Genomic DNA, 57,671 nt, shown 5'->3' on the forward strand with positions numbered 1-57,671 from the left:
TATCATTGTATACAGACTATGTTAATGGGTTTGGAAATGTGGATATCAGCTGGCAAATATCATTTGATATGAAAATCAATGATTTTGTAAAAGCTAATGTTGGTGCTCAATTGATTTATGACGATAATATTAAGAATAAGCGAGAGGTTAATGGAGAACAAATTATAGAAGGGCCAAGAGTGCAATTTAAACAGCTTCTCGGTGTAGGATTGGCATATACTTTTTAGTATTTTTATACACTAAATACAATAATTATGAATAGAAAGGTAGCTTGTTTGTTAAGTGTCTTTTGGTGTTTAACGGGCTTTTCACAAGCTCTGGAAAAAGATAGCATCGTTTTACCGTCTAGTCATGCACCAGATTTAAAATACAGAGAGGACCAATTTTATTTTGGTGTCACTCACTCTATTCTTCAAGATAAACCTAAGGGGTTCTCACCTCGAACACTGTCTTTAGGTGTTCAATTCGGTTTTTTAAGAGACTTTCCAATAAATGAGAGCAGAACCATTGCTATAGCACCTGGTGTGGGATATTCCTATTTTAATCTTCATAATAATCTTGCGGTTATGCCGAGCAATGAATTTGTTATAATGGAAAGTTATAATAGAAATGCACAGAATAGGCATTATATTGATTTTCCACTAGAATTGCGTTGGAGAACTTCTACTCCTGATAGTCACAAGTTTTGGCGTGTGTATGTGGGGCTTAAAGCAAGTTATCTTTTGACTAATAAAAACAGTACTTCCGATGAATTGGGAACAAGTTTTTTGCAGAAGAATATGGTTAATTTGAACAAGTGGACTTATAGTATGTATGTATCTGCAGGGTTCAATACGTGGAATCTACATGTTTCTTATGGATTGAATAATATCTATAAAGATAATTTGTTTGAAGGAGATTCAAATAAGCTTCGTTATTTCAACGCTGGTTTGATGTTTTATATCTTATAGGGCTATTATAGTCCACAAGATAAGCTGAGGGATTAATCCTAATAAAAAACCTCCAATAACTTCTTTAGTAGTATGTGCTTTTAGAAAAAGTCTAGAAGTTGCGGTTAGCCCAAGAGCGAAAATCAGCAAAATAGTACCTATCAAATGTGCCTCATAAAAGTGTAGAGAAAACAACACATAAAAAGCTAATAAGGCTGTTATGTTTGCTACGTGTACGCTGAGCTTTTTTCCAAAAAGCAAACATATAGTCAACCCGATATAGGTGTACATCAACCCCCAAATAAAAAGGTTGAATTCATATACGTTGTTCGCTTGTAGAATATAGTTCTTTAATAAGAATAGCAGACCTATTTGAATTAAGAAGGGAGTAATCCTTTCTTTTTTATTGTGAACCATTATGCTGGACTTCAATGCGTGTAGCGAATGCAATAGAAAGTAAATAGCAGTAGGAATTAGAAAGGTTGTAACTACAACCTGACCAATAGTAATGCTTATTTCCAAAGGTTGAAAAAACACATAGGCATCTAAAAAGTACAGCAAAATCGCTAGTGTTGGAATAACAATAGGATGGAAAATGTAGGAGAAAAAAGAAATTGTTTTTCTCATTTTTCTATTGCTTATATTTTTTTACGCATTCTAGCCACTGGAATGTCTAGTTGTTCTCTGTATTTTGCAACAGTTCTTCGAGCGATTGGATACCCTTTTTCTTTTAGCAATTCGGCAAGCTTATCATCTGGATGAGGTTTTTTCTTGTCTTCATCGCGAATGATATGTTCTAAAATCTTTTTGATTTCAATAGTAGAAACTTCTTCTCCTTGGTCGTTCATCATCGCTTCCGAGAAGAACGTCTTAATCAATTTGGTTCCATAAGGAGTTTCAACATACTTGCTGTTTGCAACTCTAGAAACCGTTGAAATATCTAAACCAACCACATCGGCTATATCCTTTAGAATCATCGGTTTTAGCTTTGTTTCATCTCCAGTAAGGAAATACTCGTTTTGATACTCCATAATGGCGCTCATGGTCACAAAAAGGGTTTCTTGGCGCTGTTTAATGGCGTCTATAAACCATTTGGCTCCATCTAGCTTTTGTTTGATGAATTGAACTGCGTCTTTTTGTGCGTTAGAAGCTTTTGAAGAATCTTTATATGTCTGCAACATCTCCTGATAGTCTTTAGAAATGTGTAGTTCTGGAGCATTTCTGCCGTTTAAACTTAGTTCTAATTCTCCATCGATGATTTTGATAGAAAAATCAGGAATAACGTGTTCTATGATTTTATTATTTCCAGAGAAAGCTCCACCTGGTTTTGGGTTAAGGCGCTCTATTTCGTCTATAGCTGCGCGCAATAGGTCTTTAGAAACTCCATATTTAAGTAGCAATTTATCATAGTGCTTTTTGGTAAAAGCATCAAATTGATTTTGTATGATGTTAATTGCAAATTCAACAGACTCACTAGGTGTTTTATGACGCAATTGCAACAATAAACATTCTTGTAAATCTCTAGCACCAACACCTGCTGGTTCTAGTTCATGGATTATTTGCAATACTTGGGTAACGGTTTCCTCATCTGTATAGATACCTTGAGTAAAAGCTAAGTCGTCGACAATGTCGGAAATAGCTCTTCGAATGTATCCCATATCGTCAATACTTCCAACAAGAAATTCGGCTATGCTTCTTTCTTGGTCATCTAGGATGAAAGTGTTTAACTGGTTTAACAAGTCTTGGTGAAAACTTACAGATGCTATAATAGGCGATTCGTAATCATCGTCATCTTGACTGTAGTTGTTCGCTTGAAGTTTATAGTCAGGTGTTTCGTCATCGCTTAAATATTCGTCGATATTGATGTCTTCTGTCTCAATGCGTTCATTGTCGTAATCGTCGAACTCATCGTTATTGTCAAATTCATCCATCTCGTTGATGTCTTCTTCTTTTCCAGATTCCAATGCCGGATTCTCAATCATCTCTTCTTTCAGCCTTTGTTCAAAAGCAAGCGTAGGCAATTGAATCAGCTTCATCAGTTGAATCTGCTGAGGTGAAAGTTTTTGAGATAGTTTAAGTTGTAAGTTCTGTTTAAGCATTGTTTTGAAAATAAAAAGATAATACTAGCAATAAAAAAATGTTTACTTTATTCGCTTTCAATTTTATCAAATTTAATAAAATTAGCGGATAAAGTAAACATTTAAAATAAATACAGTTAATGTTAGAACTCAGCGTTTTGTGGAGTTCTTGGGAAAGGAATCACATCTCTGATGTTTGTCATTCCAGTAACAAACAGCACTAGACGCTCAAATCCAAGTCCAAAACCACTATGTGTAGCAGTACCAAACTTACGAGTTTCTAAATACCACCATAACTCTTCTTGGTCAACACCCATGGCTTCCATGCGCTCAACCAATTTGTCATAGCGTTCTTCTCTTTGAGAACCTCCAACAATCTCTCCAATTCCAGGGAATAGGATATCCATGGCACGAACGGTTTTTCCGTCTTCGTTCATTCTCATATAAAATGCTTTAATATCAGCTGGGTAATCAAATAAGATTACTGGACATTTAAAGTGTTTTTCTACCAAGAAACGCTCATGCTCACTTTGTAAGTCAGCACCCCATTCGTTGATTAGATATTTGAATTTTTTATTTTTATTAGGTTTACAACCTTTTAAAATATCAATAGCTTCTGTGTAGCTAACGCGTTTGAAATTGTTCTCTAATACAAAGTTTAATTTTTGTAAAAGACTCATATCGCTTCGTTCAGCTTGTGGTTTGTTTTTTTCTTCGCTTAATAAACGTTCTTCTAAGAACTGTAGATCGTCTTCACACTTTTCAAGTACGTATTTAATAACGTATTTAATAAAGTCTTCAGCCAAATCCATGTTGTCGTCAAGATTGTTGAAAGCAACTTCAGGTTCAATCATCCAAAACTCAGCTAAGTGTCTTGAAGTGTTTGAGTTTTCAGCGCGGAAAGTAGGGCCAAAAGTATAAACTTGACCTAAAGCCATTGCATATGCTTCTGCTTCTAATTGACCAGAAACGGTAAGGTTAGTAGTTTTTCCGAAGAAATCTTCGCTGAAATCAATAGAACCATCTTCTTTCTTAGGAAGATTGTCTAATGGTAAAGAAGTAACTCTAAACATTTCTCCAGCACCTTCAGCGTCAGAACCAGTTATAATTGGGGCATTGAAATAAACAAAGCCTTTGTCTTGAAAATATTTGTGAACAGCATAAGATAGAACACTTCTAACACGCATAATTGCGCCAAAAGCATTTGTTCTAACTCTAAGGTGAGCTTGTTCACGTAAAAATTCTAAAGAGTGTTTTTTAGGTTGAATAGGATATTCATCTGGATTAGCTTCCCCTAATACCTCTAGATTGTTTACTTGAATCTCTACATTTTGACCAGCGCCTTTACTTTCCACCAAAGTTCCAGTAACAGATATTGCTGCTCCTGTATGAATCTTTTTTAATAAATCAGCAGGTAAATTCTCAAAATCAACTACACATTGGATGTTTTTGATTGTAGAACCATCATTTAATGCGATAAATTGATTGTTTCTAAAAGTTCGAACCCATCCTTTAGCTTTTACTTCGTGTAAAAAATTCGTGCTATTAATTAGATCAATAATTTTGGTATGCTTCATTGTTGCTTGTTATATTTAATGTAAAAAATATCAATTCTAGAAAATCTAAAATACCTGCAAAGATACTAAAAATATGTATGGAATAGTAGAGATGAGAGAAATTAGAAGGGTTGTGGTTTCTTAGTTTTAGAACTCCCATTCTTTACTTTATGATTTTGTCTCCAAATATCTAGTTTTTAATAAATTTAATTTGAGATGTGTTTCCTGATTTTTCAATTTGTAAAAAGTAGATTCCTGTTGCTAGGTTCTGTATGTCTATAAGATAGCCAGAGGTGTTTTCTTGAAAATCTGTTTTGTACGACCTTCCCATTATATCAAATACAGTTATGTTTTCGAAATCTATTTCAGTATTTAAATTCAGATTTGTTGATGCTGGATTTGGGTATAAAAGTAACTGAGTGCCGGCAAAGGAGTTTAAAGATAGGTTTTCTATCTGTATGGTTTTGCTGGTTTTGCTCGATTCTCCACATTTGGTTATAGTTAGGGTAACTGTATATGTTCCTTTTTTAGTATATGTATGAACTGGTGTAGCTGTATTGTCAGTTGTTCCATCTCCAAAATCCCATTCATAAGTGTCTGCATTGGTAGAAAAATCTAGGAAACTGATGGTTTCATCAGTAGCGTTGTAATCGAAATCTGCTATAGGCATTTGATTTAAGAGGTTCCATGCTTTCATGTTGTTGTAAACGACAGTTTTAACAGCTTCTTGAATAGCAGCTAAAGCTGGAGCAGGCAATGAGTTTGCAAAGGTTGAAGCGTAAGGGTCTCTTTTAAAGAAAACGGTATAAAAGGTATATGCAGATGCCATTGCCCCAAATTGAGATGGATGCGATTCATCGCTAGAATATAAATCATAAGCGGGATAGTTATTGATTAGATAACGCCACACAGCACCCACTGGAGAAATAATTCCTTTATTGTTGTTTGCTAGGTTTTTGTATGTATTGCTAATTAAATCATCCATACCTAAATAAGTGCATACGGGAGGCCATGTAGGACAGTTTCCAGCGTCTCCATATTTTCGTCCCCATGTCATATAGAAGGTTACTTCAGTACATGGGTTGCTGTTTTTTATTTGTTTGCTTAATGTGGCAGCATAGGGAGCGACTAAGTTGTTGACATCGGGTGTAGGGAAAGAGGGGAGTTGACTTTGCTCTTGTAGTACAACATAGTTCCAATCTCCTATGTCAATAGTGTTCTTTACATAAGTATTTTCTGAATGCTGTTTTAAAGTTGCTCCTCCTGGTGTGTGTGCTTCATAAATTAATTGGTCACCTGAGTCTTTAGCAATTTTCTCAATCAAATCTGGAATATTTTCTGTTGCGGTATAGCTGTTTCCTATGAAAAATACTTTTTTTGTTTTTTGGGACCATAGGACTATGCTGCATAATAGAAAAAAGAGGATAGTTGTTAATTTCATAAAGAGCTTATTTGATAATTTATGTTTTAATATTGTTAAAAATTACTCAAATATAGAAAATTGAAAGAGAATAACTGTGATGTTGTGTTTCTTTTGAATGGAAATAAATACTTTTTTTGATAAAAATATTTTAAATACAGAAATGGATGCTTGTTTGGTTTTTAAAATATTAAATTAAAAATAATATACAGCAAAAGTGTTTGTGTAGACTATCTTTGCAAACTTAATTTTGAAAGTTACTATTATGAATTGGTTGTTGTTAATTATAGGTGGACTGTTTGAAGTAGGGTTTGCATCTTGTTTAGGAAAGGCAAAAGAAACTTCGGGAACTACTTCGGCTTTATGGATGGTTGGTTTTTTCGTTTGCTTGAGCATCAGTATGTTTTTGCTTTATAAAGCAACTCAGACATTGCCGATTGGAACGGCTTATGCTGTTTGGACGGGAATAGGTGCTGTAGGTACTGTTTTGGTTGGAATATTTGTCTTTAAGGAATCAGTAGATTTTTGGAGAGTCTTCTTTATCTCAACACTTATTGCATCCATTATTGGATTGAAGTTTGTTTCAAATTAAATTATGATAAAGAAACTATAGAAGGCGCTTTTATTTGAGCGTCTTTTTTTGTGATTATTTAAAGGATAAAAAAAATCCGATTCAATTGAATCGGATTTTTTTGTTATAGTGAAGTGTTTAATATAATTAAACAGTCATGATTTCTACTTCTTTCACAGCATAAACTTCGTCTACTTTTTTGATATAAGTATCAGTAAGTTTTTGAATGCTGTCTTCTGCAATTTTACAAATATCCTCAGAAGTTCCGTCTTTCTCTTCTTTTTTGATATCGTTATTCGCGTCCTTACGTACGTTTCGAATACTTACTTTAGCATCCTCAGCTTCTGATTTAGCTTGTTTAGCTAATTCTTTACGTCTTTCTTCTGTTAATGCCGGAATGTTTATAATGATGTTTTCCCCATTGTTCATAGGATTAAGTCCTAAGTTAGCAATCATGATTGCTTTTTCAATTGGTTGTAACATACTTTTTTCCCATGGGGTCACTGAAAGTGTACGTGCATCGGGAACATTTACATTAGCTACTTGAGACAATGGTGTTGGAGAACCGTAATAATCTACAAAAACACTACCTAACATTTGTGGAGATGCTTTTCCAGCACGGATGTTTAAAAACTGTTTCTCTAAGTGAGCTATAGAGTTTTCCATTAGCTCTTTTGCGCCTGAGATTATAAAATTTATTTCTTCAGTCATAATGTGTACTAATTAATGTTTACAGTTGTTCCAATGGCTTCCCCTTGGCACACTTTTAACAAGTTATTCTCTTTATTCATATCAAATACCACAATCGGTAATTCGTTTTCTAAACTCAATGTAAAAGCCGTAGAGTCCATTACGTTTAATCCTTCTTTAAGAACATCACTAAACGTTATGCTTTCGTATTTTACTGCATTTGGATCTTTTTCTGGGTCTGCTGTATAAACACCATCCACACGAGTTCCTTTTAAAATTACATCTGCATTGATTTCAACTCCTCTAAGAACTGCTGCTGTATCGGTTGTGAAATAAGGGTTTCCTGTTCCAGCTCCGAAAATAACGATTCTTCCTTTTTCTAAATGACGTACAGCTCTTCTTTTGATGTAAGGTTCTGCAACTGCTTCAATTTTTAAAGCTGTTTGCAAACGCGTTAGCAATCCTACTTCTTCTAAAGCTCCTTGCAATGCCATTCCATTAATAATGGTTGCTAGCATTCCCATATAGTCACCTTGAACGCGGTCCATTCCTGCACTTGCACCAGAAACTCCTCTGAAGATATTACCCCCACCAATAACAATCGCAATTTCTACTCCTTGTTCGTGTACTTTTTTAATCTCTGCAGCGTATTCTGCTAATTTTTTTGGATCAATACCGTATTGATTTTCTCCCATTAAGGCTTCTCCACTTAATTTTAGTAGAATTCTTTTGTATTTCATTGAAAGTACGTTTTTAAGTTGTGCAAATATAACCAATATCTGTTTTTATAAAACAGCTTTTTCAAAATTAACCGCTTTATCCATAAAAGATTCTTTTGCAGTACTATAACCTAATTCGAAAATCTCGTTCATTCGCAACTTATTTCGTTCAAAGGTAGTGTAGTTTGAGAGTTCTTTAGGTTCTATTAACCAATCGCATAGAGTGGCTTTTTGACGGTTGTTTATAGTTGTCATCAATTCATAGGCTCTAACAGTTACAGAACGAATCGAATGTAAATCTTCTTCTTTCACTTCTTGTAACGGACAAACGTTTACACCAATGATGTATTTGTTTTTGGAGTGAATTAGGTTGGTTGGGAAGTTGTTTAAAATTCCTCCATCACTATATACAGTATCTCCAATTTTATAAGGTGAAAAAATCCCTGGAAACGCACTTGAGGCCAATACTGCATCTACAATTTTGGTTTCTGGTTCAAAGATCTCTAATTTTCCTAGTTCCATGTTGGTAGCTGTGATGTAAAGCGGAATTCGAAGATCTCCCAGAGTGTCTTCTTTAAAAATATCTTTTAGATATACCTCAAAGGAATTTGCATCCATGAGTCCTGCTTTTCTTAAAGTGAAATGATGCCAATTGAATAAGTTTACCGATTTGAAAAAATCAAGTATCTCTAGTGGCCTTAAACCTTTTAAGTATAAAGCCCCTACAATAGCTCCCGCACTAGTGCCGGCTAATTGATTGATAGAAATTCCTTGCTCTTCTAAAAAGTGAAGTACTCCTGCATGTGCAATACCTTTGTAGCCTCCCCCAGAGAGGGCTAGTCCAATAGATGTTTTGGCTTCATTCATTTGTTTGAAATCAATTTCGTTTTGAAAAAAATGTATCTTTGATTTTGTTAAAAATACTACAAATGAAAAACATAATTGTATCAAGTCTAGAAAAAAGTAAAAGTTATCCTGATTATAGAACTTTTGTAAGTGAAGCACTTCAAAATAATCCTCAAAAATTGGAGATTGAGGATACTATGTTACCTTATGCGACATTGAATGAAACTCGTCTTAAGAGGTTGGATAAGACCACTCAAATAGGCGAACAGTCTGCTCTTAAAATACAAGAACTGAAAAAATCGTATATCTGGTTGGTGATCACAGAAAGCTGGTGTGGTGATGCAGCTCAGTGTTTACCGATACTTAATAAATTGGCGGAGCTTTCAGATTTAATAGATATGCGTTTGGTTTTTAGAGACCAAAACTTAGAGTTGATGGACTTGTTTCTAACAAATGGTGGTAGAGCAATTCCAAAACTATTGGTTTTAGATCCGGAGACTAAAGAGGTGCTGAATCACTGGGGACCACGTCCTGCTGGTGCGGTTGCTTATGTAGAGAATTATAAAGCTACGCATGGTGCTTTAGATGAAGCTGGGAAAGAGGGCTTGTTTAAATGGTATAATGAAAACAAAGGAGAGCAAATTGAAGAAGAAGTTGTTGCAATGATGCTCGACTTAGATAAATAAAAACAACACTAATTAAATAATTATTACAGTATTATGAGTATTAAACAAAGTTTATTGATTGAGCTAGAGAGAGAAAGTGATAACACTTTGAGAATGTTAGAACGTTTAGAAGGTGCTGACTTTTCATGGAAGCCACATCCTAAATCGATGTCGCTAGGAGCTTTAGCCAACCACATAGTTGAATTACACGATTGGATGTCTTTAGTGATAACTCAATCAGTTCTAGATTTTCAAAAAGACTACGCTCCAATGAAATTGGAGGATGTGTCTAGTTTGTCAACTGTTTTGAAAAGCAGTGTAGCTGAAACAAAAGATATTATCGAGAATTTGGATGAAGCATTATTGTTTGAAGATTGGACATTGCAATCTGGAGATTATGTGATTATGACTGCACCAAAAATAGCTGCGATTCGTTTTGTGGTAAATAACCACTTAATTCATCACAGAGGACAACTTTCTGTCTATATGAGATTATTGGATATTCCAGTTCCTGGAATCTATGGGCCTTCGGCTGATGAACAGCAGTAATTTTTAAAAAGTCGCAATGCAACTAGTAAATGAAAACACAGTTGTATTGCGACTTTTAATATCGTATTTGGTTTAATTTGATTGATTTTCTAGCTTTTGAAAACTTTCTAGTAGATCGTCAAATTGATTTCCATATTTTTTTCTCATGCGCTGTTTACTCTTTTTAACAGCTTCATTCGTTATCCCTAGTGTATTCGCGATTTGTGTATTGTTAAGACCTAGAACATGAAGCATGACCATTCGTAGGTTGGATTCGGTTAAGTCTGGCAATTGGTCTTTAATAGCGTTATAGACAATGTCTTTTTCTGCGATAAAAGAATTTTTAAAGTTACCCCAATTTTCATCTGTCATCAAATGAGAATTTAATAGATCTTCAATTCCTGTTTTTTGCTTTTGAAGGCTCGTGGACAGGTTGGCTTTTTTTAGGTTCTTTAATTCTTTTTGTAATTGTTTTATCTGTATATTCTTTTCTTCTAAATACTGTTGGTAAGAGCTTAAAGACTGTGTTGTTTGATTGAGATGTGTTTCTGCTTCTGATTTTTCTCGTTGAAATGTGGCAATCATTTCATCTAATTCATGAACTTGAATTTTTGATTTCTTTCGATTTGAAATATATAAGTAAATAAAAATTCCAAGGATTCCTATAAAAGACAAAGTTGCATACCACATTGTGTTTTTTGCTTTGCTTAGTTTTGAACTACTAGATGACAATTGCCATTTTATTTGTTCGTTCTGAGCTTGCCATTTCAATTGGTTTACTTTGTCTTCACTTTCAGTATCTGATATCAATGAAGATAATTCATCCAAATGTCTTCTAATTGAAATTTCTTCTTGAGTGTTGTTAAGTTGTTGTGCGATTTGTAGCAGTAACTTATATATATCGTATTCGTAGCCTTTTAGGTATTCTTTCGATTGGGCATAATCCAGTGCCTTGTGCAATTCAAGAGAAGCGTTTTCAAGTTCTTTGGTTTCTATTAAAAGTGTACCCAAGTGGATTCGAGCATACATTGAATTCCTACCTTCTTGAATTTTATCTGATATTTCAATGTCTTCTTTTAATAATTTTTTAGCAAGTTTTAAATCACCTAGTTTTCTATGTAATAGTCCAAGTTCACCAGTTGCTTTAGCGTATTGCAGTTCATCGTTGTTTTGTATTGCCACTTTTCTACTTTCTTCTAAATAGTATTGAGCTTGTTGATAGTCGTCAGAAATCAAGTAATTACAACCCAGAGAGAACAGAATAGAATTGTATTCGGAGCAAGTTGTTTCGCACCACTGTAAGGCTTCTTTTAATAAGGCTATAGCAGTAGGATAATTTTTTATCGTTTGAAAGAAGTAAGCATTCTTTTTATAAACAGAAGCTTTCTCGGGTACAATTTGCGAATTTGAATTTTCTAATGCCCTTGTGGTTTTATTAAAGTAAGTCAGAGCTTTTTCATATTGATTATGTCTATAGTAGTAAAAGCCTAATTGGGTTTCAATCCAAATTAAAAAACCTTCGTCCTTGTTTGATTTTGCTAAAGAAAGAGCATCGTTATAAAGAGATACTATTTTAGGGTCTTGTTTGTCTATTTCATCAATGTAATACTCAGCCATAAGGGCATTGTAGAGGATCTGATAGGTTGATTCATTCTCTTCTTCGGTATTCTCGAGCAGGTAGTTTTTTAAAGCTATGGTGTCTGTGAATTGACGTGCTTCTACTAAGATCTTATCCCATTTTGAGGGAGTGAATCTGAAGGCCATAGATTGTTGAGGTATGCAAATAGATAGTACCAGTAAGAGAATTAATTTCTTAAGAGGCATGTCGCGTAGTAAAAGGTGAATTGAAATTCTTGTTAGTTACTTACAAAAGTATATAAAATTATGATTTATAAGTGAGATAATTTGTGAATTTGCGAATTTGTTGATTTGGTTATTAGTGAATGCGGTTATTCGTTTATTTGTAAATAGGCTATGAAGCTAATTCGTTGATTTGAAGATAAGCGAAGAGGTTAAGGAGGCAAAGCAGTAGTTTGTCATTGCGGGACTGATCCGCAATCTTATAGATAAGAAGTTAGGGATGGAAATGTGTTGAAAGGAAGTTAGGTAAGAGGATTGAGTGAATAAATTCGTTAAATTGAGGTTAGACAATAGCAGTTATGGAAAAATAGATTTCTACCAACTCCAATTATATTTATATACTAAAAAAGTAACACTAAATTTCAATGGATGATTATAATGATCTCGTTTGATATAACTTGATATAACTTGATATCAAATGATTTCATTTGATTTATTTTTATTTATAAGTTGCTTAAAATCAGATAATTGTTTTTTATTAAAAGTGCTTTGTTCGGGAGTTCTTCGGGGATTTCCAGTGTTTACTTGGGTTAGAGGCCCGTTTTCCGAACAAGACCCAAACAAGACCCGAAGGAAACTGGAATTAGGAGACAGAAATTTGGTGATAGGAGACCGAAAAGGGCAAAGCGAATAGCAACGAAGTTTTGTAAAAAAGGGTTGATGTCTATTTATTTAGATTTCATCCCTTTTTTGGTTGCTATCAAAAGCTTGGATTAGGGTTGGATAAAGTGTGTAATGTTTAGTCAAGGTCACTGAAAGTCCACTAAAGGTCTACAAAACATGTGGAGGTTGAGTGGACTTTAAGTATAGTTTTGAAAGAGGTATGGTCCTTTATAGTAGGAGTATTTGTGATGTAGATTTGATGTTGAGAGCTATTAATGGATGGGATTTGAGCTTTTTTAAGCAATGATGATTTTTGAATGTCAATTCAGTATTACATTCATTGAAAAGATTACATTTGATGTTTAAAAATAGTAATATCAGTATTGTAACTGAATTAGGAAATAAAAGTATCAATTGAATGTTTGTGTTAACTAAGAAAGCGAATCAAGGTAATTTATATTTTATTATTGGAATATTGTTTTTATTGTTTAGTAGTTGTAATGATTCTAGAATAGAACAAAAGTTTTTTCAAAATGGAAAGTTAGAAGACGAGATTTTTTATGAAAACGATATTATTACTAAGCGAAAAATCTACTTTGATAGTGGTAATTTGAGGAATGCATTGTATTATTTGGAAGATAATACTGTGGTTGATACATTATTTGACTATTATGATACGGGTGAGAAGTATGGAGATTTTGCAAGGAAGTATACTAAATCAAATGATACAATTGAATTAAAAAGCGGGAAATATCGTCGTTATGATTTGAAAGGAAATGTTATGATAGATGGTTTGTCTTATAATGGAGAACGAATAGGTTGGTGGAAATATTATAATGAAGGAGTCTTAGAAGAAATGAAATATTTTTATCAGAAAGGTGATTCCAAGAATAAGTATAATCAATATATGAAATTTGACAGTGTTGGTAATATAATAGAGTCCAAAAGTGAATATTTTGAAATTACATTGCCAGATACTCTTTATGTAGGAAAAAGTGCGGGTACATTAAAATTAAAAAAGAGACTGAAAGAGTGTTCCGATACGAATATATGTATAGGATATGATTTAAAGCCTGATTATAGTAATATTTTAGAATGTAAGGTGGACACATTTTATTCTAAAGATAATGACGGTTTTTTTGGAGTTACTTTTGAGACATCTGGAAAATATACAATACGTGGTTTTGTTTACGAAGTAAACATGGAATTAAAAAATGAAAATAAAACATTATTGTTAGAAGAGGATGAAAGACCTTTTGAAAAGGAGTTTTATGTTGTTGATAGACCAGACTCAATTTCAAAAGAACGAGTTATGAGATATGATATTAAAAGAGTAAAGAAGTAGAGGCTTTAGATATTAATTAAACCAACAACCAATCCCAACCCTCTTTATTGAGACCGTTGGGATTTGTCATTTAAAGTAGTAAAAGAAACCTTTTTAGGGGACAGGAGACTGAGAATTGGGGAATGACAATAAACTTAGTTTTTAAAAGAAGTAATTTTTTTAAAGTTTGAATATTATATTGTCATTTTGAGATTATGCTCTGTTTTATTGTATAAAACAATTGAATATAGTAAGAAGAGTTTTGTATTAATAGGGACAACAATATTATATTTACAGCTGTATAATTGTTTTTTATTTTTGAATAATCATTTTTCATTGAATTATAACCTCTATTTAGAAGTGACCTTGTATGTGAAATGAATATTTTATAATTAGTGTTGAGCGTAAATTAAAATGTTTAAAATGTTTAACAGAAGTTCTTGGATTAAATATGTTGCTGTAATACTAATTCTTCTTATTGGTCTTTTTTTTGTTTGGACGCAGTTTGAGCAAAAGGAATTTTCTAAGAATGAAGCGGGGTTTATTGAATATGCGGATGTTGATTCTATACTAAATTTAGATAGTCGAATTGTCGACAACAAAATCAAAGAGCTCAGTGCTAAGGTTTCTAACTCTAATTTAGGAACGGATCAAGCTAATTTGTATTTCTATAAGTTAAAAAAAGCAATGAAAGCTGGACAGTTGGACAGTGTTCCATTCTTTATTGAGAATGGGGTTGCTCATGCGAAGTTGCTGGATAATGAAGCTTTGTTATTTAATTTTAAAAGAACTGCAGGATATTATTATTTGCAAACTAGTCAATATGTGAAAAGTTTAGAAGCTTTTCAAGAGGCTTTAACTTATACTACAGAGAAGGATGAGGTTAAAAATGCGCATATCTTTATGGGTATGGCGGGTATTTATTATTATCTGGATGATTTAGACCAAGCTATTTATTTTTGTGAAGCGGCTTTTAACGTTTTTGAAAAGCTGAAGATTAAAAGCGGTATGTCTTCTTATTACGGTAATATGGCTGGTATTTATGCAGCTAAAGGTGAAGACGATAAAAACGCAGAATTTATTAAGAGATCGCTGTTGATTTCCAGTGAGTTAAATGATTCGATTACAATTACGATTAATCTTAATGCTCTTGGGGCTTTAGCTCTTAAAAATAAGGACTTCACAAATGCGCTTTCTTATTTCGATAAAGCATTTCTTATCGCATCAAAAATTAATAATGGCAACCTACAGTCTGATATACTTTGTAATTATGGTGAAGTTTACGAGCAGAAGGGGAATTTAGATAAGGCTAGCGATTACTATAATCAAGCCAACAATATAGAAGGAAACACCTCTTTACGTACGAAAATGATACGTCTATATGCCTTAGCTCGTATATCGGAATTAAAGGGAGATTATAAACTAAACAGCAGTTATTTAAAAGAGTATTACTCTTTGAGCGAACAGGTAAAAGGTAGCGGGGTAACTCAAAACATCGAAAAGCTAAAGTGGGAAAATCTTTTGAGAGAACAAGAGCTAAAACAGCAATTGGAAAAACAGCGTTTTGAATTTAAGTCCTATTTGTATATTGCAATTACCTTCTTAGCCCTTTCACTCATTGCATTGTTTTATTCTATGTATAAGAATAAAAGTAAGTCACTGAAGATATATTTGTTGGAAAACGAAAATCTAGAAGAGGTGATTCGAGTGGAGAAGGAATTAAAGAATGTACAAGAGAAAGCCCATGAACAGGAATTAGAAGTTTTAAATAAGGAGTTAACTTCCCTCAATATCTTAATGCTTACTAAGAATAACTTTGTAAGTGAATTGAAAGACATCATATCTAAAAGTAAAAGTGAACCAAATCCAACAAATGTTTTAAATAGTATTAGACATTCTGTGAATAGGTTGTCTAATGTTGAACAGGATTGGGGGCAATTTCAGCAAGTATTCCAAAAAGTTCATCCCGAGTTTTTTAATACTATTCAAAGTAAATTCCCTTCAATAACGAAAGGTGAACTTCGAATTTGTGCTTATATTAAAATCAATATGTCTAACAATGAAATGGCATCTCTTTTGAATGTCGAACAGCGAAGTATTATCACAAATAGATATCGAATTCGTAAAAAAATGGATTTAGATGCAAAGTTAAATTTGGATGAATTTATACAATCTTTGTAGTTTATCCTTGTAAGGTTAAGAAGTAGGTATGTCTTTTTTTAACATATTAGTCTTTTTTGTGTTTGTCTAATCGGATCTGTGTTTTTAGAAACCCAAAAATCTTCTAAAAGGGTCTTGTTTACTTTAAAAACTCCAAATTTGAGTGTTTTTATTTTTAATCACCTGATTATCTTCTGATTGTTTAAAAGTTAAAAAATATCTGTCTACTATTTGTCTACTGTTAATTGTTGTTCTTTAACTAGGTTTGGGGTAGTTTAGCCAAGTTTGGTACTAGGTGCTAAATCTATATTAACCAAAAATTAACTACAATGAATATTAAAAACACTTTATTAACGGCTCTGTTAGTTTTTGCAGTGAGCTTTTTGCTTTTTGCAAATAATACTTTTAAGGCAAAGTGGTTTGATGATAAAGAAGAAGTAGCGCTTGCTCCATGTTCTCCGGTCACTCTTCCTTTCTTTGAAGGTTTTAATACTAACTCTACAACTTTTGATTGCTGGACTATTACTGATGGAAATGGTGATGCAACTTCTCCTACGGGCAGTAATATTTGGAAGCAGTATCTATCTAATCCTTATGAGGGAAGTTCTTCGATTTTTTTCAGTGGTACTGGTGCTAATACTATACATGATGATTGGTTAATTTCTCCTCCGATCACAATGAATGGTGAGATTTTTGCAATTTCATATTATTATAAGACAGCTAACTCTGGATTGAATGAATTTGAGGTTCTTTTGTCGATTGATGGTATAGATGTAAATAAGTTTACGACTGTTGTTGAACCAGTGAAAAAGACAAATTCAACAACTTATTTAAAGAAAATTCTCTATGTAAAAGACATTGTAGGTGAAGCTCATATTGCATGGCATGTAATGTCTAAAGGGAGTACAAATATATATGTCGATGCGGTTAGTATTGAAAAAGTAGGATGCGTTGGACCTGCTGATAATGTGCAGGTCGATGACCTAGTGAAAGATAAAGCAACTATTTCATGGAATGATCCTAATAATATAGGATGGGAATATTTCGTACAACCTCTTGGAACTGGATCTGCTCCTGTTGGAAGTGGTAATTATACTACTAATTCAAAAGTTACTGTCACTAAAACTTCTGGGGTGGCTGGGGTGAATTTATTACCTAATACTTCTTATGAGTTTTATTTAAAGTCTAATTGTGGTGGTGGAAAAGAAAGTGTATGGTTAGGTCCGCTTGTATTTACAACTCCTTGCGATATTTTAAGTGTGCCTTTTGATGAAGGATTTAATACGGGGTCTGTAAATATTAATTGTTGGTCTATAATAGACAATGATAATAATGGGGCTACTTGGACTATTCCAACTTCAAGTTTCGGTGTATTTGAAGGAGATAGAATGATGCAGTACAACTCGAATAACATAACTGCTAGTCATGATGATTGGTTGATTTCTCCTACTTTTAGTTTAAATCCAACAAAGTTTTATAGACTTTCTTATTATTATAAAACCGTTGAAACTAGTAAAACTGATTTTGAGTTGTTGTTATCTACAAGTGGTATAGCATTGGGTAGTTTTAAAAAGGTATTGACCGAAGAAGTAGGTGTTAGCAGTAAGGATTGGAAACAAGATATAATTGTTCTTGGTGCTATTTCAGGTAATGTCAATTTTGCTTGGCATGTTAAGACAAAGGCTAATGCGACTGCTCTTTATATTGATAAAGTTGTTTTAGAAGAAATAGTTGGATGTCCTGAGCCTATGAAAGTTGATGTGAAGGATGTTAAAGAAAATAGTGTTAATCTGAATTGGATTGATGATTTTGGAAAGGAATGGGAATATGTAGTTCAGGCTTTTGGTGGAATTCCTCCAACCGATAAAACAGTAGGTGTTTCAACAACTAAAACAGAAAATATTGTTACCCAAACGCTAGATGGGAAAGCGCTTGATGAAAACTCGATTTATGAGGCATATGTGCGTAAGAAATGTTCAGCTGATGACGTTAGTCCTTGGACAAAAGTATTTGTGTTTAGGACGGCTTGTGGCGTGTATTCAACTCCTTTTTGGGAAGGGTTTAATATTGGAAGTGTTTCACTTCCATGTTGGACGATTATTGATGCTAATAACGATGCTACTTCTCCTACGGGTAATAATATTTGGAAAGCAGCTACGACTAAGTATGAAGGAACTCAAGCTATGAATTTTGTAGGTAATGCAAATCAACCTCCACACGATGATTGGTTGATTTCTCCTCGTATTAAAATGGAGGCGGGAAAGATGTATCGTTTGATTTATCATTATAGGCTATCGACTGTTGCAACGGTTGAATATGAATTTGAGGTTATGCTTTCGAATAAAGGTTTAGATCCAAAGGATTTTACCAAGGTTATTGTTCCTAGAAAAAAATATAACCCAAATATAAATTGGGTAGAAGAATATGTGTTTTTCTCAGGTGTGTCTGGTGAGGCTAATGTTGCATGGCATATTACTTCGTCTACACCTAATACTCAATTATATGTAGATAATGTTTTTATTGAGGAAGTTACGGGATGTCCAGAGCCATTGAATCTGAATGTGGAAGATGAGAAAGTTGATGGAGCTACTCTTAATTGGGAAGATGACCAAGGTGGAAAGGATTGGGAATACTACGTACAAGAGAAAGGAAAGGGCGTGCCTACCAAAGCGGGTACATCAACAAACTTGAAAAAAAATGTTATAACCACGGAACAGTCTGGTGTAGGTTTAAAACCAAATACAGATTATGAATTTTATGTTCGTACAAAATGTGCGAATGGTGAATTCAGTATGTGGAGTGGTCCAATGGTTTTTGTAACGCTATGTGCGTCTTATAATACTCCTTTCTGGGAAGGATTTAACAAGAATTCTGAAACTACTAGATGTTGGACTATTGTAAATAAAAATGGAGAAATTCTTCCTTTAGGTGTTACTTGGAAAGCAAGTACTTATGAGGCCCCTCAAGAGGGAAATCAAATGTTACAGTTTGGGGTGTCTGATTCTAAAAAGGAACCTTATGACGACTGGTTGATTTCACCTATCATCAATTTGGATGGAGGTACTTATGTCTTAAAATATTATTATAAAACGAGTAGTTCAGCAACTCTAAGAAATGAGTTTGAAGTGTTGTTGTCTAGTGATGGAGCGGATATTTCTAAGTTTAGTACTACTGTTCTTCCTGCAAAGGATTATAAGAATGACAACTTTGAGGAACAAGTGGTGTTTATAAATGGTATTAAAGGAGATGTTAATCTAGCTTGGCATATTATATCTAAAAACACCAATTATTCTTATTTGTATCTTGATAATATTAGTATTAGTAAAGTAGCAAATTGTGAAGAGCCTTATTATGTAAAAGTTACTGAGAATCCAACTGGTGGTTTTGATTTAGAGTGGCAACAGAACGGTTCTATAAACGAGTGGGAGGTTATTGTTGTAAATTATGGAGATGATGAAAGTGGAACAGCTGTTGTTAAAACAGTTGTTACAGGGACTCCAAAAACTACAATCGTTGGGTTGGGTTCTGGACAAGCCTATACAGTGTATGTTAGGGCTAAATGTGCGGACGGAACAAATCACGGTGATTGGTCTACACCGGCGAATATCGCGGCTAAGGTGGGGGCAAATGACAATTGTGATGGTGCGATTACTATTCCTGTGAATAGTGGTTTAGAATGTGTTAAATCAGTTCCTGTATCTTTATTGGGTTCTACTGTTTCTGGTATTCCAACTGCTGGTTGTAGTGTTTCAAAAGATGTGTGGTTTGAGTTTACAGCTACTTCGTCTAATCATATGTTATATGTAAAAGATATTGTAAATCTTGCTGGGGGAGCAGCTCCATATATCTATGGAGTGCTTTATGATCAGCCTTGTACTTCTTTAGGAAGTCCATTTAACAATGAGTGTTTTTATTTCTTTCCAACTTCTACTGAGAAGATGTTTATGGGATTAACTCCTGGACAGAAGTACTATTTGAGATTATCAGGTCCTGATTCTGCTGTTTTTAACTTGTGTATTACTACTTCTCCGAATGGGCCAATTGAAGTGAGCCCTAGTGGAGATAAGTATTCAGTGGAGGAACTTGTTAAGGATGTATTGGTGAAGTCTAGTTGTGATTTGGTTTCGAATGTTCGTTATCAAGTTGGAGATGGTAGTCCAGCTGCGCAGGCAGTAAATACTCTTGGGTATTTTAGTAAAGAAAACTCTATTTTTCCTTTTGAAGAAGGGGTAGTCCTAGCAACAAGTGAAGTGAAATATGTACCTGGCCCTCATATTGGTGCTGATAATAACAGAGGAACTAATAAAAATAGATGGATCGGAGATAAAGATATCAATGAAGCTATTAATGATGCGGGCGGTGGACCTTCACTTGATAAGCGTGTTACTCAGCTTGAGTTTGATTTTATTCCTATTAAGGATTCTATCAAGTTTGAATATCTATTTGCATCAAATAGTTATATAAATACATGTATGCACAACTGCGGAACAGCAGCTTTGTTTGCTGCATGGTTAGTAGACACTACTACAGGGGAAGGACAGAACCTAGCTAAGATAAAAGGTACTAATACTTCTATCGCTATGAATAATATTCGCGATGCCAGTAAATCAAAAATTCCTTGTGAGAGTCATAATCAAGAATATTATTGGAAACACTATGCTCATGGGGTTAATAGTCCAATTGAAGCTCCAATAGACTTTGTTGGAATGACAGTACCTATGGAGTCTGAAACGGTAAAAGTAGTAGCTGGTAGAAAATACCATATCAAACTTGCTGTAATGGATTTCTGTACGAATGATGCGCATACATCTGCGGTCTTTTTTAATGCTTCTAGCTTTGATATTGGAAGTTTAGATCTTGGGCCTGACTTTCTTGTAGAAACTGGAACTGCTATTTGTGAAGGAGAGTCTGCAACTATCAAATCTGGTATGGGGACCGAGGATACCACTTTTGAATGGTATAGAGATGGAGAGCTAATTCCTAATGAGAATAAACCAGATCTTGAGGTTAAAGAATCGGGTAATTATAAATTAATAGCAAAATATGGTAACCTCAATTGTGAAATATCTGGTAGTGTAAAGGTAGAAATATATCCTTCGATCTCTACCGTGGTTTCCAGACCTAAGAATTTACAGTTTTGCGAGAAATCTTTTGAAGAGCAAGTTTTAGATTTAACGGAAGTTGAAAAATCAATGTTCTCAAAAGTCGATAGAAATGATTATGATTTGGTTTATTATAATTCTCAATCGGATGCAGAGTTAGGTGTAAATCCAATTGACAAACCTGATTCTTTTAGCATTATGCCAAATGGTGTCAATGTTCAGATTTTTATAAATATTCAGGATACAAGAACTGGGTGTACAGAAATATTTACGTTCTATTTAGTTTCAACTCCTGGTGAATTTCCTAATGATTTTGAGGATGTTAAAGTTTGTGCAGCCTATGTTTTCCCAACGCTTAAGGATAATCAATATTATTATTTAGAACCTAATGGAGTAGGAAAGGAGTATAAAGCTGAGGATGTGTTAGAACAACCTGGATTACATACTGTCTATGTGTTGCAAGTAAATAACGAAAAAGGGTGTTATGAAGAAACTAGTTTTGAGGTTTCTATTACAGGAGCTGTTAAAGCAGAGAGATTTGACGATTATAATTTAACTTGTAAAATACATACGCTTGCGCCACTTCCTGAATTTAATAGATATTATCTAGAGCCAGGTGGTAAAGGGATTGAATTACCTGTAGGTACTCCAATTTTAAAAGATGGAACGATTTATGTTTATGCTATTTCTGAAGATGGACTATGTGTTGATGAGAGTAGTTATTTCGTTTCTTATAATGAGTGTCCTATACAAAAAGGGATTTCTCCTAATGGAGATGGAGTAAATGATCGCTTTGAACTTTATTACCATAACGTTGAAAGCTTGAAAGTATTTAACAGATACGGAAAGGAAGTGTACAGTTATGGTTCTGGCTATAAAGATGAATGGATGGGACAAAGTAATTCAGGTCAAAAACTACCAGATGGGACTTACTATTACGTTGTACAAACTAATGGAAAGAATCGTACTGGTTGGGTACAGATAAATAGATAACATTATTTTAGATTAGTCAACTAAAATAGTTTAAAGGGGGGTGTCACATTAGGTGATAATACCCCCTTTTTTATGTTAGCTATTGGATAATGCTTTATTCATGAGTTTTAGTCGATATTAAAAAGTCTGTAGAATTAATTCGGAAAGAAATACTAATAGGTTTTGAATGTTGTAGAACATGTCCTAAATCTCCATAAAAGAAAGTTTTTACTGTTTAATTATACTACGAAAATGTAAAAATGAATAAAACCACAAGTTTGAAAAGGAAGGTTATAGCAATAATTGAGATGTAAAGTCATTGATAGTAAATGTGTTGTGTTTTTGTTGTTGTTATGCGAATTCTTTTGGCACGGCATTTGTCTAGTGTATAATAGGTTTAATCAATTCTTGTTGATGCTCAAATAAGTTTTAGATAGAGATGAGAATTTTTATAGATAGTAATATGAAAAGAATAGTAGTTTTAGGATTAGCCATTGCAGGTTTATGGATGGCTTCCACGGTAGAGGGTTATGCGCAACGTCGCGATAGAGATGACAGAGACGATAGAGACCACAGAAAAGAATACAATAAAGACAGACACTACAAGGATAGAGATAAAGATCGAAAAGAGTATTACAAAGATTTGCGTAAAGCAGATAAGGAATATCATAAAGATAGATATAAAGCTCATAAAAAATACCGTAAAGTAGCTTCTAGACATCATGTTCCGTCATGGGGTAATCGCCACAATTATCACGGTGATCGTCATGTGTATTTTAAAGAATACAAAACGTATTATGATCCAAGAAGAGAAGGGTATGTTTATCTAGATGGTGGTAGATGGCTTTTTTCTCCTAGTGTTCCAAAGTTCATGCTTAATGTAGATTTAGGTAGAGCTCAAATACAAATCATGCAAGATATTCCTTTGACTGTACGTCCAGAGGTTTATTACAGACGATAATAAAATGAATATGTTTTACATTAAAAAGGGAGGCTATTAGCCTCCCTTTATTGTTTTAGTTTCTTTTTAAAGAATAGCACTATTTAATTTCAATGCTTTTTATAGTTGAAGATATGGGAATCGCTTTTACGCTTTCTTCTTGATAAAGAAATAACATATCGCTGGTTTTATTATCGACTACCGACCACCAAAAAAACGAACAACGAACATCAAACAACGAGAACTAATGATGTTAAGAAATTGTTTAAGAAGCTAGGTTTAACTGTTTTAACAGCGATAGTGTGCTGATAAATGATTATGTTTAGAATATTATTAATTCAAAAGCTATATTTATGAGTACAAAAGTGAATATGCCGCAATTCAAAAAGAGTTATGGCAACTATATTAATGGGGAGTTTATAGCTCCTGTAAATGGAAAATATTTTGATGTTATTACCCCTATAGACGGTAGTGTAATGACACAAGCGGCTCATTCGTCTGGAGAGGATTTAGAATTGGCGGTGAATGCAGCACATAAAGCTTTCGAAACTTGGGGACGTACTTCTTCTACTGAACGCAGTATTATCCTAAATAAGATTGCAGATAGAATTGAACAGAATTTAGAATATATAGCGGCTGTTGAAACAGTTGATAATGGAAAACCGATTAGAGAGACTCTAAATGCTGATATACCTTTGGCTATTGATCATTTTAGATACTTTGCAGGGGTTATTCGAGCAGAAGAGGGGTCTTTGTCTGAATTGGATGAAAATACGGTCTCATTAATCGTAAATGAGCCTTTGGGAGTGGTTGCACAGATTATTCCGTGGAACTTTCCAATTTTAATGGCTGTTTGGAAGTTAGCTCCTGCTCTTGCTGCGGGAAATTGCGTGGTGTTGAAACCCGCTGAAAGTACTCCTATTTCTATTTTAGTCCTTTTTGAATTGATTGGAGATTTACTTCCTCCTGGGGTTGTAAATATTGTAAATGGTTTTGGGTCGGAGCTAGGTAAGAAGTTGGTTACCAATCCCAAAGTGTCTAAAGCTGCTTTTACGGGTTCTACCGCAACGGGACGTTTAGTGATGCAATACGCTACAGAGAACATTATTCCTGTTACTTTAGAGTTGGGTGGAAAGTCTCCAAACATCTTTTTTGAGTCTGTGATGGATCACGATGATGATTATTTGGATAAGGCTATTGAAGGGGCCGTTTTATTTGCCTTGAATCAGGGGGAAATTTGTACATGTCCTTCTCGTTTGTTGATCCAAGAGAGTATTTATGATAAATTCATTGCGCGTGTTATCGAACGTGTGAATGCTATTAAAGCGGGTAATCCTTTAGATACGACTACGATGATTGGAGCGCAGGCTTCAAAAATTCAATATGATAAGATTGCTTCTTATATCAAATTAGGTAAGGAAGAAGGCGCTGAGGTATTAACTGGAGGTGATGTAAATAATTTGGAAGGTGATTTAGCTACTGGATACTATATTAAACCAACGCTGTTCAAAGGGCATAATAAGATGCGTATTTTCCAAGAGGAGATCTTTGGACCTGTATTGGCAGTAACGACCTTTAAAGATGAGAAAGAGGCTTTAGAAATTGCGAATGATACTATTTATGGATTGGGTGCTGGTGTGTGGACACGTGATGCGCATCAGTTGTATCAAATTCCAAGGGGTATTCAAGCGGGGCGTGTTTGGGTGAATCAATATCACAGTTATCCGGCTGGTGCTCCGTTTGGTGGTTATAAGCAATCGGGTATCGGTCGTGAGAACCACAAAATGATGTTGGATTATTATCGACAGACTAAGAATATGTTGATTTCATACAGTAAGAAAAAATTAGGTTTCTTCTAAAAAAACAAATATTATGGGAACTGTAAAACGATTAGATGCAACAGATAAGGCTAAGGAGCTGATTCGAGAATTAGCGGATGAGTTTGGTGATTTAATGTTTTACCAAGCTGGAGGATGTTGTGAGGGTACACAACCAATGTGTTATATGAAAGGGGATTATATTCCTCGAACGGCAGATGTGAAAATCGGTTCCGTTTGCGGTTATGAGTTTTGGGTAGACCGTGATTTGTTTGAGTATTGGAAAAATGCGCATTTTACATTGGATGTGCTAGATGGTTTTGGTACTGGTGGTTTCTCTTTGGAAATGCCTAGAGGCAAAACGTTTAAAGTGCATTACCGCATTTTCTCTCCAGAGGAATTGGAACAGTTGGAAGAACTTACCTACTTTGAATAATATAACAAAGGCTGTCCGATTAAGACAGCCTTTGTTGTTTTTATGAAGAGGGATTTAGTCAAAAACCGTTCCTCCTATACCTAATCCCATTGTAGTGTAAGGCGTATGTTGTTTTAAAGAAAAACCGTGATCTGCTATAAAAGCGAAAATGCGAATACTTTCTTGTGATTCAATACCTATTTGATAGTGTTGATACATACCATTTTTATTTCCTTTTCCAATAGCGGTATTCCATCCTGCTATAAATTTCCCATAAAGTCTTGTGTCTTCACCAATTAGTGGAGCTAAAGAAATACTTCCTCCAATGGGTGTCGTTACTGTTTTATCTGCAATATTGATTTGTAACCCCAAGTGAGCACCTACGCGAAACCATTCTTTATAGGTAATTCCATATTCGTATTGAGCAGCTATTCCTGCTAATACAAATTTTGTAGGTTCTACCCAATGATTTTGAGAATTGAAATATGGATTGTCAATAGAGTTTGGGTTGAATAATATACTAATATCAGCTCCTAAAATAGGTTTCCAATTTTTGTCGATGTATTCTTGAGAGTATGAAGAAAACGAGAATAGAGCGCTGGCTATGAGTACGAAAAGGCGCATATTGAAATTACTCACCTTCTTTTAGGTCGATATTATACATTTCTTCAAAGGCTAATGGTTCTATGGCGTTTTCAACTGAATAGTCTCCAATTTTTGTTCTTCTTAAAGAGGTTAAATGCGCTCCTGATTCAACAGCTTGACCAAAGTCGAAAGCCAATGAACGGATATAAGTTCCTTTCGAACAGACAGCTCTAAATGCTATCTCTGGAAAAGCTTCTGCGTTGATTTCAAACTCTAGTATTTCTACTTTTCGTGTTGGAATTTCTACTTCTTCACCTTTTCTTGCATGTTCATATAGTCTTTTTCCTGCTTGCTTTATAGCTGAAAACACAGGAGGTCTTTGGTCTATTACCCCAAGGAATTTTTGTCTCGCTGTTTCTAGTGTTTCTGAGGTGATGTGTTCTGTAGGAAAAGTTTGGTCAATCTCTGTTTCTAAATCGTAGGAAGGAGTAGTGCTACCCAATAGGAAGGTTCCGGTATATTCCTTTACTTGTCCTTGAAGTTCCGATATTTGTTTAGTAGATTTTCCTGTACAAATAATCAAAAGTCCGGTGGCTAAAGGATCGAGTGTCCCTGCGTGTCCTACTTTTATTTTTTTGAGACCTAAGTTTTTCTTTAGTGCCCATTTTATTTTGTTTACCGCCTGGAATGAAGACCAAGTTAATGGTTTGTCTATAAGTAATATTTGACCGTTTGAAAAGTCATCTGGTGAAAGTTGCATGCTATTGATATAGAAAGTAAATTAATAAAAGAATACCGATGATAATGCGGTACCATCCCCAAAACTTAAAACCGTATTTGGTAAGTACATTGATAAAGGTTTTCACTGCTATTAGTGCAACTATGAATGCTATAACATTTCCAATGATGAAAATTTGTATGTTTTCAGTTGAGGAAAGTATCATCTCATATCCCTTTTGTGGTGTGGCAGAATCTGCTCCCCAAGTTTTTAGAAATATAGAATAAACGGTTACAGCTAACATGGTAGGAACTGCTAAGAAGAAAGAGAATTCTGCTGCTGCTTTTCTGCTTAGACCTTGAGTCATACCACCTATAATTGAGGCAGCTGATCTACTTGTGCCGGGCATCATAGCTAGACATTGCCAAAAACCAATAATGATTGCTTTTTTATTGCTTATCTCTTTTTCGTCATGAATTTTAGGGTTTTTAAACCAGCGATCTACGAATAGCAAAACAATTCCTCCTAAGATTAATACTGATGAAATCGCTATTTGATTTCCTAATACAGCTTCAATTTTATCGTCAAATAAATATCCTAAGGCTAAAGCAGGTATTACTGCAAGTGCTAGCTTAAAATAGAATTTGAAATTGGAAAAATCAAAGAATTTTTTCCAGTATAGCGCTACGATTGAAAGTATGGCTCCAAATTGAATTGATACTTGAAACATTTTTAAGTATTCTGTTTCTTCCATTCCAAGCAGTGCTGCCGTGAACCCCATATGGGCAGTCGATGAAATAGGCAAATATTCTGTTAGTCCTTCTATTATTGCTAATATAATGGCTTGAATTACAGTCATAAAAGTTTGTTGTGGTTGTTCTTATTTTTTTAAAATAGCATAAATTATTACACCAAAGCCGGCAAATACTACAGTAGGAGCTAACTTAATCCTTTGGAAATTAAAAATAGCATCATTGAATTTTGTTGGGTCATCATTCCCTCCTCCAGACATTAAAATGAAGCCTAAAGCGATGATTGCTAATCCAATTAATAAAAAGATATAATTAGTTTTTGCGAATACAAATTCTGTATTATGATTGTTGTTTTCCATAATTAATAAAGCTGATCAGATTTTAAGTTTAAGAACTTTTGGGTTGCAAAATAGGTGCTGATAGAAGTGATTATCATACCAACTAATAATACGCCAATAGAAACAATTGTTATAGGCATATAGTTTTCCTCTAAGCCAATTCCCAAATCGGGAAACTTCGTGTCTAGGTAATATGAAAGTCCAATTATTCCCGCAATTGCTAATAATGAACCTATTATTCCAAGTTTCATACTATGCCATATAAATGGACGTCTGATGAACGATTTAGTAGCCCCAACCATTTGCATGGTTTTGATGATAAATCTACTTGAAAATATAAGAAGCCTTAAGGAACTGTTTATAAGTAACATGGAAATTATGCCTAATAGAGAACTTGCTATCAATACCCAAAAGGTGATTTTTTTGATATTGTCGTTTACTAGGTCAACCAACTGCTTGTCATAAGTAGTATCTGTAACAAGGGTGTCTTCTTTTAATTCTTTTTCAATTTTAGTGATACTATCTAAATAGACATAAGGTCCATTGAAATGCACATCGAATGAGTTTTCAAGTGGATTAAAGCCTAGAAATTCTAAAAAGTTTTCACCCAATACTTCTTCTTGTGATTTTGCAGCTTCTTCTTTGGAAATAAAGTTTACGTCTTTGATATAAGGAGCTTCTTCCAATGTTGTTTGAAAGTCTTTAATTTCTTTTTCTGATGCTTTGTCTGAGATAAAAATAGACATGGGAATGTTCTCTCTAAAAGTATTGGAGATTTTGTTTGAATTTAAAACAAACAAACTCAAACTTCCCAATAGAAACAATACTAGAAAAATACTAAGTATCACAGAAAAATAAGAGGAAATCAGTTTTCTCTTTTGATATTTCTCATAAGATGATGCCATAAGACGCTATTTATTGTGTGTAAAAATACTAAAGAAAAACGTTTTAGACGACAATAACGTTTAAAGATTTATATTTCTTATAAATATAGCTTATTTTTGCGTTTCGAGATTCTTTTATGATAAATGACAGCCTTTTAAGGTGTCTATTAGTTTTATATAATATAGTATGAAATATACCCCGAATGAAATTGAAGCCAAATGGCAAAAGTATTGGAAAGAAAACCAAACATTTAAAACTGAAAATGATTATAGTAAACCCAAATACTATGTTTTAGATATGTTTCCTTACCCATCGGGTGCTGGACTCCATGTTGGACATCCATTGGGATATATTGCTTCAGATATTGTGGCTCGTTATAAGAGACATCAAGGTTTTAATGTATTGCATCCACAAGGATACGATAGTTTTGGTTTGCCAGCTGAACAATATGCTATTCAAACAGGGCAACATCCTGCTGTTACAACAGAGGTTAATATTGCTAGATATAGAGAACAGTTGGATAAAATTGGTTTCTCTTTTGACTGGAGTAGAGAGATTCGTACTTCGAATCCAGAATACTATAAGTTTACACAAGCTATATTTATTAAGCTTTTTGAATCGTGGTATAATAAGGTAAGTGATAAAGCAGAAGTTATTTCGTCTCTTGTTGCTATTTTTGAAAAGGAAGGTAATGGAAATGTTGTAGCTGTTTGTGATGATAACATAGCGACTTTTTCTGCGGATGAATGGAATGCTTATTCAGAGAAAGAAAAAGAAGTTGTATTGCTAAAATACCGTATGACGTATTTAGCAGAAACGGAAGTAAACTGGTGTCCTGCTTTAGGAACTGTGTTAGCTAACGACGAAATTGTGAATGGTGTTTCTGAACGAGGAGGTCATGCTGTTGTTCGAAAAAAGATGAAACAATGGAGTATGCGAATTTCTGCTTATGCGGATCGTTTGCTTTCTGGATTGAGTGAAATTGATTGGAGTGATAGTATTAAGGAGAGTCAAAAGAACTGGATTGGTAAATCGGTTGGTGCTTCTATTTATTTTAATTTAAAAGATTCTCAAGAACAGATTGAAGTTTTTACAACAAGACCTGATACGGTTTTTGGAGTGAGCTTTGTAACTCTTGCTCCTGAACATGATTTGGTTTTGGATATTACTACAGATACACAAAGAAGCGCTGTTGAAGAATATATCGCTATGACTTCAAAAAGAAGTGAGCGTGAGCGTATGGCTGATGTGAAAACAATCTCTGGGGTTTTTACTGGTGCGTATGCTGTTCATCCTTTTACAGGAGAGTCTATTGAAATATGGATCGGTGATTATGTATTGGCTGGATATGGGACGGGTGCTGTTATGGCGGTTCCTGCTGGTGATGAGCGTGACTTTGCTTTTGCTAATCACTTTGGTTTAGAGATTAAAAATATTTTTGATAAAGATATCAGTGAAGCGGCTTTTACAGATAAAGCTGGTTTTGTTTTGAATAATTCATACTTTTTGAATGGGTTAGATTTTAAAGCAGCTACTGAGAAGGTTATTGAGCGTCTTCAAGAAGAAGGTAAGGGGAAAGGAAAAACAAATTTCCGTTTGAGAGATGCTGTTTTTTCTCGTCAACGTTATTGGGGAGAGCCATTTCCTGTTTACTATGTAGATGGTATGCCAAAAATGATCGATGCTGCTCACTTGCCTATAGTGTTGCCTGAGGTTGAAAAATATTTACCAACGGAAGAGGGATATCCTCCTTTGGGTAATGCTAAAGTTTGGGCATGGGACACTGTGAATAATAAGGTGGTTGAGAATAGTAATATTGATGATGTTGCAGTTTTTCCTTTGGAGTTGAATACAATGCCTGGATGGGCTGGTAGTTCTTGGTATTGGTTGCGTTATATGGATGCAAGTAATGAGAGTCAAATGGCTTCTGAAGAAGCTATCGGTTATTGGGAAAGTGTTGACTTGTATTTAGGAGGTAGCGAACACGCTACGGGACATTTATTGTATTCTCGTTTCTGGAATAAGTTTTTGAAGGATATGGGGATGGTGAAGGTCGAAGAACCTTTTAAAAAGTTGATTAATCAAGGAATGATTTTAGGGACTTCCGCTTTTGTTTATAGAGTAGATGGTACTAATACTTTTGTTTCGAAAGGTAAGATTGGAGATCAGAAAGTACAGCCTATTCACGTAGATGTAAGTTTGGTGAATAATGCGTCTGAATTAAACTTAGAAGGGTTTAAGGCTTGGAGAGCAGATTTTGAAAATGCAACATTCGTATTAGAAGATTCTGGATCTTATATAGTAGGTCATGAGGTTGAGAAAATGTCGAAATCGTATTTTAATGTGGTGAATCCAGATGATATTTGTAATGAATATGGTGCGGATACATTGCGTTTGTATGAGATGTTTTTGGGGCCATTAGAGCAAGCAAAACCTTGGAATACGGCTGGTATATCTGGAGTGTTTGGTTTCTTGAAAAAACTTTGGAAGTTATACGCTTCTGATGAAGGTGTACAGGTTATTGATGAAGAGCCAACTGCTGAAATGTATAAAACATTACACAAGACGATTAAGAAGGTGATTGATGATATTGAAGGGTTTTCGTTTAATACTTCTGTTTCTCAGTTTATGATTTGTGTGAATGAGTTGGGACAACAGAAATGTCGACACCGTGCTATACTTGAACCTTTGGCTGTTATATTAGCACCTTATGTTCCGCATATAGCAGAGGAGTTATGGTCTTTATTGGGGAAAACAGAGTCAGTTTCTAAACAAGCATTTCCAGTTTTTGAACCTTCATATTTGATTGAGAGTTCTAAAGAGTATCCTGTGTCTTTTAATGGAAAGATGCGTTTTAAAATAGAATTGGCTATGGATTTGAACGCTGAGGAGATTGAAAAAGCTGTTATGAATGATGAGCGTACAATTGCACAATTGGGTGGGAAAGAACCTAAAAAGGTGATTATAGTTCCTGGGAAAATTATAAATATAGTAGGATAATAAAAAAGGCTGTTTCAGATTAATGAAACAGCCTTTTTTTTGTCTTGTATACTAAGGTGTGTGATGTGATTTAAACATCGGTTGTTTTAGTTCTTTGGATTATTTGCTTGGATTGATAAGTAATGCGTTTTCGAAACGCTTTCGGATATTTTTAAGGTTGCGTTCCGCTTCTATTCTGGTCTTGTAGCTACCTACCCATACTTTGTATGATGGGTTGCTATAAATAATAGTTCCGTCAATGTCGCTGAAATTTCTTTTGAAATCAGCTAGTTTACGAATTGCCTCGCTATTGCTACCGTAAAAAATCTGAATTTTGTATTTGTCGTTAGCCGTATTTGCTGAGTTGAATTTTCTTTTTTCGTCTAAAAGTGTTTTTACCTCTGATGGTTCTTGAAAAGTGTTTTTTGACTGTTGTGCATATGTTAAGTTATGGAACAAAATTGCAGTAAAAATCGTCAATGTAATTCTTAAAAATCTCATAATGAATAGGGTTTGGTGCAAAAATACAATTATAATTAAAATGTAATGAAAATAATGTTATTTAGAACTGGTATAAATTATACATTAAGGCAGGCAAAGGTTTTTAGAGTAAGGCATAAATTGTATTTTTGTCGGAGTTTATAAATAAGGAGTCGTGTTTTGGCAGTGAAAGAAATGTTAAAATCGTTCCTAATTTAGTTGATAATCATTTTATAACTATGAAAAAAGTGGGTAACCATAATTCGTTTTCAAAGATTTTATTCTTTTGTTTAGCAGTAATGTTTTCATTTTCTGTTAGTTCCTTTGCGCAAGATGCGGCAAAGGGGAAGGAGTTGTTTAATTCAAACTGTGCTGCCTGTCATAAATTAGACGGGAACTCTACGGGTCCAGCGCTACGAGGTGTTGTTGAAAGGCATGATACTCAGTGGTTGCATAAATGGATTAAGAGTAGTTCATCTATGATTAAGTCTGGTGATGCTGCTGCTGTTAAGTTGTTTGAGGAGTGGAATAAGGTTGTTATGAATGACTTCCCGGCTTTGTCGGATGAAGACATTGATAATATTTTAGCTTATACTTCTCAGCCTAAAGCGGAGCCTACAGTTGTTGCTGGTGGACCTACTAGTGCTAGTAATAGTGGAGCTTCAGGTGATGTGAATAACATGGTTGTGTTAGGAGCGTTGTTTGTTGTTTTGGTGTTGTTGGTAACGATGCTTTACTTCGTTAAACGTGTATTGAATAAAATTGTTGAAGTAAATGGATTGACGCCAGAAGTTCGTCAGACTACTCCAATATGGAAGGCTTTTGTGAAGAATCAATTCTTGGTTATTCTTTCTACAATTGTACTTGTTTTAGTGGGGTCTTATTTTGCATTTGGATTTATGATGCAAGTTGGGGTTGATAAAGGGTATGAGCCTGTACAGCCAATACATTTCTCTCATAAGATACATGCTGGAGATAATGGAATTGATTGTAAATATTGTCACTCTGCGGCTAGGTCAAGTAAAACATCAGGGATTCCTTCTTTGAATGTTTGTATGAACTGTCACAAAAGTATTAGTGAGTTTCAAGGTGATGCAGGTACTGATTATGGTACTTATACTCCTGAATTTTACACTGCTGAGATTCAAAAATTATATGATGCGGTTGGATGGGATCCAAGTGCACAAGCTTATACGGGTGAAGAGAAGCCAGTTAAATGGGTTCGTATTCATAATTTACCTGACTTTGCTTATTACAATCACTCACAACACGTGAATGTTGCAGGATTAGAGTGTCAAACTTGTCACGGTCCAGTAGAGGAAATGGAGATCATGAGACAACATGCTCCTTTGACTATGGGATGGTGTATTGACTGTCACAGAACAACAGATGTGAAAATGGAAAACAATGAGTATTATGCGAAAATTCACGAAGAATTATCGAAAAAATACGGAGTTGAGAAATTGACTGTTGCTCAAATGGGAGGTTTAGAGTGTGGTAAGTGTCACTATTAATAATAATTTAAGAAGCTAATATATATATACAATGGCATCAAACAGAAAATACTGGAAAAGTGTTGAGGAGCTGAATGATAATAGTTCTATTGTTGAGACGCTAAGAAACAATGAATTTGTTGAAGAGATTCCAACAGATGAGTTTCTTGGAGATAAGGACACGTTGTCTTCTTCATCTACAACGCGTCGGGACTTTTTGAAATATGTAGGTTTTTCTACAGCTGCAGCTTCTTTAGCAGCTTGTGAGGGACCTGTAGTAAAGTCAATTCCTTATGTGGTTCAACCGGAAGAAATTATTCCTGGTGTTGCGGATTATTACGCTACTACTATAGCGGATGGATTTGACTTTGTGAATGTGTTGATTAAGACTCGTGAGGGTCGTCCGATTAAAGTTGAAAACAATAGATTGGAAAGTGCTTATACAGGAGCTAATGCTCGTGTTCATGCATCTGTTCTTTCTTTATATGATAGTCTTCGTTTAAAAGGGTCTAAAATTGATGGTAAGTCTGCTTCTTGGAGCGATGTTGATGCTGCGGTTAAGGCTAGTTTAAAAGAGGCTAATGAGAAAGGTGGTAACGTAGTGTTGTTAACTAATACTATGGCGAGTCCATCTACTGATAAATTGATTTCTGAGTTTATTGCTCAAAATCCTACGACTAAGCATGTTATTTATGACGCGGTTTCTTCAACTGCTTCATTAGATGCTTATGAGCGTGTGTATGGTGAGCGTGCTCTTGCTGATTATGATTTTGCAGAAGCTGATGTGATTGTTTCTGTAGCTGCTGATTTCTTAGGTGATTGGCAAGCTGGTGGATACGATACTGCTTATGGGCAAAAACGTATTCCTAAAAACGGTAAAATGTCTAAACATATTCAGCTTGAGGCTAATATGTCTTTGACAGGAGCTAACGCTGATGTGCGTGTGCCAATGACTGTTGCAGAACAAAAAATGGCTTTGGTTAAGATTTACAACGAAATCGTTGGTGCTAATGTTTCAGTTGGAGCTACTAGCAGAGATGAAGCGGTTGTGAAAATTGCTAAGCAATTAAAATCTGCTGGAAATAGAGGTGTTTTAGTTTCTGGTTTGGATGATGTAAATGCTCAACTGTTAGTGTTTGCTATTAACCAAGCTTTGGGTTCTCAGGCTTTTATTCCATCTAAACCAAAATATGTTAGAAAAGGAAATAGTGCACAAGTAGCACAATTGATTAAAGATATGAATGCAGGTGCTGTTCATACTTTGATTATGTCTGGTGTAAACCCGGTGTATACTTTAGCTAATTCGGCTTCTTTTGTTGAAGGATTGAAAAAAGTAAAAACGTCTGTTGCTTTTTCTTTGAAAGAGGATGAGACGGCTTTACAAACTACTATAGCTGCTGCAGCTCCTCATTATTTAGAGTCATGGGGTGATGTGGTAATCAAAAAAGGACACTATGCTGTTATGCAGCCTACTATTCGTCCTCTTTTTGAAACTAGACAATTCCAAGAATCACTTATGGTGTGGACTGGAGCTGAAGGAGCTTATTATGATTATTTGAAATCTGTTGGTTCTTCAATGGTTTCTAGTAAATCATGGAATAAAATAGTGCATGATGGTATCGCTGAGTTTGATGCTGTTAATACTGTAAGTGTTGCTTTTGATCATGCTGTTGCTGCTTCTGAATTAGCGAAAGCTAAGAAGGTTGATGGTTTAGAGTTAGTGTTGTACACTAAAACTGGTATGGGTGATGGTCAACAAGCTAATAATCCTTGGTTGCAAGAGTTCCCAGACCCGTTAACACGTGTTTCATGGGATAACTACTTGACTATGTCAAGAGTAGATTCTGAGGCGAATGGATTTAAAAACTACAATGTTGCTAACGGAGGTTTAAACGGAAGTTATGCTACTGTTGTAGTGAATGGAGTTACTTTAGAAAAGGTTCCTGTTTTAATTCAACCTGGTCAAGCTGTTGGAACTGTAGGTCTTTCTTTTGGATATGGTCGTAAGGCTGCTATGAAAGAAGAAATGCAAGTTGGTGTTAATGCTTATGCGTTATACCACGATTTCAAAGATGTTCAAGGTGCTAATGTTACAGTTGGTGCTGGAGATCATGAATTTGCTTGTGTTCAGTTGCAAAATACCTTAATGGGTAGAGGGGATATCATTAAAGAAACAACTTTAGAGGTTTTTAATTCTAAAGATGTTAAAGAGTGGAATATTTTCCCAATGGTATCTTTAGATCACCAAGAAGTACGTGCTAATTCTGTTGATATTTGGGAGTCTTTTGACCGTTCTATCGGACATCACTTCAATTTGTCAATTGATTTAAATGCTTGTACTGGATGTGGTGCGTGTGTTATCGCTTGTCATGCTGAGAATAACGTACCTGTAGTTGGTAAGTCAGAAATTAGAAGAAGTAGAGATATGCACTGGTTGCGTATTGACCGTTATTATTCTTCTGAAGAATCTTTCATAGGTGATGTTGATGTGAAAAACGCTGCTAGCGGATTTACTGAAAACTTCAATATGTTTAAAGAGTTGGAAAACCCTGCGGATAATCCACAAGTTGCTTTCCAACCGGTAATGTGTCAGCACTGTAATCACGCTCCTTGTGAAACTGTTTGTCCAGTAGCGGCAACTTCACATGGTCGTCAAGGTCAAAACCATATGGCTTATAACCGTTGTGTTGGGACTAGATATTGTGCGAACAACTGTCCTTATAAAGTAAGACGTTTTAACTGGTTCTTATATAACAATAACGATGAGTTTGATTTCAACATGAATGATGATTTAGGACGTATGGTACTTAATCCTGATGTGAATGTTCGTTCTCGTGGGGTTATGGAAAAATGTTCTATGTGTATTCAAATGACTCAAGCTACAATCTTAAAAGCTAAGAACGAAGGAAGAGTTGTTGGAAAAGATGAGTTCCAAACTGCTTGTTCTGCTGCGTGTGGTAGTGGTGCAATGGTGTTTGGTGATGTTAACGATAAAACTTCTGATGTTGCAAAATTAGTAGAAGAGGATCGTATGTATCACTTGTTAGAGCATATCGGAACAAAACCAAATGTGTTTTATCACGTTAAGGTTAGAAACAACTAAAAACAAATTATTAATTAAAGAAATTTATAAAGGATTATGTCGTCACATTACGAAGCACCCATTAGAAAACCTTTAGTTCTTGGTGAGAAATCTTATCACGATGTAACTGTAGATGTGGCTAGACCTGTTGAAGGGAGAGCAAATAAACAATGGTGGACTGTGTTTACTATTGCTTTGATTGCTTTTCTTTGGGGAGTAGGCTGTATGGCTTACACGGTAGCAACTGGTATCGGTACTTGGGGATTAAATAAAACAATTGGATGGGCCTGGGATATTACTAACTTCGTTTGGTGGGTTGGTATTGGTCACGCAGGAACTCTAATTTCAGCAGTATTATTATTGTTTAGACAAAAATGGAGAATGGCTATTAACCGTTCTGCGGAAGCTATGACCATTTTCTCTGTTGTTCAGGCTGGGCTTTTCCCAGTTATACACATGGGACGTCCTTGGTTAGCATATTGGGTTTTGCCTATTCCAAACCAGTTTGGTTCTTTATGGGTAAACTTTAACTCACCATTGCTTTGGGACGTATTTGCAATTTCAACGTATTTATCAGTTTCATTGGTTTTCTGGTGGACTGGTTTACTTCCTGACTTTGCGATGTTAAGAGACCGTGCTATTACACCGTTTACAAAACGTATTTATTCTGTCCTAAGTTTTGGATGGAGTGGTAGAGCTAAAGACTGGCAACGTTTTGAAGAGGTTCACTTGGTGTTGGCTGGTTTAGCTACTCCTTTGGTGTTATCTGTTCACACGATTGTATCTTTTGACTTTGCTACTTCAGTTATTCCTGGATGGCATACTACAATCTTACCTCCGTACTTCGTTGCTGGGGCTATCTTTTCTGGATTTGCAATGGTGAATACCTTGTTAATCATTATGAGAAAGGTTTCTAATCTTGAAGATTATATTACTATACAACATATCGAATTGATGAATATCGTGATCATGATTACGGGTTCTATCGTTGGGGTTGCTTATATTACAGAATTATGGGTTGCTTGGTATTCAGGAGTTGAATACGAACAATACGCTTTCTTGAATAGAGCAACAGGACCTTACTGGTGGGCTTATTTCTTGATGATGACTTGTAACGTGGTTTCTCCACAGGTTATGTGGTTCAAGAAAATTCGTACTAGTATTATGGCATCTTTTATTATATCGATTGTCGTGAACGTTGGAATGTGGTTTGAACGTTTCGTAATTATCGTTACTTCATTACACAGAGATTACTTACCATCTTCTTGGGCGATGTTCCAACCAACTTTCGTTGATGCTGGTATTTATATTGGAACTATTGGTTTCTTCTTTGTGTTGTTCTTGTTATACTCTCGTACTTTCCCTGTAATTGCACAGGCAGAGGTTAAAACTATTCTGAAATCTTCAGGAGAGTTCTTTAAAAAAGCAAGAGACGAAAAAGGTACTAATCAAACTTTAAATCATTAATTTGCTATGAGTAATAAAGTAATACATGCGATTTACAATGATGATGATGTATTGTTACATGCAGTAACTGAAACAAGATCGGCTCATCATCATATTGAAGAAATTTATACGCCTTTCCCAGTTCATGGTTTGGATAAAGCTATGGGGTTGGCTCCAACTAGATTAGCTATTACTGCTTTTCTATATGGTTTGGTTGGTTTAGCTTTTGCTACTACTATCTTAAACTATATCATGATTGAGAACTGGCCACAAGATATTGGTGGTAAGCCAAGTTTTAGTTTTATTCAAAACATGCCGGCTTTCGTTCCAATTATGTTTGAGTTGACTGTTTTCTTTTCAGCCCACTTAATGGTTTTTACTTTCTTCATGAGAAGTAAATTATGGCCATTTAAAAAAGCTGAAAACCCTGATGTAAGAACTACTGATGACCACTTCTTAATGGAAGTTGCTTTACACGGTAATGAGGAAGAAGCTATTGAGTTCTTCAAAAACACTGGAGCAGTAGAAGTTAAAGTAATTGATAAAGAACAATAGTAGATGAGAACGATATTTAAAATAGCAGCTGTACTTGGAGTTTCAGTTTTGACTACTTCTTGTTTTAATAAAGAGCGTCCTAATTATCAGTTTTTTCCAAATATGTATCAAGCTGTATCTTATGAAACTTATTCTGAGGTGCCGGCTTTCAAAAATGGAAAAGAAGGGCAATTGCCTGCAGAGCATTCAGTTCCTCGTGGGTTTGAAGTTTATGAGTTTGCTAATACTCCAGAAGGATTAGCTGAAGCAAAATTAAACTCAAAATCTCCTTTGACGGAATTAGAACGAAATGATCCTAAAGGTAAAGAGCTTTATACAATTTACTGTTCTGTTTGTCATGGTGACAAAGGGGATGGAAAAGGGAATTTGGTTAAGAGAGAGAAGTTTTTAGGAGTACCAAGTTATGCTGATCGCGAGCTTACAGAAGGAGGCATTTATCACGTAGTTACTTATGGATTAAATTCAATGGGTTCTCATGCGAATCAAATGACGCAACAAGAACGTTGGATAGTAGCTGATTACGTTTTAAAATTGAAATCAGAATTATAAATTGTAAAATTTATTTGAAAGTTTAGATATGTACACATTTTCAAACAGGTTGAAAACCTTTGCAATAGTTCTTATGGTCCTTGGATTAGTAGGAATTGTTTACGGGTTTATCAATGCACCCAAAACAGTAAGTGACGTTGAGCAGATTTTAACTGAACAACATCACGGAGATTCTCACCATGTTGGTGAAGCAGGTGGTTCTCATGCAGAACTTTCAGCTGATGAACAGGCAGAGCACCAACACCATTTAGAACACGTTTTGCAACAAATGCAAAATAAGCCATGGGCAGCTGTATATGTTGCTTGTATTTTCTTTATGTTGATTTCTTTAGGAGTCTTGGCATTTTATGCAATTAATTATGCATCACAAGCAGGCTGGTCTCCAGTTCTTGCTAGAGTTATGGAGGGATTAAGCGCTTATTTATTACCTGGTTCTATTATATTCTTAATTTTATTGGTTCTTTCTTCTATGAATATGAATCATCTGTTCATTTGGATGGATGCTGATGTTGTGGCAGATGATAAGATTATTAGTGCAAAGACGGGGTATTTAAATGTTCCTTTCTTTTTAATCAGAACAGTTATTTATTTAGCAGGATGGAATTTATACAGATATTATGCTGTTAAAAATTCTAGAGCTATGGATGCTAATTTTGATATTGCAATTCATAAACGTGTTTTCAAAGCTTCGGCTGCATTCTTAGTATTCTTTATCGTTACTGAGTCTATGATGTCATGGGATTGGATTATGTCAATTGATACGCACTGGTATAGTACGTTATTCGGTTGGTATGTTTTTGCTAGTTTCTTTGTAACTGCTGTTACAGTTATTGCTTTCACTACTTTGTATTTGAAATCAAAAGGATTGTTAGAGTATGTTAACACAAGTCACATTCATGACTTAGCTAAATATATGTTTGGTTTAAGTATTTTCTGGACTTATCTATGGTTCTCTCAATTTATGTTGATGTGGTACTCTAATATTCCAGAAGAGGTAACTTATTTCGTATTTAGAATTCAAGAATACAAACTGCCTTTCTTTGGTATGTTGTTATTGAACTTTGCGCTGCCATTGTTATTATTAATGAATACTGAATTCAAACGTATTACATGGGTTATTGTTATGGCTGGAACTTTGATTGTTGTAGGTCACTATTTAGACTTCTATAATATGATTGTTCCTGGTACTGTTGGTGGATCATGGTTTATTGGTGTTCCTGAAATTGGTTCATTAATGTTCTTTGCTGGATTGTTTATCTTTGTGGTATTCACTGCAATGGCTAAAGCACCTTTGTTGCATAAAAACCATCCATTAATTGAGGAAAGTAAACAATTTCATTATTAATATATATCTAACAAGAAATGACAACTTTATTAATATTAGCTATTGTAATATTGTTAGGAATTGCTGTTTGGCAACTAACTAAGATATTCGATTTAACACAGATTGGGTCTGCATCAGATGATGCAGCTTCCCAAATCGCAAATAATAAGGATAATAAAATCAACGGTTACTTAGCTTTTGGATTTTTAGGATTTATCTATGTTTTTACAATTTTTTGTTTGTATGAATATGGTAGTTTTCCTTTAATGGATATGGCTGCTGCTGAACATGGTAAAGACGTTGATAACTTGATGTGGATTTCAATGATTTTGATTTTCATTGTTCAAACTCTTACTCAAGCTTTATTGCATTATTTCGCTTTTAAATATCACGGTAAAGAAGGTCAGAAAGCACTTTTCTTTTCTGATAATGATAAATTAGAGGCTCTTTGGACTATTATTCCTGTGATTGTTTTATCTGCATTAATTCTTTATGGAATGTATGCATGGAATAACATCATGTTCGTTAACGATGAGGAAGAGGTAATCTATGTAGAGGTTTATGCTAAGCAATTTGGTTGGGATATCCGTTACTCTGGACAAGATAATACACTAGGTAAAGCAAACGTTCGTTTTATTGAAGGTATTAACGTTGTTGGAGTTGATATGGCTGATCCAAATGCACAAGACGATATCATGGCTAAAGAATTGCTTTTGCCAAAAGGAAAGAAAGTAGTGTTGAAAATGCGTTCACAAGATGTTCTACACTCTGCTTATATGCCACACTTCCGTGCACAGATGAACTGTGTTCCTGGTATGATCACACAATTTGCATTTACTCCTTCTATTACTACGGCTGAATTTAGACAAGATGAAGCTACTATTAAGAAGGTAAACAATATTAATAAATTGCGTATGGAAAGAAGCCAAGCTTTAATCGCTAAGGGTGAAGAAGCTTTAGATCCATATGAATTTGATTATTTACTATTGTGTAATAAGATTTGTGGTGCTTCTCACTATAACATGCAAGCTAAGATTGTTGTTGTAGAAGAGGCTGAATTTAACCAATGGTTAAAAGATCAAACAACATTAGGACAGCAAATTGCTGCTGAGAAAGCTGCTAATGCTCCTAAGGTTGAAGAGGTAGTTGAGCCAGTATTAGAAGAAGCTGAGAACACTGTTGATGCAGAAGCTATAGCTCAAGTAGTAAAAAAATAATTCATATATTTTAAAAATTATACTATGTCAGCAATAGGACACGAAATAGTTAATGGTCATGATGAACATGATCATCATGAAAAAGGGAATTTCCTTACTAAATATGTCTTCAGTTTAGACCATAAGATGATTGCTAAACAATACTTGATTACAGGTATTATTATGGGAATTATCGGAGGTGCAATGTCGATATTTTTTAGAATGCAAATTGCTTGGCCTGAGGAATCATTTGAAGTTTTTAAATGGTTTTTAGGTGAAAGAATGGCTCCAGGTGGAGTTATGAAAAATGATGCCTATTTGGCTTTGGTTACGATGCATGGTACCATTATGGTATTCTTCGTTTTAACTGCGGGATTAAGTGGTACGTTTAGTAACTTATTAATTCCATTGCAGATTGGAGCACGTGATATGGCTTCTGGTTTCTTGAACATGTTGTCTTACTGGATGTTCTTTATTTCTGCTGTATTGATGGTAAGTTCTTTATTTGTTGAATCTGGTCCTGCGTCTTCTGGTTGGACTATTTATCCTCCATTGAGTGCTTTGCCTCAAGCTATTCCTGGTTCTGGAACTGGTATGACGCTTTGGTTGATTTCTATGGCTGTGTTTATAGTGTCTTCTACTATGGGGTCTTTAAACTATGTTGCTACGGTTATTAACTTGAGAACAAAAGGAATGTCTATGACAAGAATGCCTTTAACTGTTTGGGCTTTATTCGTTACTGCTATTATCGGTATCGTTTCTTTCCCAGTTTTGTTATCTGCTGCTTTGTTGTTGATTTTTGATAGAAGTTTTGGTACTTCATTCTTCTTATCTGATATTTATTTAGCAGGTGAGGTTTTACATTATCAAGGTGGATCTCCAGTATTGTTTGAACACTTGTTCTGGTTCTTAGGTCACCCTGAGGTTTATATCGTTATTTTACCTGCAATGGGTATCACTTCTGAGGTTATTGCTACAAATGCTCGTAAGCCTATTTTTGGTTACCGTGCAATGATTGCTTCTATCTTAGCTATTGCTTTCTTATCTACTATTGTTTGGGGACACCATATGTTCGTTTCGGGGATGAATCCATTCCTTGGTTCTGTGTTTACCTTTACTACTTTGTTGATTGCAATTCCATCTGCAGTTAAAGCTTTTAACTATATTACTACTATTTGGAGAGGTAATCTTCAAATGAACCCTGCGATGTTGTTTTGTATTGGTTTCGTTTCTACTTTTATTACTGGTGGTTTAACTGGTATTATTCTTGGAGATAGTACTTTAGATATTAACGTTCATGATACTTATTTCGTTATTGCTCACTTCCACTTAGTAATGGGTATTTCTGCTCTTTATGGAATGTTTGCTGGGGTTTACCATTGGTTCCCTAAAATGTTCGGAAGAATGATGAATAAGAATCTTGGATATATCCACTTCTGGGTAACTGCTGTTTGTGCTTACGGAGTTTTCTTCCCAATGCACTTTATTGGTATGGCTGGTCTTCCACGTCGTTACTATTCAAATACTGCTTTCCCATTATTTGATGAATTCGTTGAAGTGAACGTATTGATTACTGTATTCGCTATTATTGGTGGATTGGTTCAGTTTGTTTTCTTATGGAACTTCTTCTCTAGTATTTTCTTTGGTAAGAAAGCTCCTCAAAACCCATGGAAATCTAACTCATTAGAGTGGACTACTCCAGTTGAACATATTCATGGAAACTGGCCTGGTGAATTACCTGTAGTTTACAGATGGCCTTATGATTATTCTAAACCTGGTTTTGAAGAGGATTATGCTCCGCAAAATATGCCAATGAGAGAAGGTGAAGAAGAGTTACAGCATTAAGATTTTATAAATATTTATTATATAAAGAAGTCGTTTTGAGAAATCAAGACGACTTTTTTTTTGTGTTTGCTTTTCTTATTGGTGATAGTCTTGTCTTTCTTCTTTGCTATTTCAATTTCTATTATATTTGCATTATGAATGAGAATTTAAACCCTACAAATGAGCATTTCTCATCCGAGGAATTGGATGTGGAAAAAAAACTACGTCCGCTTTCTTTTGATGATTTTGCTGGTCAAGATAAAGTGTTAGAAAATTTAAAAGTATTTGTTCAAGCAGCAAATATGCGAGGTGAAGCTTTGGATCATACTTTGTTTCATGGTCCTCCTGGTCTAGGGAAGACTACTCTTGCTAATATTCTTGCAAATGAATTAAATGTAGGTATTAAAATTACATCAGGTCCTGTTTTGGATAAACCTGGTGATTTGGCTGGGTTATTGACGAATCTCGAGGAAAGAGATGTACTTTTTATAGATGAGATTCATCGTTTGAGTCCTATTGTTGAAGAGTATCTTTATTCAGCTATGGAGGACTTTAAAATCGATATTATGATAGAGTCTGGTCCTAATGCTAGGACTGTGCAGATTCACCTAAATCCATTTACATTAGTTGGTGCTACAACTCGTTCTGGTTTATTAACATCACCTATGAGGGCCCGTTTTGGTATCCAGAGTAGACTTCAATATTATAACACGGAATTACTAGCGACTATTGTTGAACGTAGTGCTTCTATTCTTCAAGTTCCTATTTCTTTGAACGCTGCTATTGAAATTGCTGGTCGTAGTCGTGGTACACCTCGTATTGCGAATGCATTGTTGAGAAGAGTTCGAGATTTCGCTCAGATTAAAGGTAATGGTTCCATTGATATGGAGATTGCTAAATTTGGTTTAAATGCTTTGAATGTTGATGCACATGGTTTAGATGAAATGGATAATAAAATCCTTTCTGTAATAATCGAAAAGTTTAAAGGTGGACCAGTTGGTTTATCTACTTTGGCTACTGCTGTTTCTGAAAATTCTGAAACTATAGAGGAGGTTTACGAACCGTTTTTAATTCAAGAAGGATTTATTATGCGTACTCCGAGAGGTCGTGAGGCTACAGATAAAGCATATAAACATTTGGGGGTTACTAAAATTCCTAAACAAGGTAATTTGTTTTAAGTTTTGATTTTAGGTGCGAAAGTGCTGCATTTATAGAAATTAGAGAAGAAACTTTAAGATTTGAATTTACATATTAAAGCCATTTTACAATTTTGTGAAATGGCTTTTTTTATAGTTTTTCTCTATCACTTTTTTGAGAATTGATATTAAAATATTTGATTCTCAAAAGAAAAATAGGAGTCATTGTTTTTTCTTTCTATACGACATAAAATGCCTGTCTCTTCGATTTTTAAAAGTAAATAAGTGTTTGGTTTTATGAGGTGTTCTTCGTCAAGATTTGTATTCGTAGAGTCGCTTTTTTAGTTCGCATTATAAATTTGTTTTTAAAGTTAAAGGTGGTTTTTGGATTTTGAAAAATGAGTTTAAATGAAGTTAACTATAGAGACTTTTAGTAAAATATTTGAATAGTTATCAGTAAAAGTGACAATGGTCAGCGGACTTATAAGAAGTATTAAATTTATAGATAGAGACGACTAGTTCTTTCTAGGAATTTTAAAAATGCTATCTTTGTTAGTTACTTATAAAATTCAAATATATATGAAGAAAGATAGTAATAAGCGCAGAGAAGCTTTGCTTTATCATGCGAAACCAACACCTGGAAAAATTCAGGTAGTACCTACTAAGAGTTATTCTTCCCAAAGAGACTTGTCATTGGCTTATTCGCCAGGGGTTGCTGAACCGTGTTTGGAGATTGCTAAAGATGTTAATAATGTATATAAGTATACAGCAAAAGGTAATCTAGTTGCTGTAATTTCCAATGGAACTGCGGTTTTAGGACTTGGTGATATTGGACCAGAGGCTTCGAAGCCAGTAATGGAAGGTAAGGGACTTTTGTTTAAAATCTTTGCTGATATTGATGTCTTTGATATCGAAGTTGATGCAACGGATATTGATAAATTTGTTGAAACGGTTAAAAATATATCGCCAACTTTTGGTGGTATTAATCTAGAAGACATTAAAGCTCCTGAATCTTTTGAAATAGAACGCAGACTAAAAGAGGAGTTGAATATTCCTGTGATGCATGATGACCAACATGGTACTGCTATTATTTCTGCCGCGGCTTTAATAAATGCCGCTGAGTTGGCTGGTAAACCAATGTCTGAATTGAAGATGGTGGTTTCAGGTGCTGGTTCTGCTGCTATTGCTTGTGCTAAGCTTTATGTTGCGTTTGGTGTTAAGGTTGAAAACATCTTAATGTTCAATAGTAAAGGTGTTTTAAAACATAGTGATGACCGCATATCTGAGATGCAACGTATGTTTGCTACGGATAATGATATTTCTTTAGCTGATGCAATGAAAGGGTGTGATGTGTTTATTGGTTTGTCAACTGCTGATATATTAACTCCGGAGATGTTGTTGTCAATGGCTGATAATCCTATCGTTTTCGCTATGGCAAATCCTAATCCGGAAATCGAATATGATTTAGCAATGAGTACTCGTAAGGATGTTATAATGGCTACTGGCCGTTCTGACCATCCTAACCAAGTGAATAATGTTTTAGGTTTTCCATATATTTTTAGAGGTGCTTTAGATGTTAGAGCTACTAAGATTAATGAGGAAATGAAAATGGCTGCTGTAATTGCATTGGCGGAATTAGCTAAGGAATCTGTTCCTGAGCAAGTGAATATCGCTTACGGTGAGACAAAGCTTATTTTTGGTAGAGAATATATTATTCCTAAACCATTTGATCCACGTTTAATTTCAGTTGTTCCTCCTGCTGTTGCTAAAGCAGCTATGGAAAGTGGTGTTGCTATTGGAGCAATTACGGACTGGGATAAGTATAAGGATGAGCTAGAAGAGCGAATGGGGTCTGATAATAAAATGGTTCGTTTGCTTATTAATCGTGCTAAAACTAATCCGAAAAGAGTTGTTTTTGCAGAGGCTGATCAATTAGATGTTTTAAAAGCTGCCCAAATTGTTTATGAAGAGGGTATTGCAATTCCGATTTTACTTGGTAGAAGGGAAGTGATTTTAGAGCTTAAAAATGAAATTGGTTTTGATGCGGATCTAGAGATTAGAGACCCTAAACTTGAAGAGGAGAAAGAACGCAGAACTAAATTTGCTAATTCTTATTGGCAAGCAAAACAAAGAAAAGGGTTAACCCTTTATGATGCTGAGAAATGGATGCGTGAGCGTAATTATTTTGCTGCTATGATGGTTAATGAAGGTGAGGCTGATGCTCTAGTTACTGGATATTCTAGAAGTTATCCTTCGACTATTAAACCTATCTTGGAATTGATTCCTCGTGCTGCTGGTGTTAGTAAAGTGGCAACAACAAACTTAATGTTGACGAAAAGAGGACCTATGTTCTTAGCGGATACTGCTATTAACCCTAATCCTTCAGCTGAGGAGTTAGCGAAAATAGCTCTTATGACTGAGAAAACGGTTCGTATGTTTGGTATGGATCCTGTTATTGCAATGTTGTCTTATTCAAATTTTGGTTCGGCTTCGAAAGAGTCTCCAATGAAGATGAGGGAGGCGGTTAAAATATTGCACGAGAATTACCCTGAAATGATTGTAGATGGTGAAATTCAAATGGATTTTGCTTTAAATGCTGATATGTTAAAGGATAGGTTCCCTTTTTCAAGATTGGCAAATAAAAAGGTTAATACGTTAATTTTTCCTAATCTTGATTCTTCTAACTTGACTTATAAAATGTTGAAAGAGTTGAATAAGGCTACTTCAATTGGACCTATTATTTTAGGTTTGGACAAGCCTGTTCACGTGTTTCAATTGGGCGCAAGTGTTGATGAAATGGTGAATATGACAGCGGTTGCTGTTGTGGATGCTCAAGTGAGAGAAAAAAGAAAAAAATAGTTACAAGTTATAATGCGCTAAACTCTATCTACTTGTTATGAAATAGTTAATATTATTTCCTATTTTTGACTAAAATTTCGATAAGATGATAGCGCATATACAAGGAAGATTAGTAGAGAAATCTCCAACAGAGGTAGTAATAGATTGCGGGGGAGTGGGTTATTTAGTAAACATTTCCCTGCATACTTACTCTCAGCTTCCTGATTCAGAAAATGTTAAACTTTATACTTTTCTTCAAATAAAAGAGGATGCTCATACCCTCTTTGGATTTTCTGAAAAAATAGAAAGAGAACTTTTTAAATTGTTGATTTCCGTGTCTGGAATAGGTGGGAATACAGCGAGAAATATGTTATCTTCACTCAATCCTCGAGATTTACTTCAAGCTATTGGTGCTGGAGATGTTAAGACGATTCAATCTGTTAAAGGGATTGGTGCAAAAACTTCACAAAGAGTTATTCTTGATTTACAAGAAAAAGTACTTAAATTATATAATATTGATGAAGTTTCTATTGTTCTTAGCAATACAAATGCCGATGAAGCGTTATCTGCTTTAGAGGTGTTAGGTTTTGTTCGCAAAAGTGCTGAAAAAGTTGTTGAACGAATTACCAAACAGAATCCAAATGCAACAGTCGAAGAAATAATCAAATTAGCATTAAAAAATCTATAGAGTTTGAAATCGCAACTTCTAAATGAAAAACTTGTTTTCTGGACGTTAACATTTTTGTTTTTTTGTTTTACTGCAATAGCTCAAGAGCCTGTTCAGTCAAATGATACTATTCAAAAAAAGTATAACAAAGAGACATTAAAGTTACCGGATCCACAGAGCATTATTGCTGCATATACATACGATCCTGTTACGGATCGATATATATATACAAAGTCTGTTGATGGTTTTAATATTAATTTCCCGGTTATTTTAACTAGAAAAGAATATGAGGACTTGGTGATGCGAGAGCAGATGAAAAAGTATTTTAAACAGAAGTTTGATGCTGTTGATGGTCGCTTAGAAGATGAAGAGGTGCAACGTGATATGTTACCAAGGTATTATGTGAATTCTGGACTTTTTGAAGGGATATTCGGATCTAATACTATTGATATTAAACCTCAGGGATCTGTAGAGGTTGATTTAGGCGGACGCTTTACTAAACAAGATAATCCTGTTCTATCACCTAGAAATAGATCCATGTTTACATTTGATTTTGATCAGAGAATCAGCATGGGACTGCAGGGGACAGTGGGTACTAGAATGGGAGTGAATTTCAATTATGATACACAGTCTACTTTTGACTTTCAAAACTTGATAAAGCTTGATTACGTTCCTGATGAAGATGCTATTCTGAAGAAAATTGAGATTGGAAATGTTAGTATGCCTATTAGTAGTTCTTTGATAAGAGGAGCCCAAAGTCTTTTTGGTGTTAAAACAGAATTGCAATTTGGTAGAACCACAATTACTGGGATTTTTTCGGAGCAAAAGTCTCAAACTAGAGCTGTTACTGCTGAAGGGGGAGGTACTTTAGAAGATTTTGAACTTTTTGCTTTAGATTACGATGCCGATCGTCACTTTTTCTTATCTCAATATTTTAGAAGTAAATACGATGATGCATTAAAAAACTATCCATATGTAAATAGCCGAGTTCGTATTACTCGTGTGGATGTGTGGATTACGAATCGACAAAACAGAATTGTTGCTAATAATAATAATTTGCGTAATGTTATTGCGATCCAAGATTTGGGAGAGGGACGTTTGATGGGTTTAAGTGATGATCAAATTGTTAGTGTTAATACTCAGACATACCCTGATTTTTTTACCAATCCACAACCTAATGTTCCTTCTGACAATAAGAATAATAAATATGACCCTGGGAAAATAGGGTCTAACTTCTTGAACAGTTCTATTAGAACGATCAGTGCTGGTAGTGCTGGATTTAATATTCCAGTAACAGAGGGTAGGGATTATGCAAAGCTTGAAAGTGCTCGTAAGTTATCACCAAGTGAATTTACTTTTCATCCTCAATTGGGTTATATTTCTTTGCAACAGAGACTTTCAAATGATGAAGTACTTGCTGTTTCTTATCAATATACTATCGGGAATGAGGTTTATCAAGTAGGGGAGTTTGGAAGTGATGGTGGAGATACGACTTCTATGTTGCCCAATCAAGATCCTAATCAGGAAGAAATTCCTATTTCACAAAGTCTTGTGCTGAAAATGCTAAAGAGTAATTTAACTTCAATTCATCAACCTGTGTGGAATTTGATGATGAAGAATATTTATCAAATTCCGGGTGCTATGGAATTATCTCAGGAGAGTTTTAGATTTAATATTCTTTATACGGATCCTTCTCCTTTGAATTATATTTCCGGTACTGGTGGACTTCCTTTGCCAGAAGATGTAGAGCGTACGGCATTATTGAAGGTTTTTCATTTAGATCGTTTAAATTATACTAATGACCCACAGGAAGGTGGAGATGGTTTCTTTGATTTTATCGGAAATGCTGTTGGACAAGATCCGCTCGATCCGCTCGGATTAGGAAATAATTCGGGGAATACTTCTGGTGGACAAGGTGGTGGCTACGGTGGTGGTTATGGGAATCAAAATAACGGACAAAACAGTTTTAATAAATTTGAGGGTATTACTGTAGACGCTAGAAATGGCCGTATAATTTTCACAACAGTGGAGCCTTTTGGTTCACATTTGTTTAAAAAGTTAAGTACTGGTTCTAATACCGAGGATTATAATTTTCCAGCTTCTTATAATGCAAATCAGAAAAAATATGTCTTTGAAAGGATGTATAGAAATACTCAGGCTAATGCATTACAAGAAAGCGGTAAGAATAAATTTCAATTAAAGGGTAGGTATAGTAGTTCTATGGGGGATGGAATTCCTATTGGAGCTTACAACGTGCCTCAAGGTTCTGTTGTTGTTAATGCAGGAGGTAGGCTTTTGGTTGAGGGTATCGATTATACTGTTGATTATGCTCGAGGAAGGGTTAAGATTTTAGATCCAGGCTTGGCTGCTTCTAATACTCCTATTGATATTTCAGTTGAAAATAATGCGGTTTTTGGACAACAAACGAAACGTTTTTTCGGTGTAAATGTGGATCATAAGTTTAGTGATAAATTTATGTTAGGTGCTACTTATTTGAGGATGTCTGAAAAACCTATGACCCAAAAGTCAAGTTATGGTGAAGAGTCAGTAAACAATACCATTATGGGATTGAATGCTAATTTTTCAACTGAGGTTCCGTTTTTTACTCGAATGGTTAATAAGCTTCCTAATATTGATACAGATGCAGAATCATCCATTTCATTTAGAGGAGAGTTCGCTTATCTGAAACCTGGGGCTTCTAAGGCAGATCAATTTAATGGTGAAGCGACATCTTATATAGATGATTTTGAAGGGACGCAATCTAATATTGATATACGCTCTCCACAATCGTGGTATTTGGCAAGTACTCCTGTTGGTTTTGGAGACGAAGCAAATGATTTGTCTTATGGATATAAAAGGGCAAAAATGTCTTGGTATACCATTGATCCAGTTTTCTTCGCTAGTACAAGACGACCTGGTGGAATTTCGGAGCAAGACTTATCGTCTAATAGAACTAGAAGGATTTTTAGTGAAGAGCTATTTCCGTCTAAAGACATCGCTTATGGAGAAAGTAGGGTTATTAATACTTTGGATTTGACTTTTTATCCAACTGAACGCGGTCCTTATAACTATAATCCTGAATTAGCTGCAGTGCCGAAATCTAAAGCACCCGAGCAGAATTGGGGTGGTGTGATGAGAGCTTTGAATGCAACTAATTTTGAGCAATCCAATGTCGAGTTTATTGAGTTTTGGGTAATGGATCCTTATACAGGAAATTCTGGTGATGCTATTGCTGAGGGGAATACTGGACAGTTAAAGTTTAATCTTGGATTTATTTCAGAGGATATTTTAAAAGATGGACAAAAGCAATATGAGAATGGATTGCCTAATGCTGGAAGTAATCAACCTACAATAAAAACAATTTGGGGTCGTACGCCAGCAGCTCCTTCTCTAATTTATGCATTTGACACTAATGAAGGGAATAGAAAAGTTCAGGATGTTGGATTGGATGGTATTAGTGACGATGAAGAGGCTCAGATGTTTCCTGCATTTGCTAATTTAAGTGACCCTGCAGGTGATAATTATGAGTATTTTTTAAGTGCTGAAGGAAATATTATTGATAGATATAGAAATTATAATAATTCTGATGGAAACTCTCCTGTTGATATGTCTGGTAATAATAGAGGGTCCGACAATAGACCTGATACGGAAGATATTGATGGTGATAATACAATGAATACTATCAATGCATATTACGAGTTTACTGTTAATGTTAAACCAGATGTGAAAATTGGAGATAATTATGTTTCTGATATTAGAACGAGTTCTGCTCAATTAGCGGATGGGTCTACAACTCCTGTTAGGTGGATTCAATATAAGATTCCTATTGATGCGGAAGAGGGGAATGCTGTTGGGGCAATTTCAGATTTGAGATCTGTTAGATTCATGAGAATGTTCATGACTGGATTTAAGGAGGAATTGACTTTGCGTTTCGGAACTTTAGATTTGGTTAGAAGTGAATGGAGACGATTTGATTCTACTCTAGTTGAAGATTTGAATTCGACCATTAAAGGTACTAATGTTGGATTTGATGTTACTTCTGTAAATATTCAAGAAAATTTTGAACGTAATCCTATTCCTTATACTTCGCCTCCTGGAGTGGTTAGGGAACAGGTTTATAACAATAATACTTTGATTAATGAAAATGAACAGTCCTTGTCATTGAGGGTTTATCAGAAAGATACATCTATTATGACACCTAGTGGTTTGGAACCAGGTGATTCAAAGGCTGTTTTTAAGAATGTGAATATTGATATGCGTCAGTTTAGAAAACTTAGAATGTTTTTACATGCTGAGGCTGCTGAACCAAGAGGGTATTCGGATAGGATGAGTGATGATGATATGGTTGCTTTTATCCGTTTTGGTAATGATTTTACAGATAACTTTTATCAAGTAGAATTACCATTGAAGGTGACTGAGTTTGGAGAAACTTCTGCTGATCGAATCTGGCCAGAGGAAAACGAATTGATGTTGAAATTAGAACTCCTTACCAAGTTGAAGGTGATGAAAATGAATGATGCATCTATTGATCCTAATTATATTTATTATAAGGAAGAGGATGAAATTGATGGTACGGCTTCTGGCAAGGTTAATAAGTTGCGTTTAGGTATAAAAGGTAATCCTAATTTCGGACAGGTTCGTACTATTATGTTGGGGGTTAAAAATCGCACGAATGAAACTGCTCGCCCAAAGGATTTAAGGGGAGAGGTGTGGTTTAATGAATTGCGTATGTCTGATATGGAGAATAAAGGTGGTTGGGCAGCTGTTGCAAATGTTGATGCTCAATTTGCGGATTTTGCTAATCTTTCTGCAACAGGGAGTAGATCTACTATTGGTTTTGGAGGTTTGGAACAAGGCCCTAATGAACGTAGTCGTGAGGATTATATGCAATATAATATTGTTACGAATTTAAATTTAGGTCAGTTATTACCTAAGAACTGGAGAATAAATCTGCCTTTTAATTATGCTGTTGGTGAAGAGATAATTACTCCGGAATACGATCCTTTTAATCCTGATATTAAGTTGAAAACGATGAAGGACGGAGCTAAAAGTGATTCGGAGCGTGATGTAATTCAAAGTAGAGCTGAAGATTATACTAGGAGGAAAAGTATAAACTTTATTGGGGTTAATAAGCAAAAGAATCCTGAGGGTAAGAAGCATTTTTATGATGTTGAAAACTTAACCTTATCGCACTCATACAACGAGGTTATGAGACATGATTTTGAAATTGAATCTATGATTGATCAGCAAACGAGATCGTCGGTTGATTATTCTTATGCCTTCACACCTAAGCCTATAGAGCCATTTAAGGCTAGTAAGTTTATGAAGAAAAGTAGTTATTGGAAGATTTTAAGTGATTTTAATTTTAATTACTTGCCTTCAAATATCACTTTTAATACAAATGTTTTACGACAATATAACAAACAGCAATTTAGATTGGTAGATGTAGAGGGTATCGGTTTGGATCCTTTGTATAGAAGAAATTATTTTTTCAATTATAACTACGGATTTAATTTCGATGTTACGAAGTCTTTGAGGCTTACTTATACAGCTGGAAGTAGCAATATCGTTAAGAACTATTTAGATGAGAATAAAAGGATAATGAATGACAATTCTATCTGGGATGGTTATTTCGATGTTGGAGAACCAAATCAAAGAATGCAACAGTTGTCGTTGAATTATGAGCTTCCTTTGAATAAGATTCCGTTTTTATCTTTTATTCGTTCTACGTATTCTTATACTGGAGATTATACATGGCAACGTTCTTCAGAAGCTTTTCAGAATATTGAGCAGGATGGTGTTTTTTACCAACTTGGAAATACAATTCAGAATGCAAGCACGCATAGGCTTAATACAACTTTAGCTATGGATCGTTTGTATAGATATGTTGGTTTGGTGAAGAGTTCTCAACGACCAAAGAAAAAAACTGATGCGAAAAAGGCAACTTTAGTCCCAGGACAGAAAGTTGTTAGGAATCAAGTTGCCAATAAGGAGGATGAAGAGAAGGAGAAGAGTCAAGTAGTTACAGATCTTCTTATTGGTTTGGCAACGAGTATTCGAAATGTTCAAGTTAACTATTCTGAGAACAGTGGTACTGTTTTACCTGGATTCATGCCTGGATTGGGCTTTTTTGGGTCTTCTAAGCCGACTTTGGGATTTGTTTTTGGTAGTCAGTCTGATGTGCGTTACGAGGCTGCTAGGAGTGGATGGTTGACTGATTATCCCGATTTTAATCAACCTTATACTCAGGTTTCTAATAAAACGTTGAATATTTCTGCTCAAGTTGAACCTCTTCCAGATTTAACGATTGATATTATTGCTGATAGAACTATCTCTGAGAATTTTTCAGAGCAGTTCGATGTTACCAATGGAATGTATAATAGTTTGGCGCCAAATACATATGGAAATTTTACTATTTCCACTGTGATGATTGGTACTGCATTTGGAACAAGTGATTTGAATGGTTCTGCTGCATTTGATAAGTTTAAGGAGAATAGAATTGTTATTGCTAATCGCTTGGCTATGGATAGAGGTATTGATTTATCTAATCCTGCTAATATAGGTGCTGATGGATTTCCAGTTGGTTATGGTAAAAATAGTCAAGCAGTTTTATTGCCAGCTTTTATTTCTGCTTATACGAATGAGAACCCTTCAAAGTCTTCTACAGGGATTTTTAGGAATATTCCATTGCCTAACTGGAATTTGAAATATACAGGATTGATGAAATTGGGATGGTTTAAAGATAATTTTAGACGATTCTCATTGCAACATGGTTATCGAGCTGGATATACTCTAGGATCTTATAGTACCAATTTTGAGTATGTGTCAAATCCAAATGAGTTGAATCAGTTTGGAAATTATCCTGTTGAGAATGTTGTTAATAATGCTGTTTTAGTAGAGCAATTCAATCCATTAATTAGAATTGATTTTGAAACGAAGTCAGCATTTAAGATTTTAGCTGAAATGAGAAAGGATAGAACCTTGGCTTTAAACTTTGATAATAATTTATTGACGGAGGTTCGTGGAAATGAATATATCATTGGTTTTGGATATCGCATTAAAGACGTGTCCTTTAATTCTGATTTGGCTGGTAATGGTCAAGGTGGAAGGATTACTAGTGATATAAATATTAAAACTGATTTTACTTGGCGCAAGAACGAGACCTTTGTAAGGTATCTGGACTATGATAATAATCAATTAGGGGCGGGCCAGGATACTTGGTCTGTTAGGTTGACGGCTGATTACGCTATGAGTCAGAACTTAACTGCTATTTTCTTCTACGATCATACTTTTTCAAAAGCTGTGATTTCGACAATGTATCCTATGACTAATATTCGTTCAGGCTTTACTTTGCGCTATAATTTTGGAAATTAAGGAATATGCTTTTCAAATATTGAATATTATCATACATTTGCTAAAAAATAATTATAATGAATATACCAGCTAATTTAAAGTACACAAAGGATCATGAATGGATAGCTATCGATGGAGATATTGCTACTATTGGAATTACAGATTTCGCTCAGAAAGAATTGGGAGATATCGTATATGTTGAAGTTGAAACATTGGATCAAACTTTGGATAAAGACGAAGTTTTTGGTACTGTTGAAGCAGTGAAAACTGTTTCTGATTTGTTTTTACCTCTTACTGGGGAGATTATAGAATTCAATGAGGAATTGGAAACTGAACCAGAATTGGTGAATAGCGATGCTTATGGAAAAGGTTGGATGGTGAAATTGAAAATTTCTGATGTTTCAGAGATTGATACTTTATTGTCTGATGAGCAATATAAAGAATTAATTGGAGCGTAATACTTTATTTTGGTTAGCTGTTTTTTGGAGTTTGTTTGTAGGGATTGTATGTCTGATAGATGGTTCTGCTATTCCCAAAACACCAATGTTTGTTATACCTAATAAAGATAAAATTGCTCATTTTGTGTTTTATTTCGTTTTTTCATGTCTTTGGTTTTTTTATTTGATAAAGCTAAATGATGGAAAGGGTAGAATTAAAAAAGCGCTGATTGTTTTTATGACTGCTTGTTTTATGGGTGGTCTGGTTGAAATTTTGCAATTTCTACTAACGGTTTCGCGTAGTGCAGAATGGACTGATGTAATAGCTAATTGCTCTGGAAGTTTAATTGGTTTGTTACTGTGTTTGTTGATTACACAAATTAAAAAATAATGAAAGCCCCTTTTTGGGGCTTTTTTATTTTAAATTAGTGTTTACGTTATAATTTGTGATTTGCTTTTTTCTTATTAATTTGATAAAACTTTTTAAATGAAAGACTTGAGGGGATATTTAGATTCTACTTTTTTAAAAACTGTATCTGATTTTGATGGAGATGAAACTGCTTGTAAACTACTTGTTGGTGAAGTGGTAAGGGAAGCTGTATTTGAGCGCTTTAAATTGGTAATGATTAGACCTGAGTTTATTTCTTTTGCAAGGGGAATTATTGATAAAGTAAAGTCTAATGTTTTAGTTGGTACTGTAATTGATTTTCCATTAGGAAGTGGAGGATTGGAGTTGAAGTTGAAGGAAGCAAGTAATGCAATTGATAATGGTGTTGATGAGCTTGATTTTGTTGTTGATTACAATGCGTTTAAAGTAGGAGAGATAGCAAAGGTTAGAAAGGAAATTGAAGTTTGTACTTTGTTTGCGCTTAGTAAAGGTAAAGTTGTTAAGTGGATTATAGAGGTTGCTGCTCTTACTGATAAGGAAATAATTCAGTTGACAACTCTTGTTAAGAAAGTGGTGTTGTCTACGTGTGAGGAACGAGATTATCAGAAGGTTTTTGTGAAGTCGTCCACAGGGTATTTTAAAACAGAAAATGGAAAGGGAAATGGTGCTACTATTCATAGTTTGGTGTTGATGCTTGAGAATTCTGGTCCATTGCCTGTTAAAGCTTCAGGAGGTATAAGAACTAGAGAAGTTGCCTTGTCGATGCTTCGATTGGGTATTAAGCGTATCGGAACTTCTTCTGCAAAGGTTATAGTTACTGGAGAAGGTGATGAAGTTGTAGATTACTAAAATACTGAGCTAAAGATTAACACTTAGAGGTTGTCTTTTGTGAGGAAATATTAAAATTTGCAGTATATTTGCAGACCATCAAAATAAAGAAAGTAACTTTGGAATTATCTTCTAATCAAAGCCCTTCATTTTTTAAGGAGTTCAAGGAAATTACTAAAGCTAGATTAGCTATTAGTGTCGTTTTTTCTACAATTGCAGGTTATTTAATCGCAGTTCCTGATTTCAGTGAAATTCAATATATGACGCTGGTTTTATTATCAGTGGGAGGATATTGTATGGTCGGCGCTTCTAATGTCTTTAATCAAATTATTGAGAGGGATTTGGATGCCAAAATGGATCGTACCAAGAATAGACCTATTGCTTCTGGACGTGTTAAACCTAATTCTGCCCTTATCTTAGCATGTGTTTTAACTATACTAGGTATAGTAATACTATATATAGTGAATCCTAAGACAGCAATGTTTGGTGCGATTTCTATCTTTTTATATACAAGTGTATATACTCCTTTAAAAACCATTACACCATTATCTGTTTTTGTGGGGGCTTTCCCAGGAGCGATTCCATTCATGTTGGGATGGGTTGCCGCAACAAATCATTTTGGT

General features: G+C 34.8%; 42 protein-coding genes (2 of these 42 running past the window's edge). 28 read left to right on the forward strand and 14 right to left on the reverse strand.

Features of this window, described 5'->3' with window-relative positions; genetic code table 11:
* On the forward strand, nt 1-227 hold the final stretch of the coding sequence (locus BM024_RS06195) for a DUF3078 domain-containing protein (RefSeq protein WP_245753864.1). It extends 1,015 nt beyond the left edge of the window; the window shows 227 of its 1,242 coding nt (coding positions 1,016-1,242); the start codon falls outside the window, past its left edge; it ends in the stop codon at nt 225-227.
* 27 nt (nt 228-254) lie between these two features.
* The gene (locus BM024_RS06200; protein WP_090678594.1) at nt 255-950 is read left to right on the forward strand and encodes a porin family protein; all 696 of its coding nucleotides are present in this window, start codon (nt 255-257) and stop codon (nt 948-950) included.
* Here BM024_RS06200 and BM024_RS06205 read toward each other — a convergent pair.
* The 4 genes from BM024_RS06205 to BM024_RS06220 all read right to left on the reverse strand — a co-directional run bounded on the left by BM024_RS06205 (nt 945) and on the right by BM024_RS06220 (nt 6,004).
* Nucleotides 945-1,556: a hypothetical protein gene (locus BM024_RS06205; protein WP_143077731.1), complete on the reverse strand. Its 612-nt coding sequence runs from the start codon at nt 1,554-1,556 to the stop codon at nt 945-947. The two genes, BM024_RS06200 and BM024_RS06205, sit on opposite strands and share 6 nt — an antisense overlap.
* A gap of 11 nt (nt 1,557-1,567) precedes the next feature.
* Nucleotides 1,568-3,028 (reverse strand): RNA polymerase factor sigma-54, encoded by a 1,461-nt coding sequence (rpoN, locus tag BM024_RS06210; RefSeq protein WP_090678596.1) that lies wholly within the window; start codon nt 3,026-3,028, stop codon nt 1,568-1,570.
* Nucleotides 3,029-3,150: 122 nt separating this feature from the next.
* A complete protein-coding gene (gene asnS, locus BM024_RS06215; RefSeq protein ID WP_090678597.1) occupies nt 3,151-4,584 on the reverse strand; it encodes an asparagine--tRNA ligase in 1,434 nt (477 codons plus the stop codon).
* Nucleotides 4,585-4,753: 169 nt separating this feature from the next.
* Nucleotides 4,754-6,004, reverse strand: a complete 1,251-nt coding sequence (locus tag BM024_RS06220) for a PKD domain-containing protein (protein WP_090678598.1) — start codon at nt 6,002-6,004, stop codon at nt 4,754-4,756.
* 244 nt (nt 6,005-6,248) lie between these two features.
* Between BM024_RS06220 and BM024_RS06225 the strand changes: the two genes are divergently transcribed.
* Complete coding sequence (locus BM024_RS06225; RefSeq protein ID WP_090678599.1) at nt 6,249-6,575, forward strand: DMT family transporter; 327 nt, start codon at nt 6,249-6,251, stop codon at nt 6,573-6,575.
* 126 nt (nt 6,576-6,701) lie between these two features.
* Here BM024_RS06225 and frr read toward each other — a convergent pair whose 3' ends face one another.
* From frr to BM024_RS06240, 3 genes are read right to left on the reverse strand one after another with little or no spacing between them, the layout of a single operon-like run.
* On the reverse strand, nt 6,702-7,265 hold the full coding sequence (gene frr / locus BM024_RS06230) for a ribosome recycling factor (protein WP_090678600.1): 564 nt from the start codon (nt 7,263-7,265) through the stop codon (nt 6,702-6,704).
* Nucleotides 7,266-7,273: 8 nt separating this feature from the next.
* Nucleotides 7,274-7,984, reverse strand: a complete 711-nt coding sequence (pyrH, locus tag BM024_RS06235) for a UMP kinase (RefSeq protein ID WP_090678601.1) — start codon at nt 7,982-7,984, stop codon at nt 7,274-7,276.
* 45 nt (nt 7,985-8,029) lie between these two features.
* Nucleotides 8,030-8,830, reverse strand: a complete 801-nt coding sequence (locus tag BM024_RS06240) for a patatin-like phospholipase family protein (RefSeq protein ID WP_090678652.1) — start codon at nt 8,828-8,830, stop codon at nt 8,030-8,032.
* A gap of 62 nt (nt 8,831-8,892) precedes the next feature.
* Between BM024_RS06240 and BM024_RS06245 the strand changes: the two genes are divergently transcribed.
* Both BM024_RS06245 and BM024_RS06250 read left to right on the forward strand, forming a co-directional pair.
* Nucleotides 8,893-9,495 (forward strand): thioredoxin family protein, encoded by a 603-nt coding sequence (locus BM024_RS06245; protein ID WP_090678602.1) that lies wholly within the window; start codon nt 8,893-8,895, stop codon nt 9,493-9,495.
* Between the two features lie 33 nt (nt 9,496-9,528).
* On the forward strand, nt 9,529-10,023 hold the full coding sequence (locus tag BM024_RS06250) for a DinB family protein (RefSeq protein WP_090678603.1): 495 nt from the start codon (nt 9,529-9,531) through the stop codon (nt 10,021-10,023).
* A 72-nt stretch (nt 10,024-10,095) separates the two neighbouring features.
* On the opposite strand, the gene BM024_RS06255 is transcribed toward BM024_RS06250, so the two are convergent.
* The gene (locus tag BM024_RS06255) at nt 10,096-11,766 is read right to left on the reverse strand and encodes a tetratricopeptide repeat protein (protein ID WP_090678604.1); all 1,671 of its coding nucleotides are present in this window, start codon (nt 11,764-11,766) and stop codon (nt 10,096-10,098) included.
* Nucleotides 11,767-12,883: 1,117 nt separating this feature from the next.
* Between BM024_RS06255 and BM024_RS06260 the strand changes: the two genes are divergently transcribed.
* From BM024_RS06260 to BM024_RS06285, 6 genes are all read left to right on the forward strand, one after another.
* Nucleotides 12,884-13,810 (forward strand): hypothetical protein, encoded by a 927-nt coding sequence (locus BM024_RS06260; RefSeq protein WP_090678605.1) that lies wholly within the window; start codon nt 12,884-12,886, stop codon nt 13,808-13,810.
* A 402-nt stretch (nt 13,811-14,212) separates the two neighbouring features.
* Complete coding sequence (locus tag BM024_RS06265; protein WP_177190168.1) at nt 14,213-15,970, forward strand: tetratricopeptide repeat protein; 1,758 nt, start codon at nt 14,213-14,215, stop codon at nt 15,968-15,970.
* Between the two features lie 308 nt (nt 15,971-16,278).
* Nucleotides 16,279-22,044 (forward strand): choice-of-anchor J domain-containing protein, encoded by a 5,766-nt coding sequence (locus tag BM024_RS06270; protein ID WP_090678607.1) that lies wholly within the window; start codon nt 16,279-16,281, stop codon nt 22,042-22,044.
* 442 nt (nt 22,045-22,486) lie between these two features.
* Entirely contained in the window at nt 22,487-22,984 is a 498-nt protein-coding gene (locus BM024_RS06275) for a hypothetical protein (RefSeq protein WP_090678608.1), read from the forward strand.
* Between the two features lie 332 nt (nt 22,985-23,316).
* Entirely contained in the window at nt 23,317-24,822 is a 1,506-nt protein-coding gene (locus tag BM024_RS06280; RefSeq protein ID WP_090678609.1) for an aldehyde dehydrogenase family protein, read from the forward strand.
* 13 nt (nt 24,823-24,835) lie between these two features.
* Nucleotides 24,836-25,216: a DUF779 domain-containing protein gene (locus BM024_RS06285; RefSeq protein ID WP_090678610.1), complete on the forward strand. Its 381-nt coding sequence runs from the start codon at nt 24,836-24,838 to the stop codon at nt 25,214-25,216.
* Nucleotides 25,217-25,270: 54 nt separating this feature from the next.
* Here BM024_RS06285 and BM024_RS06290 read toward each other — a convergent pair whose 3' ends face one another.
* From BM024_RS06290 to BM024_RS06310, 5 genes are read right to left on the reverse strand one after another with little or no spacing between them, the layout of a single operon-like run.
* Nucleotides 25,271-25,834: a hypothetical protein gene (locus BM024_RS06290; protein WP_090678611.1), complete on the reverse strand. Its 564-nt coding sequence runs from the start codon at nt 25,832-25,834 to the stop codon at nt 25,271-25,273.
* On the reverse strand, nt 25,827-26,540 hold the full coding sequence (truB, locus tag BM024_RS06295; protein ID WP_090678612.1) for a tRNA pseudouridine(55) synthase TruB: 714 nt from the start codon (nt 26,538-26,540) through the stop codon (nt 25,827-25,829). Before truB ends, BM024_RS06290 begins: the two co-directional genes overlap by 8 nt.
* A 1-nt stretch (nt 26,541) precedes the next feature.
* The gene (locus tag BM024_RS06300; protein ID WP_090678613.1) at nt 26,542-27,357 is read right to left on the reverse strand and encodes an undecaprenyl-diphosphate phosphatase; all 816 of its coding nucleotides are present in this window, start codon (nt 27,355-27,357) and stop codon (nt 26,542-26,544) included.
* Nucleotides 27,358-27,378: 21 nt separating this feature from the next.
* Entirely contained in the window at nt 27,379-27,609 is a 231-nt protein-coding gene (locus BM024_RS06305) for a DUF3098 domain-containing protein (RefSeq protein ID WP_090678614.1), read from the reverse strand.
* A 2-nt stretch (nt 27,610-27,611) separates the two neighbouring features.
* On the reverse strand, nt 27,612-28,493 hold the full coding sequence (locus tag BM024_RS06310) for a cell division protein FtsX (RefSeq protein ID WP_090678615.1): 882 nt from the start codon (nt 28,491-28,493) through the stop codon (nt 27,612-27,614).
* A 166-nt stretch (nt 28,494-28,659) separates the two neighbouring features.
* On the opposite strand from BM024_RS06310, the gene leuS reads away from it, so the two are divergent.
* Nucleotides 28,660-31,473, forward strand: coding sequence for a leucine--tRNA ligase (gene leuS / locus BM024_RS06315; RefSeq protein WP_090678616.1), 2,814 nt, complete (start codon nt 28,660-28,662; stop codon nt 31,471-31,473).
* Between the two features lie 99 nt (nt 31,474-31,572).
* Here leuS and BM024_RS06320 read toward each other — a convergent pair whose 3' ends face one another.
* Nucleotides 31,573-31,953 (reverse strand): SPOR domain-containing protein, encoded by a 381-nt coding sequence (locus BM024_RS06320; protein ID WP_090678617.1) that lies wholly within the window; start codon nt 31,951-31,953, stop codon nt 31,573-31,575.
* A gap of 218 nt (nt 31,954-32,171) precedes the next feature.
* On the opposite strand from BM024_RS06320, the gene BM024_RS06325 reads away from it, so the two are divergent.
* From BM024_RS06325 to cyoE, 16 genes are all read left to right on the forward strand, one after another.
* On the forward strand, nt 32,172-33,446 hold the full coding sequence (locus BM024_RS06325) for a c-type cytochrome (protein WP_090678618.1): 1,275 nt from the start codon (nt 32,172-32,174) through the stop codon (nt 33,444-33,446).
* Nucleotides 33,447-33,477: 31 nt separating this feature from the next.
* Nucleotides 33,478-36,528 (forward strand): TAT-variant-translocated molybdopterin oxidoreductase, encoded by a 3,051-nt coding sequence (locus BM024_RS06330; RefSeq protein WP_090678619.1) that lies wholly within the window; start codon nt 33,478-33,480, stop codon nt 36,526-36,528.
* A gap of 36 nt (nt 36,529-36,564) precedes the next feature.
* Nucleotides 36,565-37,974, forward strand: a complete 1,410-nt coding sequence (gene nrfD / locus BM024_RS06335; protein ID WP_090678620.1) for an NrfD/PsrC family molybdoenzyme membrane anchor subunit — start codon at nt 36,565-36,567, stop codon at nt 37,972-37,974.
* Nucleotides 37,975-37,980: 6 nt separating this feature from the next.
* Entirely contained in the window at nt 37,981-38,508 is a 528-nt protein-coding gene (locus BM024_RS06340) for a DUF3341 domain-containing protein (protein ID WP_090678621.1), read from the forward strand.
* Nucleotides 38,509-38,511: 3 nt separating this feature from the next.
* Nucleotides 38,512-39,057 (forward strand): c-type cytochrome, encoded by a 546-nt coding sequence (locus BM024_RS06345; RefSeq protein WP_090678622.1) that lies wholly within the window; start codon nt 38,512-38,514, stop codon nt 39,055-39,057.
* Nucleotides 39,058-39,085: 28 nt separating this feature from the next.
* Nucleotides 39,086-40,402, forward strand: coding sequence for a quinol:cytochrome C oxidoreductase (locus tag BM024_RS06350; RefSeq protein WP_090678623.1), 1,317 nt, complete (start codon nt 39,086-39,088; stop codon nt 40,400-40,402).
* Nucleotides 40,403-40,419: 17 nt separating this feature from the next.
* Nucleotides 40,420-41,598: a cytochrome c oxidase subunit II gene (locus tag BM024_RS06355; RefSeq protein ID WP_090678624.1), complete on the forward strand. Its 1,179-nt coding sequence runs from the start codon at nt 40,420-40,422 to the stop codon at nt 41,596-41,598.
* Nucleotides 41,599-41,622: 24 nt separating this feature from the next.
* A complete protein-coding gene (locus BM024_RS06360) occupies nt 41,623-43,422 on the forward strand; it encodes a cytochrome c oxidase subunit I (RefSeq protein ID WP_090678625.1) in 1,800 nt (599 codons plus the stop codon).
* A 134-nt stretch (nt 43,423-43,556) separates the two neighbouring features.
* Nucleotides 43,557-44,579, forward strand: a complete 1,023-nt coding sequence (gene ruvB, locus BM024_RS06365; protein WP_090678626.1) for a Holliday junction branch migration DNA helicase RuvB — start codon at nt 43,557-43,559, stop codon at nt 44,577-44,579.
* A gap of 537 nt (nt 44,580-45,116) precedes the next feature.
* A complete protein-coding gene (locus tag BM024_RS06370) occupies nt 45,117-47,396 on the forward strand; it encodes an NADP-dependent malic enzyme (RefSeq protein WP_090678627.1) in 2,280 nt (759 codons plus the stop codon).
* Between the two features lie 85 nt (nt 47,397-47,481).
* Nucleotides 47,482-48,063, forward strand: coding sequence for a Holliday junction branch migration protein RuvA (ruvA, locus tag BM024_RS06375; protein WP_090678628.1), 582 nt, complete (start codon nt 47,482-47,484; stop codon nt 48,061-48,063).
* Between the two features lie 3 nt (nt 48,064-48,066).
* On the forward strand, nt 48,067-55,416 hold the full coding sequence (gene sov, locus BM024_RS06380; protein ID WP_090678629.1) for a T9SS outer membrane translocon Sov/SprA: 7,350 nt from the start codon (nt 48,067-48,069) through the stop codon (nt 55,414-55,416).
* Between the two features lie 56 nt (nt 55,417-55,472).
* Nucleotides 55,473-55,853 carry a glycine cleavage system protein GcvH gene (gcvH, locus tag BM024_RS06385; protein WP_090678630.1) on the forward strand — a complete coding sequence of 127 codons (381 nt, stop codon included), beginning with the start codon at nt 55,473-55,475 and terminating at the stop codon, nt 55,851-55,853.
* Nucleotides 55,843-56,223, forward strand: a complete 381-nt coding sequence (locus BM024_RS06390; RefSeq protein ID WP_090678631.1) for a VanZ family protein — start codon at nt 55,843-55,845, stop codon at nt 56,221-56,223. Before gcvH ends, BM024_RS06390 begins: the two co-directional genes overlap by 11 nt.
* Before the next feature lie 96 nt (nt 56,224-56,319).
* Nucleotides 56,320-57,069, forward strand: coding sequence for a deoxyribose-phosphate aldolase (gene deoC, locus BM024_RS06395; RefSeq protein WP_090678632.1), 750 nt, complete (start codon nt 56,320-56,322; stop codon nt 57,067-57,069).
* Between the two features lie 77 nt (nt 57,070-57,146).
* A protein-coding gene (cyoE, locus tag BM024_RS06400) for a heme o synthase (RefSeq protein WP_394333270.1) crosses the window boundary here: on the forward strand, nt 57,147-57,671 show its 5' portion. Its footprint extends 393 nt past the window's final position; 525 of the gene's 918 nt are visible here — the first part of the coding sequence; its start codon is at nt 57,147-57,149; the stop codon falls past the right edge of the window.

Source organism: Myroides guanonis (assembly GCF_900114085.1).
Classification (GTDB): domain Bacteria; phylum Bacteroidota; class Bacteroidia; order Flavobacteriales; family Flavobacteriaceae; genus Flavobacterium; species Flavobacterium guanonis.

Coding starts and splice junctions, on each gene's coding strand:
- BM024_RS06200 (WP_090678594.1), top strand. CDS start 255: ATGAATAGAAAGGTAGCTTGTTTGTTAAGTGTCTTTTGGTGTTTAACG.
- BM024_RS06205 (WP_143077731.1), bottom strand. CDS start 1,556: ATGAGAAAAACAATTTCTTTTTTCTCCTACATTTTCCATCCTATTGTT.
- rpoN (WP_090678596.1), bottom strand. CDS start 3,028: ATGCTTAAACAGAACTTACAACTTAAACTATCTCAAAAACTTTCACCT.
- asnS (WP_090678597.1), bottom strand. CDS start 4,584: ATGAAGCATACCAAAATTATTGATCTAATTAATAGCACGAATTTTTTA.
- BM024_RS06220 (WP_090678598.1), bottom strand. CDS start 6,004: ATGAAATTAACAACTATCCTCTTTTTTCTATTATGCAGCATAGTCCTA.
- BM024_RS06225 (WP_090678599.1), top strand. CDS start 6,249: ATGAATTGGTTGTTGTTAATTATAGGTGGACTGTTTGAAGTAGGGTTT.
- frr (WP_090678600.1), bottom strand. CDS start 7,265: ATGACTGAAGAAATAAATTTTATAATCTCAGGCGCAAAAGAGCTAATG.
- pyrH (WP_090678601.1), bottom strand. CDS start 7,984: ATGAAATACAAAAGAATTCTACTAAAATTAAGTGGAGAAGCCTTAATG.
- BM024_RS06240 (WP_090678652.1), bottom strand. CDS start 8,830: ATGAATGAAGCCAAAACATCTATTGGACTAGCCCTCTCTGGGGGAGGC.
- BM024_RS06245 (WP_090678602.1), top strand. CDS start 8,893: ATGAAAAACATAATTGTATCAAGTCTAGAAAAAAGTAAAAGTTATCCT.
- BM024_RS06250 (WP_090678603.1), top strand. CDS start 9,529: ATGAGTATTAAACAAAGTTTATTGATTGAGCTAGAGAGAGAAAGTGAT.
- BM024_RS06255 (WP_090678604.1), bottom strand. CDS start 11,766: ATGGCCTTCAGATTCACTCCCTCAAAATGGGATAAGATCTTAGTAGAA.
- BM024_RS06260 (WP_090678605.1), top strand. CDS start 12,884: ATGTTTGTGTTAACTAAGAAAGCGAATCAAGGTAATTTATATTTTATT.
- BM024_RS06265 (WP_177190168.1), top strand. CDS start 14,213: ATGTTTAACAGAAGTTCTTGGATTAAATATGTTGCTGTAATACTAATT.
- BM024_RS06270 (WP_090678607.1), top strand. CDS start 16,279: ATGAATATTAAAAACACTTTATTAACGGCTCTGTTAGTTTTTGCAGTG.
- BM024_RS06275 (WP_090678608.1), top strand. CDS start 22,487: ATGAAAAGAATAGTAGTTTTAGGATTAGCCATTGCAGGTTTATGGATG.
- BM024_RS06280 (WP_090678609.1), top strand. CDS start 23,317: ATGAGTACAAAAGTGAATATGCCGCAATTCAAAAAGAGTTATGGCAAC.
- BM024_RS06285 (WP_090678610.1), top strand. CDS start 24,836: ATGGGAACTGTAAAACGATTAGATGCAACAGATAAGGCTAAGGAGCTG.
- truB (WP_090678612.1), bottom strand. CDS start 26,540: ATGCAACTTTCACCAGATGACTTTTCAAACGGTCAAATATTACTTATA.
- BM024_RS06300 (WP_090678613.1), bottom strand. CDS start 27,357: ATGACTGTAATTCAAGCCATTATATTAGCAATAATAGAAGGACTAACA.
- BM024_RS06305 (WP_090678614.1), bottom strand. CDS start 27,609: ATGGAAAACAACAATCATAATACAGAATTTGTATTCGCAAAAACTAAT.
- BM024_RS06310 (WP_090678615.1), bottom strand. CDS start 28,493: ATGGCATCATCTTATGAGAAATATCAAAAGAGAAAACTGATTTCCTCT.
- leuS (WP_090678616.1), top strand. CDS start 28,660: ATGAAATATACCCCGAATGAAATTGAAGCCAAATGGCAAAAGTATTGG.
- BM024_RS06320 (WP_090678617.1), bottom strand. CDS start 31,953: ATGAGATTTTTAAGAATTACATTGACGATTTTTACTGCAATTTTGTTC.
- BM024_RS06325 (WP_090678618.1), top strand. CDS start 32,172: ATGAAAAAAGTGGGTAACCATAATTCGTTTTCAAAGATTTTATTCTTT.
- BM024_RS06330 (WP_090678619.1), top strand. CDS start 33,478: ATGGCATCAAACAGAAAATACTGGAAAAGTGTTGAGGAGCTGAATGAT.
- nrfD (WP_090678620.1), top strand. CDS start 36,565: ATGTCGTCACATTACGAAGCACCCATTAGAAAACCTTTAGTTCTTGGT.
- BM024_RS06340 (WP_090678621.1), top strand. CDS start 37,981: ATGAGTAATAAAGTAATACATGCGATTTACAATGATGATGATGTATTG.
- BM024_RS06345 (WP_090678622.1), top strand. CDS start 38,512: ATGAGAACGATATTTAAAATAGCAGCTGTACTTGGAGTTTCAGTTTTG.
- BM024_RS06350 (WP_090678623.1), top strand. CDS start 39,086: ATGTACACATTTTCAAACAGGTTGAAAACCTTTGCAATAGTTCTTATG.
- BM024_RS06355 (WP_090678624.1), top strand. CDS start 40,420: ATGACAACTTTATTAATATTAGCTATTGTAATATTGTTAGGAATTGCT.
- BM024_RS06360 (WP_090678625.1), top strand. CDS start 41,623: ATGTCAGCAATAGGACACGAAATAGTTAATGGTCATGATGAACATGAT.
- ruvB (WP_090678626.1), top strand. CDS start 43,557: ATGAATGAGAATTTAAACCCTACAAATGAGCATTTCTCATCCGAGGAA.
- BM024_RS06370 (WP_090678627.1), top strand. CDS start 45,117: ATGAAGAAAGATAGTAATAAGCGCAGAGAAGCTTTGCTTTATCATGCG.
- ruvA (WP_090678628.1), top strand. CDS start 47,482: ATGATAGCGCATATACAAGGAAGATTAGTAGAGAAATCTCCAACAGAG.
- gcvH (WP_090678630.1), top strand. CDS start 55,473: ATGAATATACCAGCTAATTTAAAGTACACAAAGGATCATGAATGGATA.
- deoC (WP_090678632.1), top strand. CDS start 56,320: ATGAAAGACTTGAGGGGATATTTAGATTCTACTTTTTTAAAAACTGTA.